Origin of the sequence: Sphingomonas sp. SORGH_AS_0870 (assembly GCF_031453175.1) — a bacterium.
Taxonomy (GTDB): domain Bacteria; phylum Pseudomonadota; class Alphaproteobacteria; order Sphingomonadales; family Sphingomonadaceae; genus Sphingomonas.
The window spans coordinates 132,501-187,829 of sequence record NZ_JAVIYW010000002.1; the positions used below are offsets into that span (position 1 = coordinate 132,501).

Here is a 55,329-nt window from a genome sequence, read left to right on the forward strand (position 1 = left end):
GCCCGCGACAGGATCCGCCGATGAGCGGGTCGTCGATCCGGGGCGCCGCGCTCTGGTCGATCGGCGCGCAGTATATCGCCTTTGCGATTCAGTTCGTCGTCAGCGTCCTGATCTCGCGCTTCTTCCTGTCGCCGCCCGAAATGGGACTCTATTCGATTGCGCTGTCCGCCGCGATGATGGTGTCGGTGGTGCAGGATTTCGGCATCAGCCGGTTCGTCGCAGGCGAACGCAACCTGACCGATGCCCAGGTGGAGACGTGCTTTTCGGTCTCGCTGATCTTCGCGCTGGGGATCGGGCTGCTGATCCTGATGCTCGCTTGGCCGCTCGCGCAATTCTACGACAATGCGCGGCTGACCCCGTTGCTGGCGATCATCGCCGGTTCCTATCTGGTCGTCCCCTTCGGCATCGTGCCCAGCGCCATGTTGCAGCGGCGCATGGATTATCACTCGCTGTTCCTGGTCAATGTCGGCGCCGCGATCGTCAATGCGGGCTTTTCGCTGGGGCTGGCCTGGGCGGGCTATTCGGCCTTTTCGCTCGCCTGGGCCGCCGTCGCGCAGCAAGCCACGCGCGCGCTGATCGGCCAGTGGCGCTCGGGCCTTCGTCCGCCCTTTCCGCCCCGGCTGAAGGGCGTCGGGCCGATCCTGCGCTTCGGGTCGAACAGCTCGCTGCTGCATATCAGCGGGGGGATCGGGATGCGCAGCCCCGATCTGGTGATCGGCCGTGTCCTGACCCTGACCGCGGTCGGCCTGTTCGGTCGCGCCTCCAGCCTGGCTGCGCAGTTGCAGATGCTGGTCAGCGGCGCGGTCGACGGCGTCTTCTATCCCGCCTTTGCCCGCCTGCGCGATTCGGGCGCCGATCTGGCCGCGCCCTATCAGCGGGTGGTCGCCGCCTATAGCGCGGTGACCTGGCCCGCCATGGCGTTCCTGGCCGCCGCCGCGACGCCGATCGTGCTGATGCTCTATGGCCCGCGCTGGGCGGGGGTGGCCCCGCTCCTCGTTTGGATCGCGATCGGGCAGATCTTCATGGCGGCGCTGCCGCTGCATATCGAGCTGCCCATCGTGCTGGGACGGATTCGCAAGCTGGTGGTGTTCAACATGCTCGATACCGCCGCGTCGATCGGGCTGCTGCTCCTGGGCGCGATGGCGGGGCTGGAGGCGGCCGCGGCCTCGCGCGTCGGCTATGGCATTGCCTGGTTCCTGATCTATGTCGGGCTGATGCGGCGGCTGACCGGCTTTGCCTGGCGCGCGATGCTGGTCATCTATGCGCAGAGCCTGGTCGGTGCGCTGGCCACCGTCGTGCCGCTGCTGGCGCTGTACCATTGGGTCGCGGCGCCCGAGGCGATGGGGCTGGGCCTGCTGGGGCTGGCGGCGGCGGCGGGGGTGCTGGCGTGGCTGGTAGTGGTCTATGCGCTGCGGCATCCGATCCGGCTGGAGATCAACGCCATTGCCGGCGGCGTCCTGGCGCGGTTGCCGGTGCGGCGGTCCGGGCTGGGCGTCTGACCGACGCGGCCGGAGCGGCTTGTCCGGGCGCGGCGCTGCACCCATAGTCGGGCCATGGCCCCTCCCCCATCCGGTCTGGACGATCCCGAACAGGCGGCCTTCGCCTGGGCGCGGTTCCGCGCGATCATGGCATGGATGACGCTGGCCGCCGCCGTGGCGGTCTGCTTCGCGCTGGTCGTGCTGGCGGAGGTCTATGGCCCGCTCAACCCCGTCACCATGCTGGGGGTGATCGGCGGGATCGGCGGCATGGTGATGCTGACCGGCGCGCTGATGGGGCTGGTCTTCCTCAGCTCGGGAACCGGCCATGACGAGGAGGTCGACCGGCGCGATTGAGTGCCCCACGCCCGCCATTCCATGAAAAAGGCCGGCCGTCGCGGGGTGCGACGACCGGCCTTTTCGTTCCGTCCGGGCGGTATCAGCCCGCCGCGGCTTCCGGCTCGACCGGAGCGGCGGCGCGGACACGGCGACGGCGGGGCTTTTCCTCGACGGGAGCCTCGCTGTCGGCCACCGGGCTCAGCGCGGGCGGCAGGCGATCGGCGTCGAAGCCGGCCGCTTCCGCGCCGTCCTGCGCCTGCGCCTCTGCCGGGCGTTCGCGACGCGGGCGACCGCGACGGCGGGGCGCTTCGGCCTCGGCGGTCGGCTCGGCGACCTCGACACTTGCGGCCACGGCGGGCTGCACCTCTTCGGCCATCACCGGCTGTTCGGTGCGGGCCGGGCGGCGGTCGTCCCGGCGCGGGCGATCCTCACGGTCACGGCTCTCACGATCGCGGCTCTCTCGGTCACGACGGGGGCGATCGTCGCGGCTGCGCTCTTCGCGCGGCTGGCGTTCGCGACGCGGCTCCGCCTCGCCCTGCATCTCGCCGGGGCGGATGGGATCGCCCTCGTCGCCATAATCCTCGTCGCCGCCATCGAAGCCGTCGTCAAAGCCGTCGTCGCGCGATTCCTCGCGCTGGCGACGCTGATTCTGCTCCTCGAAGCGCGAGCGGCTTTCGCTCAACACCCGGAAATAGTGATCGGCGAACTGCCAATAATATTCGGTGTTGACCCGGTCACCCTGACGCTGCGCCTCGGCCGCCAGATTCTTGTACTTTTCGTACAGCTGGTTGGCGTTACCGCGCGCGCGGTTGTCGATGCGATTGCCATTGTCGGGACGACCGGGATTGCCACCCGGGCGCTGCCCACCATTATTGCCGCCACCACGACCGCGACGGCGGCCGGCCTGCCGATTATTGATCAAGCTGTTCGTCCTTAGTCGTCAAACCAACAAGGTCCACTTTTCCCGGCACCGCGCGCGTCCCGCACGATGCGAAGCTCTGGCGCCCAACGGGCGCTTGCCACGGCCGCCGGACAGCAGCGACTGCATGACGAAGGGTACGGGCATCGGCCCGACATCGACGATGCCCAACCACGTCGTGTCCCGAAAACACGGTGCAAGCCGTCGATGTTCGCGTGCCCCTGTGCGCGCTGTAGCGGGTCGGGGGCCGGTCCTACAAGTGAAATATGGGGCATCGTCGGGAATGTTCAATGCGCCAGCAGCGCGCGCGGGCGGCCGCCCAGATCGCGGTGCAGCGCCACCCGGAATCCCTGCGCTTCCAGAAGCATGGTCACGGCGGGCGCCTGTTCGTGCCCGATCTCGACCACCGCCGCCCCGCCGGGGGCGAGCAGGCGGCGCAGTTCGGGGGCGAGCAGACGATAGTCGTCCAGCCCTTCCGGCCCCGCGAACAGCGCCGAGCCGGGCTCGTAATCGCGCACCTCGGGCGAGAGGATCTCGTCGGTGCCGATATAGGGCGGATTGGTGACGATGCAGTCGAACGCGCCGGTCAGCGCCGCCGCCCAGTCGCCCCGTACGAACCGCGCGCGATCGGCCAGCCCGCAGGCAGCGGCATTGGCGAGCGCATAGTCCAGCGCCTGCGCAGAGCGATCCACGCCCAGCCCGACCGCGTCCCGCCACTCGTCGAGTAGCGCCAGCAGCAAAGTCCCCGGCCCGGTGCCCAGATCCAGCACCGTGGCGGGCGGGCAACCCTTGAAATGGGCCAGCGCCGCGTCGATCAGCGTTTCGCTGTCCACACGCGGCACCAGCGCGCCGGGGCCGACCGCCAGGTCCAGCGTCCAGAAGCCGCGCGTGCCGGTGATATAGGCGATGGGCTCCTGCACGGCGCGGCGTTCGACCAGCGGCCAGAAGCTGTCGGGGACGGCGCGGCTCAGGTCGAGCAGCAGCGCGTTGCGCTCGATCCCCAAGGCATGGGCGAGCAGCAGTTCGGCATCGAGCCGCGCGGTGGGGGAAAAGGCGAAACGCTCGGCGGCCTGTAGGAGCGCGGTGCGGGCGTCCACTAAACTGTTCCTACCACCCCGGCGCAGGCCGGGGTCCAGTCTCTACCGGCCCTTGGTCGACACCCATCGCGCATCTCAGGCGACAGGGTAGCTGGACCCCGGCCTTCGCCGGGGTGGTGTGAATGGAGGAAAGAGGAACGTCTGCCCTCACCCATCGAGCGCGGCGAGCCGTTCGGCCTCATCCTCCGCCAGCAGCGCGCCGACCAGTTCGTCCAGCTCGCCCTCCAGGATTTCGGGCAGGCGGTGGAGCGTCAGGTTGATCCGGTGATCGGTCACGCGGCCTTGCGGGAAATTATAGGTGCGGATCCGCTCCGACCGGTCGCCCGAGCCGACCATCGACCGCCGCGTGCCCGCCCGCTCCGCCGCCAGCCGCTCGCGCTCCGCCTCGTAGAGCCGGGTCCGCAGCACCTTCATCGCCTTGGCGCGGTTCTTGTGCTGCGAGCGTTCGTCCTGCTGGATCACGACCAGCCCGCTCGGGATATGGGTGATGCGGATCGCCGAGTCGGTGGTGTTGACGTGCTGCCCGCCCGCGCCCGACGAGCGATAGATGTCGATGCGCAGATCCTTGTCGTCGATCTGGAGGTCGACCTCCTCCGCTTCCGGAAGCACCGCGACGGTCGCCGCCGAGGTGTGGATGCGCCCGCCCGATTCGGTGACCGGCACGCGCTGGACCCGGTGGACGCCCGATTCGAACTTCAGCTTGGCGAAGACGCCCGCGCCCGCGACCGAGGCGACGACTTCCTTGTAACCGCCCGTATCGGGGACCGAGGCGGAGATGACCTCGACCCGCCAGCCCTGCCGTTCGGCATAGCGCTGGTACATGCGGAACAGGTCGCCCGCGAACAGCGCCGCCTCGTCGCCGCCGGTCCCGGCGCGGATTTCCAGCATCGCCGCGCGCTCGTCGGCGGCGTCGCGGGGCAGCAGCGCCAGCGCCAGATGGCGATCCGCCTCGGCCAGCGCGGTGCGGTTGGCATGGAGTTCCTCCGCCGCCAGCTCGCGTAATTCGTCGTCGCCGTCCTGCGTCATGAAGGTCAGGCTGTCGGCTTCCTGCCGCAACCGGCGCACTTCAGCGGCGGCGTTGGCGACCGGCTCCAGCTCGGCATATTCCTTCGACACCGCGACGAAACGGTCCGAGGGCAGGTCGCCGGTCGCCATCATCGCCTGCAATTCGTCGCGCCGCGCCTCGATCTGCGCGATGCGTTCGGCGGAGATGGTCTTCATGCGATGGTCAGACGCTGCGCCAATGGAGGGAGCGTCTCGCCATGAGCCTCGGCGATCTCGTCCTCGAACAACAGGTCGGACAGGCCCTGCGCCGCCCCGTCGAGCGAGACGGTCGCCTGCTCGCCGGTCTTCAGCGCCTTCACCTGCACCTGGCCGTTCGCCAGCTCGTCATCGCCCAGGATCAGCGCATAGCGGGCGCCCTGGTCGTTCGCCTTGGCCATGCGGCGCTTCATATTGCCGCGAAACGCCATGTCGGTGGCGACGCCCGCCCGGCGCAGTTCCGCGACCAGGCCGGTCGCGCGCAGCTCCGCCGCCGCGCCCATCGGCACGACGACCGCGTCGATGACCGGCTTGGCGGGCTCGTCGAGCAGCATCGCCAGCCGCTCGACCCCCGCCGCCCAGCCCACGCCCGCCGTGGCGGGACCGCCCAGCGACTCGATCAACCCGTCATAGCGACCACCCGCCAGCACGGTCCCTTGCGAGCCCAGCCGGTCGGTCACGAACTCGAAGGCGGTGTGGCGATAATAATCGAGACCGCGCACCAGCCGCGCATTGCGCGTCCAGGCGACGCCCGCCGCGTCCAGCCCCGCCGTCACCGCCTCGAAGAAGGCGCGCGCCTCGGGCGTCAGATAGGCGTCGATATCGGGCGCGGCATCGGCGATCGGTCGGTCGCGCGGGTCCTTCGAATCGAGGATGCGCAACGGATTCTTCTCCAGCCGCACCAGGCTGTCCTCGGACAGCTGGTCGCGATGCGCCTCGAAATGCGCGACCAGCGCGTCGCGCCAGGCATCGCGGGTCTCGGCATCGCCCAGCGTGTTGAGCTGGAGCGTCACGCCCTCGGCGATGCCCAGGTCGCGCAGCAGCTGGTCGGCCATCACCAGCAGCTCGACATCCGCCGCCGGTTCGGCCGCGCCGAGGATTTCGGCGTCGATCTGGTGGAACTGGCGATACCGCCCCTTTTGCGGGCGCTCATAGCGGAACACCGGGCCCGAGGTGACGAGCTTCAGCGGCGCATATTGCTGCCACCCCTCGGTCAGATAGGCGCGCGCAATCCCCGCAGTGAATTCGGGGCGCAGGGTCAGCAGGTCGCCGCCGCGATCGGGGAAGGTGTACATCTCCTTCGACACGACATCGGTCGTCTCGCCGATCGAGCGGGCAAAGACCTGCGTATCCTCGAACACCGGCAGGTCGAGCCGCTGGAAGGCGTAGAGGCCATGGACATGCTCGAAGGTGGCCAGCACCTGCGCAAAGCGGCGCTGCTCGTCGCCGAAGATGTCCTGCGTGCCGCGCACGCGCTTGGGGGTTTCGATCCGTGCCATAGAGGTGGCGCTATCTAAGGTAGCGAAGCCCCGCGCGCTAGAGTGCGATCACGCGCCCGGGGATAGCCAGTCGGCCAGCGCCAGTTCGTCGGTCGGCCGGGTCTCGGCGCACATGCTGTGCCGCATGATCTCCAGCGCCCAGCGGCGATGCGCGTCGCTCTCGCTCGCCACCGCGTCGCCCGGCACCCACAGGTCATACTCGCGCATATGCGCGTCGGCGGCGGTGAACAGCACGCAGATGTCGGCGGCCACCCCGGTCAGGATGACGCGCGTCACCCCCAGTTGCGGCAGCAGGACGGGCAGGTTGGTCGCGTAGAAACCCGAAAATTGCGGCTTCACCACGAAATAGTCGCGGTCGCGCGGCCGGAGCGCGGCGATCAGCGCGCGGCCCGGACTGTCCTCGCGGTCGCAATGTGTGATGATCGAGGAGCGTTCGGAATGCCAATGGCCGAAATTGTCGTTGACGTAGATCACCGGCACCCCGGCCTCGTCCGCCGCATCGCGCAGCGCCACGATCCGCTGCGCCGCCGCCTCGGCCGGTTCGCGCAAATCCTCGCCGCCCTCGAAATCGAGATCGTTGATCATGTCGATGACGATCAGCGCGGCGGCATGGGGGGCGGACGTGCCGCTCGGCAAGGGGGTGGCGGGTTCGGACATGCCCCCTGCATGTCATACCGCCGGAGGCAAGGCGTTGATCTGGCCCAAGTTCCGACCCGAAAGCGCCGTGACCGGATGCCGCCTCGAACAGAATGGCGGGTCGCCCGTTCGTCGCGGCCGGACAGGACGGGATTCACCGCCGCGAAAGCCAAATCTGTGTCTATAACCTATGGTTTACCGTCGTCGCCCTAGGACGCGGTCAGCCGGAGTGCCTGATGCCCGATCGACCCGCTTTGGAGGATGCGCTTTCCAGGCTGACGTCCTCGATCCGCCTGACCCCGCGCCTCGAGCGGGACTTCGACCGCTATCGCGCCGATAGCGTGCGCAGCCAGGTCGTCTATGTCCTCGCCACGCTTCTGGTCCTGACGCTGTTCGGTGTGATCGTGGACATGCGCGTGGGGGTGCTGGCGCTATCCCTCTATTGGAAGCTCAGCGTACAACTGCCCTCCATCGTGCTGGCGCTGATCCTTGTCGGGCAGCGGCGGATTCCGCCCCATCTGATATGGCTTGCCGGTGCCATCCCGTTCGTCATCACGGTCGGCCTCGTCACCCGGCTCTCGCTGGCGGTCCCGTCGCCCATGGCCGAGCAGTTGAGCACGACGGCACTGGCGACGGCCTTCACCGCCAATCTGATCCTGCCGATCAAGGTGCGTCCCGCGATCCTCGTCGCGCTCGCCAACATGGTCGTCTATCTTGGACTGCCGCTTGCCATCGCGCCACGGACGCTGCTTTTCCAGTCGGTCGACATCCTGGCCTTCCACGCCGCCATGATCCTGGCGACGCCGATCGGCGCCTATTTCAACGAGCGGGTGCAGAAGCAGAGTTTCCTGCTGACCCTGATCCAGCAGCGCCAGAGCAGCGAGCTGGAGGCGGCGGTCGAGGAACTGACCCGCATGTCGCATCGCGATCCGCTGACCGGCGCGGGCAACCGGCGCAGCATGGACATACGCTATGCCCGATTGCGGCAGACCGCCCGGATGCGGGGGGACGCGATCCGCCTGATCCTGATCGATGTCGATCATTTCAAGCTGTTCAACGACGCCGCCGGCCACGCCGCCGGCGACCGGTGCCTGCAGGCCGTGACCAAGGCCATTGCCCGCGGCGCGAACTGCCCGATCGAGATGGTGACGCGGTTCGGCGGCGAGGAATTCGCGCTGCTGCTGCCATGGGAAGAGATCGATATCGCGGAGGGCATCCGCCGCCAGGTCGAGGCCATGGCCCTGCCGCATCCGGGCCTGCCCCCCGGCCGGGTCGTCACGGTCAGCATCGGGCAAGCCTGTCTCGACCCGGGGCGTAGCGACGCCACGCAGGACGACCTCTTCCGCTGGGCGGACGAAGCGCTCTATCGGGCCAAGCGCGACGGACGCAATCGGGTGGCGATCGCGGATGAGGGCGCGCGCGCGGCGGGTTGACGCCTGCGGCGCATCCGGGCCGTGCCGGGATTTCGGACGGCCGCGACAGACGTCGCCATTGTCACTGGCCGATCCCGCCCGCGTCCGGGTAGATCGCTCCCATGACCATCACACGCTGGCAACGGCTGCAACGTCGTATCGGGGACCGGATCGCACCGCCGCGATTCGTGCTGTTCGGGTTCGTCCTGATCGTGGCGGCGGCGCTGCTGATTCCGCCGCTGGGTCTGACGCGGGGCATTCTTGCCGGGTTCGATGCCGCCGCGATCCTGTTCATTGGTTCGCTGGTCCCGCTGCTGAAACAGGGACAGGCGGCCACGATGCGCCGCCGCGCCGCACGCAACGACGCCAACCGCGCGGTGCTGCTCGTCTTTTGCGGGATCGTGCTGTTCGTCGTCCTGGTCGCGGTCGGCGGCGAGTTGCGCGGGCGGAGCAGCCTCGTCACCATCGCACTGGTCGTGGCCACGCTGATCCTGGCCTGGCTGTTCTCCAACATCGTCTATGCGCTGCATTATGCGCATCTCTTCTACAGCGCGGGCGACAAGGGCGATGCGGGCGGCCTGCAATTCCCCGACACCGCCGAGCCGGATTACTGGGATTTCCTGTATTTCTCGGTGACGCTGGGCATGACCTTCCAGACCAGCGACGTCTCGATCGCCTCGCGCCGGATGCGCCGCGTGGTGACGGGCCAGTGCCTGGCGGCGTTCATCTTCAACCTCGGCGTCATCGCCTTCACGGTCAACGTGCTGGGCGGCGGGAGCTGAGCCGGGCAAAAGGGTCTGGACGACTGGCCTATCGGGTGCCTAACCTGCCGGCGTCTCTCTTCGCCGCAAAAGGCTCCCCATGATCCGTACCGCGTTTCGTTCGATTGTCGTCGCCTCGCTGCTCGCCTCGGCCGCTGCCGCCCCGCTCTACGTGGCGAACGCCCAGGTGCCGCCGGGCAATTCCGCGCCCGCCGCGCAGGCCCCGTTCGTCAACACCATCCCCGACGCGGTCGACACCCCCTATCCGGGCACGATCAAGCTGGTGGTCGACGCCACCGACACCGAGCGCGGCATCTTCCGCGTGAAGGAGACGATCCCGGTCGCCAAGGCCGGGCCGATGGCGCTGCTCTTCCCGAAATGGCTGCCCGGCGCGCATTCCCCGCGCGGCGAGATCGAGAAGCTGGCGGGCCTGGTCATCCGCGCCAACGGGCAGATCCTGCCCTGGACCCGCGACCCGGTCGACGTCTTCGCCTTCCATATCGACGTGCCCGCGGGCGCGGCGCAGCTCGACCTGGAGTTCCAGTTCCTGTCGGCGACCAAGCCCGATCAGGGCCGCGTCGCGGTCACCCCGACGATGATCTCGCTGCAACCCAATTCGGTCAGCCTCTATCCGGCGGGCTATTATACCCGCCAGATCCCGATCCAGATGACCGCCACCTTCCCGACCGGCTGGACCGCCGCGGGCGCGGTGCCGTCCAAGGCGTCGGGTTCAACCTACACCTATGACACGACCAATTACGAGATCTTGGTCGATTCGCCGGTGCTGGCGGGCAAATATGGCAAGGTCTTCCCGCTGACCCCGCGCGTCAACCTGAACGTCTTTGCCGACAATCCCGCCGAACTGGCCGCCAAGCCCGACCAGATCGAGGCGCACCGGCGACTGGTCGAACAGGCGGTCAAGACCTTCGGCGCGGAGCATTACGACCATTATGAATTCCTGCTGTCGATCAGCGACCAGCTGGGCGGCATCGGGCTGGAGCATCACCGCTCGTCCGAGAATGGCGTGACGCCGGGCTATTTCACCGAGTGGAATGCCGGGCCGGGCCGCCGCAACCTGTTGCCGCACGAATTTACCCATAGCTGGGACGGCAAGTTCCGGCGCGGCGCGGACCTCTGGACCCCCGATTATCGCGCGCCGATGCGCGACTCGCTGCTGTGGGTCTATGAGGGGCAGACCCAGTTCTGGGGCTATGTCCTCCAGGCCCGGTCGGGCATGGTGTCGAAGCAGGATACGCTGGACCAGTACGCCTCGATCCTCGCCATCTACGACACCGCGCCCGCGCGTCAGTGGCGCAACCTGGTCGACACCACCAACGACCCGATCATCTCGGCGCGCAAGCCCAAGGGCTGGACCAGCTGGCAGCGGTCGGAGGATTATTACAACGAAGGGCTGATGGTCTGGATGGAGGTCGATGCGATGCTCCGCCAGAAGTCGAACGGCACCAAGTCGATCGACGATTTTGCCAAGGCCTTTTTCGGCATCCGCAACGGCGACTGGGGCGAGGTGACCTACACCTTCGACGATGTGGCGGCCACGCTGAACAAGATCGTCCCCTATGACTGGGCCGATTTCCTGCGCCGCCGCATCACCGAGACGGGCCAGCCCGCCCCGATCCAGGGCTTTGCGATGAACGGCTACAAGCTGGTCTATACGCCCGAGCCCACCGCGACCTTCAAGCAGGGCGAGAAGAACAGCACCAATGTCAGCTATTCGCTGGGCATGATCGTGTCGAACAGCGGCGAAGTGACCAGCTCGATTTGGGACAGTCCCGCGTTCAAGGCGGGGATCGATGTCGGCACGCAAATCCAGGCGGTCAACGGCGAGAGCTATTCGGGCGATCGCCTGAAGGCCGCGATCCTGGCCGCCAAGGACCCGGCCAAGCCGGTCAAGTTGGTGATAAAGAACCAGGATGTCTTCCGCGACGTCACGCTCGCCTATACCGGCGGCCCGCGTTATCCGCGTCTGGAAAAGGTCGGCACCGGCGAAACCGGGCTCGATCGTCTTCTGAAGGCGCGCTGAGGACATCTATCGACAGGGCATGGCGGGTTGCGCTATCGCGCCCGCCATTGTTTTTGCACCGGAACTTGTATCCGGCCCCCTGGCAGAGAAAGACTGACCATGCGTATCGACCTCATTCCCGTCGGCAAGAGCCCGCCCGATGACCTCAATGTCGTGATCGAGGTGCCCACCGGCGGCGAGCCCGTGAAGTACGAGTTCGACAAGGCGAGCGGCGCCCTGTTCGTCGACCGCATCCTGCACACGCCGATGCGCTATCCGGCCAATTACGGCTTCGTGCCGCACACCCTGTCGCCCGACGGCGATCCGCTCGACGCGCTGGTCGTGTCGCGCTCGCCCTTCATCCCGGGCTGCGTCGTGCGCGCGCGTCCGATCGCGGTGCTGAACCTGGAAGACGAAGCCGGCGGCGACGAGAAGCTGGTCTGCGTGCCGGTCGACTCGACCTTCCCCTATTACTCGAATGTCGGCGGTCGCGACGACCTGCCCGAGATCGTGTTCCAGCAGATCGAGCACTTCTTCACCCATTACAAGGATCTGGAGAAGAAGAAGTGGGTGCGCATCGGCACCTGGGGCGACCGCGACGAAGCGCGCCGCATCACCCTGGAAGCGATCGAGCGTTACGAGGCCGCCAAGGCCAAGGGCGAAGAGCCGCACGACCACGACGTGCCCGGCCGCGAATAATCCCTTTTCGGATTTCGCTTCGAAGAACGCCCCGGTGCCACCCGCACCGGGGCGTTTTTTATCGTCGGCGGGTGGGGTCGGGACCCGGGAACCGCGTTCCGATTCCTCTCCTCCCTTCACGCTGAGCGAAGTCGAAGCGCACGCACCATCCGCGCGGCTTGGCGACGGCAATCCCTTGGCCTTCGACTTCGCTCAGGCTGAACGGAGCGAAGAGGGTGCGGCGGGCAGGAAGAATGGTTCGCGCGGAGGCGCGGAGAACGCGGAGGTGTCTTGCCTGCCGCTACCCCAATTTCCAAACAATCGGCCAGAGAGGACATAGCCAGGCGCGCCTCCGGACGAACCCGATCACCGCCCCGCCAGTTTCTCCAGCGCCTCGCCCGACACGCGCTGCACCGTCCATTCCGCCATCGGCTGCGCACCCATCGCGCGGTAGAATTCGACCGCGGGCGTGTTCCAGTCGAGCACCGACCATTCGAACCGCGCCCAGCCCCGATCGCGCGCGATGCCCGCCAGATGGACCAGCAGCGCCTTGCCCACCCCGCCCCCGCGCGCGGTGGGCGTGACGTAGAGGTCCTCCAGATACAGGCCGCGCCGCCCGCCGGTCCAGGTCGAGAAATTGGCGAAGAACAGCGCAAAGCCGATCGCCATGCCGTCGCGCTCGGCGATCACCGCCTCGGCGGCGGGGTGTTCGCCGAACAGCGCCTCCGCCAGCATCGGCTCGGTGGCGTGGACGGCATCGGGCTCGCGCTCGAACGCCGCCAGTTCGCGCACGAAGCCCAGGATGGTCGCGCTATCGCTGGGCCGGGCGGCCCGGATGGTCGTCGTCATAGTCCCGCCTCGCTCTGCGGCCCCGGCCCGGGCCGCCGCACCGCGACGACGCAGCCCCCGATGATCGCCGCCGCCCCGACCAGCGTGAACGGCGACACGCGCTCGCCGAACACCGCATAGCCGAGCAGCGCGGCCCAGACGAAGGCGGTATATTCGACCGGCGCGAGGATCTGTGCCTCCGCGCGCGCATAGGCCCAGGCGAGCAGCAGCGCCGACAGGCTGCCCAGCGCCGCCGCGATGACGATGGCGGGCCATTGCGCCGTGGCGGGCCAGCCCGAGACGAAGGGCGCGGCGGGCAGCATCAGCACCGCGATCACCAGCATGGTGAACAGCGCGACCTCGACCGGCCCCGCCACCTGCGCCTGACGCCGCAGCAGCACCAAGCTGACCGCATAGAGGATCGAGGCGGCGAGGATCGCCAGCGAGCCCAGCACCGTCTCGGTCGAGGCCTGCGCCTGCACCTCGCCCGCCGCGATCACCAGCACCCCCACGCCCGCGATCAGCGAAACCAGGATCGCGGCGCGCCGGATTCGCTCGCCCAGCGTGAAGGCCGCCAGGAACAGCGCGATCAGCGGCGCGAGAAAGGTCAGCGCAATGCTCTGCGCCATCGGCACCCGCGCCAGCCCCCAGAAGAACAGCAACACCGAGGCGCCCCCGGTCGCGCCGCGCGCGACATGCAGGGCCAGCGCCTGCCGCCCCGGCCAGCGCCCGCCCCGCGCCAGGAACAGCGCGCCGGTCAGCACCACCCCGACCCAGGACCGCCACAGCACCGCGCTATAGGCGCCGCTGTCGATCGACAGCCGCTTCATCAGCGTGTCCATCACCGAATAGATGGCGATGCCCAGCGCCGCGGCGCCGAAGGCGATGACGGGGGACGTGCGCGCGCTCATGCCCGTGGCGATAACGGGGACGGCTCCGAAAGGCGAGAGGAGCCGATTGCCGACCTCTCCCACCGCAAGGGTGAGGGTGCGCCGATGATCGGATGAAATCCAACCCCGCATCCGTTGCCCCCGCAAACACCGATGCAAAAAGGGATGACGGGCATGAAGACGGCATGGATCGCAACGGGTCTGGCCATGATGCTGGCGGCACCGGCGGGGGCGCAGGTCACCGCGACGGTCGGGGCGGACTATGCCTCGGGCCGCTATGGCACCGGACAGCGTGTGGATACCGCCAGCACGTCGCTGGGCCTGCGGGCCAAGCGCAAGCGGGTGACGGTGTTCGCCGCGCTGCCGGTGGTGCAGGTGGACGCGCCGGGCAATGTCGTCGCGCCCGGCGGGCCGCTGGGCCTGCCCATCTTCGTCGACCCCACCCGCCCGGCCACGCGCGTCAGGCGCAGCGGGCTGGGCGATGCGGTGGTGGGGGCGTCGGTCCAGCTGGTCGCGCCGCGCCCGCACCATCTGGCGCTGGCCCTGACCGGCAGCGCCAAGCTGCCCACCGCCTCGGCCGCGCGCGGCCTGGGGACGGGCAAGACCGATTATTCGATCGGGGCGGAAGCCGCTGTGCCCGGCAAGGTCACGCCCTTTGCCGCGATCGGCCACAGCTTTGTCGGGCAGCCCGACGGCTATGCCCTGCGCGACGTGACCAGCGCGCGGGGCGGCGTGGCGGTCCGCATGGGCAAGGCGAGCGAGGTCAGCGTCTCGTACAACTATGCCTCGCGCGCCAGCGACCAGAGCGCCGACCGGCAGGAGATCGGCGCGGGGCTGGACACCGCACTGTCGCAGCGCCTGTCGCTGGGCATCCAGGGCAGCGCCGGGGTCAGCCGGGGTGCCCCCGATGCCGGAGCGGGGGTTCGGCTGGGCCTGCGGCTATAGCCCGAATCGACATTCAGGACTGCTTCTTCCCCTCTCCCCTGGACAGGGGAGAGGGTTAGCGAAGCTTGCCAGCCTGCTGGCTAGCGCAGCTTGGGTGAGGGGTACAGCGAGCCCAAAGGCTCGCGCGCTACGCGCATCCACCCCTCACCCAGCTCCGACTAAGCCTTTGCTTTCGCAAAGGCCAAGTCTGCGCAACCCTCTCCCCTCTACGAGGGGCGAGGGACGGAAAGGCATCGCTGAATGGCGATCCGCCCTGGTCAGGCGTCGGGTTTGGCCGGATTCGGGTCCGGGCCGAAATATTCATATCGATAGCGTTTCAGACCGCGCCCGATACATTCGACGCTGGGCGCGGCCCGGATTTCGGTTTCCTGCGCGGCATCGGTGTAGCGGAAGCGGACATAGGGCAGGCCGCTGCGCGCCGTCTTGAACTCGGTCGGGGTCACGCCGCACCGGGCGGCCAGTCGAGCAAAGGCGCGCTTGGTCAGCAACGGCTTCTCGGTCTTGGTCGTGACGCAACCCGACAGGATCAACGCGCCCGCCATCATCGCCACGCCCCGCCGCATGTCATTCCCCCCTGCCCGTGCCGCCCCGCCACCATGGCAGGATGTGGTCTCGAAGCAACGGCGCCAGCGGCAGGGTTTCGACCGAGCGGCCATCGACCCAGATCGCCTCCTCGATCTCGGCGGCGGGCACCGGGTCATGGTCGACGGTCAGGTGAAAGACCGTGGCGTCGACCCGGTGCCCCGGCTCATTGGCCGCCGCCGCCGAGAATCGCCCGATCGGGCGCAGCGCCGATTCGGCGACCGTCAGCCCGATCTCCTCGTCCAGTTCGCGGATCAGCGCGGCGGCGGCGTCCTCGCCAGGTTCGATCTTGCCGCCCGCCTGCATGAACCAGCGGGTGCCCGCCTTGCGCACCAGCAGGATGCGCCCGCTTCCGTCTTCGATCAGGGCGGCGGCGATGCGGATGACGGTCATGCCCGCATCGTAACGAAACCCATTCCTTCCCCGCAAGGAGAGGAATGGGCCCGGATCACTCCGCCGCGATCGCCGCCTTGGCGACGTCCGCCGCTTCGAGTTCGGCGGCCTTCGCCTCGACCAGCTTGACGATATGGTCGACCATGTCGGCGTCCTCGACCGTATGATCGGTCAGCCCCGACAGATAGACCATGTGCTTGCCATTGCCGCCGCCGGTCACGCCGATATCGGTCTCGCGCGCCTCGCCCGGCCCGTTGACGACGCAGCCCAGCACCGACAGCGACATGGGCGTGCGGATATGCTGGAGCCGTTCCTCCAGCACCTGCACAGTGCGGATCACGTCGAAGCCCTGGCGCGCGCAGGACGGGCAGGACACGACGCGCACGCCGCGATTGCGGATGCCCAGCGCCTTCAGTATCTCGAAGCCGACGCGCACCTCTTCCTCGGGCTCGGCCGAGAGCGAGACGCGAATCGTGTCGCCGATCCCGAACCAGAGGAGCGAACCGATGCCGATCGAGGACTTGACCGTCCCGCCGATCAGCCCGCCCGCCTCGGTGATGCCCAGATGCAGCGGGCAGTCGGTCGCCTCGGCCAGCCCCTGATAGGCCGCCACCGCCAGGAAGACGTCGGACGCCTTCACCGCGACCTTATATTCGTGGAAATCGTGGTCCTGGAGCAGCTTGATATGGTCGAGCGCCGATTCGACCAGCGCCTCGGGACAGGGCTCGCCATATTTCTCAAGCAGGTCCTTCTCCAGGCTACCGGCATTGACCCCGATGCGGATGGCGCAGCCATTGGCCTTGGCCGCGCGGACGACCTCGGCCACGCGCTCGGACGATCCGATATTGCCGGGATTGATGCGCAGGCAGGCCGCGCCCGCATCGGCGGCTTCCAGCGCGCGCTTATAGTGGAAATGGATGTCGGCGACGATCGGCACACGCGCCGCCTTGGTGATCTTGGCCAGCGCGGCGGTCGAATCGGTGTCGGGGCAGGAGACGCGGATGATGTCCGCCCCCGCCTCTTCGCAGCGCCGGATCTGGTTGATCGTGGCGACCGGATCGCTGGTCGGCGTGTTGGTCATGGTCTGCACGGTGACGGGGGCGTCGCCGCCCACGGGCACTTGGCCCACCATGATCTGACGGCTTTGGCGGCGGACAATGTCTCGCCAGGGACGAATGGACATGGGCCCTATATACGCGCAAGCGCGTTGCGGTTCAAAGTCAGTGCTGTACCAGACCGGGCAAAGAATGACCGCCGCCGCCCCCATCCCCCGCCATTACGGACTCGACTGGCTGCGCATCGGCGCCTTCGCCATCCTGATCCTCTATCATATCGGCATGGTCTTCGTGCCATGGGGCTTCCATGTGCAGCTCGCCCGGCTGCCCTGGGTCGCGATCCCGATGCTGGCGAGCAATCCATGGCGGCTGATGCTGCTGTTCGTCGTGTCGGGCTATGCGACCCGCGCGCTGGCGGTCCGGCATCCCTCGATCGCCAGCTTCGCGCGGGGGCGGAGCATCCGGCTGCTCGTCCCGCTGGCGTTCGGGATCGCGGTGCTGGTGCCGCCGCAGATCTGGGCCGAGCTGGTCAGCAAATATGGCTATCCAGGCTCCTATGCGACCTTCTGGCTGCACGACTGGCTAAGCTTCCGACTGATCGGCGGGGTGGTGCCGACGCCCGCCTGGAACCATCTGTGGTTCGTCGCCTATCTGTGGGCCTATACCATGGCGGTGGCGATGCTGCTGGCGGTGGGCGGCCGGTTCGGCGGCAGGGCGCAGGGGCTGTTCGACCGGGTGTTCGGCGGATGGGGCGGCGCGGTGCTGCCGGTGCTGTGGCTTCTGCTGGTCGATATCCGCCTGTTCCCCGGCGGGCTGGAGACGCATGGCCTGATCGACGACTGGCTGGCGCATGCCATCTATTTCCCCGCGCTGCTCTTCGGCTTCGGCATGGCGGGGTCGGAGCGGGTGCTGGGCAGTTTCCGGCGCGGCTGGATCGTCGCGGCGGCCATCGCGCTGGCCAGCTATGCGGTCGCCGCCGCGCTGGAGTGGCGCTGGCCGGGGCTGGCGGGCGCGCCCGCGGGGCTGGGCACCGTCTTTGCGGGCGCACGCGCGGTGCAGGGGTGGATGGCGGTCGTCGCGCTGATCGGGCTGGCGGAGCGTTTCTGGAACCGCGACCATCCGTGGCGCCGCACGCTGACCGAGGCGGTCTTCCCCTTCTATCTGATCCACCAGACGATCATCATCCTCGTCGCGCTGGGCCTGCGCAGGCTGGGCTGGCCGCTGGCGGTCGATGCCGCGATCCTGGTGGCGGCGACGGTGGCGGGCTGCTGGGCCTTTTATCTGGTCGGCCGCAAGCTGCGCTGGCTCCGCCCGCTGATCGGGCTGCGTCCGGGGGATGGCGGGAAAGCGACGATCTGATAGGGGCTCGGGCGCAAAGCCTGTCCCCTTCAAATATCGGAGTTTCCCCATGTCCGCATCCTGGTCGCTGGTCATCCATGGCGGCGCGGGCCGGATCACCCGCGATGTCCTGACCCCCGAACAGGATGCCGGAGCGCGTGCCGGGCTCGACGCCGCGCTGAGGGCCGGGTCGGCGGTACTGGCGGAGGGCGGCAGCGCGCTGGACGCGGTCGAGGCGGCCGTACGCGTCCTGGAGGACGATCCCCATTTCAACGCCGGGCGCGGCGCCTGCTTCACGCAGCACGGCACCAACGAGCTGGACGCCGCGATCATGGACGGGCGCGACCGGCGGGCGGGCTCGGTCGCGGGGGTGACGCGGACCCGCAACCCGGTGACGCTGGCGCGCAAGGTCATGGAGGCCAGCCCGCATGTCCTGCTGGCCGGGCAGGGCGCGGACCGATTCGCGGTCGACCGGGGGCTGGAGCAGGTCGACCCCGCCTGGTTCCACACCGACGAGCGCCGCCGCCAGCTCGACGAACTGCTGTCGCGCGGCGCCGATGCGTTCGACAGCGACATGAAGTACGGCACGGTCGGCGCGGTCGCCTGCGACGCGCGGGGCCATGTTGCCGCCGCCACCTCGACCGGCGGGGTGACCGGCAAGCGCTGGGGCCGGATTGGCGATTCGCCGCTGATCGGCGCGGGCACCTATGCCGACGACCGCGCCTGTGCGGTATCGTGCACCGGCTCGGGCGAGGTCTTCATCCGCGTCGGCGTGGGGCATGAGATCGCCGCGCGTCGCCGCTTCACCGGCGACAGCCTCCAGGCCGCCGCCGACTCGGTGCTGGCCGAGGTGAAGGCGCTGGGCGGCACCGGCGGCACCATCCTGGCCGGGCCCGATGGCGCGATCGCATGGAGCATGACGACCGCAGGCATGTATCGCGGCCGTGCGACGAGTGACGGCGAACACAGGGTGGCGATCTACGCCGACGAGGGATAAAACCCGCGTCATGAAGCACTTGCGCCTGTTCGTCGCGATGATCGCGGCGTCGTTCCTCGCCTCCCCCGCCGCCGCCTATTGGGACTATGGACATCAGACGGTGGCGGCCATCGCCTGGGCCAACATCACGCCGCATGCCCGTGCCGAAATCCGCCGGATCCTGCGCGCGCAAGGCGAGCTCGACACGCCGAGCTGCCCGGTCCGGACGATCGAGGAGGCCAGCGTCTGGCCCGATTGCGTCAAGCCGCTGAAGGACGAGAATGGCAAGTCGCGCTTCAGCTATGCCTATAGCTGGCATTATCAGAATGTGGACATTTGCCAGCCCTTTCGCCTGCCCCCCGCCTGCGACAGCGGGGACTGCGTATCGGCGCAGATTCCGCGCCAGCTCGCGATCCTGAAGGACAAGCGCGCCAGCGATAAGGACCGGGTGATGGCGCTGGCCTTCCTCGTCCACTTCGTCGGCGACCTGCACCAGCCGCTCCATGCCGGGGACAAGGGCGACAAGGGCGGCAACGACACCCATGTCGATTATGGCGACTATGCGACCGCGCGGCTGAACCTGCATTCGATCTGGGACGGGCTGCTCGCCGAGCGGGCGATCTCGACGCCCCCCAAATTGGTCCGCGCCTATCCGGCGGCCGAGCGGCGGCGCGAGGCGGTGGGTGGCGTGATGGCCTGGAGCCGCGAGAACTGGGCGGTCGCCAAGCGCGCCTATGCCGCCGCGATGGGCGGCGATCCCTGCCGGCCAACGCCGGCGCATATGACGATGGATGACGCCGCGATCCGGGCGATGGCCCCGGTCGAGCGCGAGCAGGTGAAGCGGGGTGGGTTGCGGCTGGCGAAGCTGCTGAACCAAGCCTTCAGAGGCTGAACGCCCGAGATTCGTTCGCACTGAGCGAAGTCGAAGTGCACGCCCCGGACCTTGCGGAGAGCGAGTCCCGTGGCCTTCGACTTCGCTCAGGCTGAACGGAGGTTTTGGGGGTATGGCGCCGACCGCATTCCATTCCTCCCCAAGCTATGCTTGGGGAGGGGGACCGCCGGGCGTCAGCCCGGTGGTGGAGGGGCAAAGACGGACGGGCCAAGCCCCTCCACCACGCCCTTCGGGCGCGGTCCCCCTCCCCATCAGAGATGGGGAGGAATGACGATCGTCAGCTCAGGACCACGGTCACCGCGCGGCGGTTCTGCGCATAGCTCGCCTCGTCCGAGCCGAGCGCGATCGGGCGTTCCTTGCCATAGCTGATGACGTTCATCCGGTCGGGCGAGATGCCGCGCGCCGCCAGATAATTCTTGGCCGCGTTCGCGCGACGATCGCCCAGCGCGAGATTATATTCGCGCGTGCCGCGCTCGTCGCAATGCCCCTCGATGGTGATGCGGACATTGGGATAGCGCTGAAGCCACGTCGCCTGGCTGTCCAGGATCGCGCGCGACTCGGGGTCGATGTCATATTGATCGAGCCCGAAATGGATGGTGTTCGACGTCACCGAGCGCTTGAAGTCGGCATCCGACCCGGGGACGATCGCGCCATCGGTCGGGGTGGTCTGGCCTGCATTGGGGTCGGTGGCCGCATTCTGGTCGACCGGCGCGGGCGGCAGGACGGCGGGCCGCTTCTTGGCGCAACCGGCAATGGCCAGCGCCATCGTGGCGACGAGCAGGGTGGTCTTGATCTTGGTCACTGGACTGTCACTCCCTCTTGGTTCGTTTCGCCCCCGAAACTGAAACCCCTATACCCCATCACGGCCGCAACGGCCCCCAGGCCGGGTCCGAGCCGTCGAGCGGCGTCGGAATGCGACGTTCGTTCACCCCGGTCAGGTCGACCATCCACACATCCGCCTTGCCCGACGCCCCCTGTGTCGAGCGCTGGAAGGTGATGACGCGGCCATTGGGGGACCAGCTCGGCCCCTCGTCCTGCCAGCTGTTGGTCAGCAGCTTCTCGGCCCCGCCCGAGGGATTCATGATGCCGATGCGGAACGCGCCGCCCAGCTTGGTGAAGGCGATCAGGTCGCCGCGCGGGCTCCAGACCGGCGTCGCATAGCGGCCGCCGCCGAAGCTGATCCGCTGCTGGTTGGAACCGTCCGCGTTCATGACATAGATTTGCTGCCCGCCCGAACGATCGCTTTCGAACACGATCTTGGAGCCGTCGGGCGAATAGCTGCCGCCGGTATCGATGCCGGGCGCGTTGGTCAGCCGCTGCGGCGTGCCCCCTTGCGCCGAGACGCGGTAGATGTCGGTATTGCCGCCCTGCGCCATCGAGAACAGGATCCAGCGGCCATCGGGCGAGAAGCGCGGCGCGAAGGTCGTCGCGGCATTCTGCACCACCAGCCGCTGACGGCCCGAACCGATGTCATAGACATAGATGGCGGGCCGCTTGTCGACATAGGACATATAGACGATCGACTGCTGGTTCGGCGCGAAGCGCGGGGTCAGCACGATCGACTGGCCGTTGGTCAGGAAACGGTGATTGGCGCCGTCCTGGTCCATGATCGCCAGCCGCTTGATCCGCCGCGCCTTGGACCCCGTCTCGGAGACATAGACGATCCGGCTGTCGAAATAGGGGCCTTCGCCGGTCAGCTTGGTATAGATGGTGTCGGCGCATTTGTGCGCGGCCCGCCGCCAGTCGCCCGGCGACACGACGAAGCCCTGCCGCGCCAACTCGCTCTTGGCCAGCACGTCATAGAGGTAGCAGCCGACCGTCAGCGTCCCGTCGCCATTGGCGCGGACATAGCCCTGGACCAGCGCCTGCGCGCCGGTGCCGTTCCAATAGTCGAAGGCGGGCGCGGTCACTTCCGGGAAGGACACGGTGCGCAGCTGCGCGGGCGGGACCGGCGTGAACAGCCCCGAATTGCGCAGGTCGTTGGTGATGATCTTGGACAGTTCCTGCCCGACGACATCGGTGGTGCCCGCCGCCGTCTGCACCACCGCGCTGGTCGGCATCGCCGGGATCGCGATCGGCATCGGCGCGGAGATGCCGCCCTCGACATCGACGACCAGCCCTTCCTGGCCATTGGCGGGCGCGGCCGCGGGCTGCTGCCCGGCGGGCGCGGGGGCCGCGGGTTGTTCCTGGGGCGCGGGCACGTCCTGCGCGCCGACGGCACTGGCCGCCAGGGCCAGCGTGAGCGGCAGGGTCAGCAGGGAACGGGGCATAAACAGATCCTCAACCCGGGTAACTGAAACGGAAACGCGTGTCGCTCCAGCCGCCTTGCGCTCCATAAAGCGCGGACGGCCTGTCATCCAATGGACAGTTTCTGAAAACTGTCGTCATCATGCCAACGATCCCACGCCCCGTTTTTTCGGGGGCGCGGCCACCGCCGGACGCGAGCGGAAGGACGGACCGGCCATCCTCAACCCGGCAACTTGTAGCGCAGCGTGAAATTGCTCCACCCGCCCGGCACGTCGTACAGCTCGGCGGGAAGCCCGCGCAGCGGCGAGCATCCCTTGAAGGTGGCGATCGCCAGATCGTCGACCCGGTCGACATAGCGTTCGTTCTCGCCATCGACACCGCTATGCCCGACCACACGCGGCGCGGCGGCCAGGCTGCCGTCCTTGTTGAGATGCAGGTTGATCGCGACGCGGATACGCTCGGCGCCCGGCCCCGGCGTCACCTGACGGTTCGCACAGGGCTGGACCTGACGCAGGATCGCCGAGGCGATGTTCGCCAATTGCTGCGCGCCGATCCGGGCGGCGGGCGCCGCCTGCGACCTGGAGGGCGACGGATCGGCCGACAGCCCCTTCAGGAAGTCGGCACCCAGATGCGAGCCGCGCGGGCGGGTCGTGGTCGCCGTCTCGCTCTTGCCGCTGCCGCGCGCCGGGGTGGTCGGCCGGGTCGCGGCGGGCTTGCCCTCCGACCGGCTGGGCCGCGCCGCCGGTGCGGGCTTGGCCGCTGGCGTCGGCTTGGCCGGAGCGGGCCTGGCGGGCGCAGGCTTGGCCGGTTGCGGCCTGGGGCGCGGCTCGGGCGGTTTGGGCTTGGGCTTTTCCGCCGGTCTGGGGGCGGGCTTGGGTTGCGGCTTGGGCTCGGGACGCGGCTCGGGCTTGGCCGGTTCGGGTTTCGGCTGTGGACGGGGTTGAGGCTTGGGCTGCGGTTGCGGCTGGGGCGCGGGCGGTGGCGGCGCAGGCTGCGGCGCGGGCGCGGCCTCGACCGGCTCGGGGGGGGCCGCATCTTCCGGCGCGCCCTCTTCGGGGGCGATCGACTGGGCGGCCTGCTGGTTGGGGGTCGGCGACGCCGCGTCCAGCGCAACATCCTTGACCAGCGAGATGTCGATCGGCGTGACCTTCAGCTTTTCCGGATTCGGCGTCGCCAGAAAGCCGACCGACAACAGGCCGAACAGGACGAGATGCCCTGCGACCGCTATCGCCAATCCCGTCCGCTCGCCACGCTCCATCAGCGCTGGCCCGTTCCCTCGCCCGCGCCACCTTCCACGGTGACCAGCGACACGCGGTTCAGCCCGGCGCGGTTCAGCTCGCCCATGACGCGCATCACCCGGCCGTAATCCAGCGCCCGGTCGGCGCGCAGATAGATTTGCGGCGCCTGCCCATCAGCGCCTTTCCGCGCGGCGATCGCATCCAGCCGCGCGGGCAGGTCGGCATCGCTGATCTCATCGTCGTTCAGGAACAGCCGCCCCTGCTCGTCGATCGCGATCTGCTCGGGCTTCTGGTCCTGGTCCAGCGCCTTGGCCCGGCTGTCGGGCAGGTTGACCGGCACGCCCGTGGTCAGCAGCGGCGCGGTGACCATGAAGATGATCAGCAGCACCAGCATCACGTCGACCAGGGGCGTGACGTTGATGTCCGCCATCGGCGCGCGGCGCCCCCGGCCGGAGCGGGAGGGAAGGTTCATGGCCATCGCCCGTACCCCTTCAGCGTGCCGAGTCGAGCTGGCGGCTGAGCGTGGTGTGGAACCCGTCGGCGAAGCGGTTGAGCGACGCCTCGACCCGGTTCACGCCGTGGCTGAACCGGTTATAGGCGATCACCGCCGGAATGGCGGCGAACAGGCCGATGGCGGTGGCGAACAACGCCTCCGAAATGCCGGGCGCCACGACCGCCAGCGAGGTGTTCTGCGCCTGCGCGATGCCGGTGAAGCTGCGCATGATGCCCCAGACGGTGCCGAACAGGCCGACGAACGGCGCGACCGAGCCGACCGTCGCCAGCACGTTCAGCCGGTCCGACAGCTTGTCGATCTCACCCGCGACCGCCGACCCCATCGCGGTGGCGAGCCGTTCGCGCGTGCCGTCGCGGTCGATATGCCCGCCCGCGGTCGAGCGGCGCCATTCCTGCACGCCCGCCGAGAAGACCCGCGCGGAGGGCAGTTCGCTGTCCTGCTCCATCCGGTGAAAGGCGTCGATATCCTCCGCCTTCCAGAAATCGCGCTCGAACCGGGTCATGCCCTTCTTCGTGCGCGCCAGCTTGCGCGAAAAGGCGACGATGATCGTCCAGGTCCAGATGCTGGACAGCAAAAGTCCGATCATCACGAACTTTACCACCCAGTCGGCGTGGAGGAACAGCGCGACGGGCGACAAACTGGCGGCATCCATGTTGAAGACGGGATTCATGGGTGTTGGGTGTCCCCTTGCCAGACAAGGCGTTGGTAGATGGCGATCCAGTCGGCGGGCTGGCGTCGCGGGCGGCCGTTCGGGCCGACCCATGCGACGGTCACACGCGCGTCGGTCAGCATGACCGCGCCGCACCTGACTGTCTGATGAATGACGACGCGAACCGCACTGACCTGGATCAGCCGCGACGTGACGACCAGATCGTCGTCGAGCCGCGCGGAGGCGGCATAGCGGATGGCGATGTCGGTGACGGCATAGGCGCCCTCGCCCGCCTCATGCGCGGCGCGCTGGTCGATCCCGGCGACCCGCAGCATGTCGGAGCGCGCGCGCTCCATGTAGCGGAGATAGTTGGCGTGATAGACCACGCCCGACAGGTCGGTATCCTCGAAATAGACGCGCACCGCAAAGCGATGCTCGTGCCCCTCGAAGCGGCCGCCCCTCGGCTGGTCGTCGTCCGTCACCGTCATGGTGACCGCCCGTTAACCCATCCGTCCGGGGGAAGGAAGGCACCACGCTGACGAATGATGGAAACCACGCACGACCATCGGCGGCCGAGCCTGGCCGCCGGGTTCCACACGCCGGATAGGATCGCGACCGGCCGAATCACCATCAGCGCCGGGCTGGCCCAGGACGCCGCCGTGCTTATTGCAGCGCGGCGGAATCGACCTTCAGCGACGGCGGGTTGATGACCGGCGGCGCATAGGGCTTGGCGGCGGGGACCGGCTGGCTCGACAGCACGGGGCCGCTCGCCCCGGCCTGCGCGACCGGCGGATTGGCCTGTGCGGCGATGGCGAGCGGCGCGGTCGTGCGCTGCACCGGCACCATCGTCCCCGCGCGCCACGCATCATAGGCGCGGAAGAAGGCGATGAACGGCGCATCCAGCCGGTCCAGCCGCGCCGCCGCGCTGGTTTCGAAATCGTCTGTGGGCGCACTGCTGATATCGGCGAGCACCGCATCGGCGGCGGCGCAGAAGCCCTTGCGCACCGGGGTGGTCGAGAAGAAATTGTACAGCCGGGTCATCGCATCGTCATAGCGGTCGCGCCAGTCGCCGCCCTGCGCCTGATATTCGGCCGAATAGCGTTTCTCGGCGGCGGCCAGCGCGATCTTTCGCGTGGTCAGCATGGTGTTGTAGCGGGTGACGATCAGCCCCTCGTCCGGCCCGCGACAGGCCAGCGCCGCGACGTTCAGCGCCGAACGCAGATGCCAGATCGTCGCCGCGCTGGTCAGCGAACGGTTGGGCGTGGCGTAATTGCCGTCGGGCAGCAGCGCGGGGATCCGCATCCCCGGCGTGGCGCCGGGGGGCAGCGGGGCGCGCGCGACCTGCGGCGGGGCCGGCACCATCACCGGCGGCGGCGCGACCTTGGCGGTCTCGCGCGCGGTACATCCCGCCAGCGAGAGACCGATCGCGATACCCGATACAACACGCAAACTCGCCATGACCCTGATCCTTGGAAAACCCCGCCCCCGGCTGTTGCAGGCGTCATGCCGAATCAAGGTTAACGCGTCGTAACCCGTGCGATGAAGCGAGCCTTATGTCCGAGGGTTGGAAATCCTCCCCGGCGCGGGGAGGATCAGGCCGTGCGCGCGACCAGCGCGGCGGCGGCCTCGGCCATCAGTTGCGCCAGGATGTCGGCGATCGGCTCTTCCTTCGTGACCATGCCGACCGACTGGCCCGCCATCACGCTGCCATGCTCGACATCGCCCTCGATCACCGCGCGGCGCAGCGCGCCCGCCCAGTAATGCTCGATCTGGAGCTGTGCCTCGGCCATCGCGACCTTGCCCTCGTCGAGCGACTGGGCGACTTCGCGCTGCTTGGCGGTGAACAGCTCGCCGCCCGCATTCTTGAGCGCACGGACCGGGATGACCGGCAGGCGCGGGTCGATCTGCACGCTCGCCACCGCGTCGCGGGCCGAGGCGCGGATGAACGCCTTCTTGAAATTGGGATGCGCGATCGATTCGGTCGCGCAGACGAACCGCGTGCCGAGCTGGACGCCCGCCGCGCCCATGTCGAGATAGGCGGCGATCGCCTCGCCCCGGCCGATGCCGCCCGCGACGAAGACGGGCACCTGGTCGGCGATCTCGGGCAGCATTTCCTGCGCCAGCACGCTGGTCGAGACGGGGCCGATATGGCCGCCCGCCTCCATCCCCTCGATCACCAGCGCGTCGACGCCCGAGCGGATCAGCTTCTTGGCAAGGCTGAGCGCGGGGGCGAAGCAGATGACCTTCGCGCCCGTCTCCTTGATCGCCTCCAGCGCGCCCTTGGGGGGCAGGCCACCGGCGAGCACGACATGGCCGACCTGGTGACGACCGCACACCGCGATCAGGTCGAATAGCTGCGGGTGCATGGTGATCAGGTTCACGCCGAAGGGGCGCGTGGTCATCGCCTTGGTCGCGGCGATTTCGGTGTCGAGCAGTTCGGGGGTCATCGCGCCGCACGCGATCACGCCGAAGCCGCCCGCATTGGACATGGCGGAGACGAGGTTGCGCTCTGACACCCAGGACATGGCACCCGCCATGATCGCCATGTCGGCGCCCAGAAATTCCGCGCCGCGCGCCATGCGGGTGGCGAGACGCTGTTCGCCGGTGGTGGTGGTGAGGGTGTCGGTCATCGGCGCTCCATGCCGTGGAGCGCGGCGGACGGCAAGATTTGGTTCACGCGAAGCCGCGATGACGCGAAGAAGAAGGGGTTCGCGCAGAGGCGCAGAGGACGCAGAGAGGTTTCGCGCGCGGCAGCGCAATCGAATCTCCAACAGACCGTTGTTGGAGGACTTCAATAGCGGCCGGATACGCCACCTCTGCGCCCTCCGCGCCTCTGCGCGAACCAATCTTCCTGAATATGCTTCGCGTCTTCGCGGCTTCGCGCGAACCCCATACCCCATAACCGTCATCCCAGCGAAGGCTGGGATCTTTGGCGGACCGGATCGAACCCGGGCCAGAGGCCCCAGCCTTCGCTGGGGCGACGGGGCATCGGTCGGGTCGTTACGCTGCCTCGGCGTCCAGACCATAAGCGGTGTGCAGCACGCGCACCGCCAGTTCGGTATAGTCCTCTTCGATCAACACGCTGACCTTGATCTCCGAGGTGGTGATGGCGAGGATGTTGATCCCGCGCGCGCCCAGCGTCTGGAACATGGTCGACGCCACGCCCGCATGGCTGCGCATACCGACGCCGACCACCGAGATCTTGGCGACCCGCGTGTCGTGGACCATCTTGGCATAACCGATGTCACCGCTCGCCTTTTCCAGCACGTCCAGGGTGCGGGCGAGGTCTGCCGAAGGGACCGTGAAGGTCACGTCCGTCGAGCCGGTCGAATGCGCGATGTTCTGGACGATCATGTCCACGTTGATCCCCGCATCCGCGAGCGGCGCGAAGATCGCGCCCACCGAACCGGGCCGATCCGGCACGGCGGTCAGGGTGATCTTGGCTTCGTTCTTGTCATGCGCGATGCCGGTGATGAGCTGGCGTTCCATATCGTCGATTTCCTCTTCGCCCACGATCAACGTGCCGCGATGTCCGTCTTCGTCCCGTGCGTCGTCGAACGAGCTGAGCACCCGCACGCGCACCTGTTCCTTCATCGCCAGACCCACCGAGCGGGTCTGGAGCACCTTGGCGCCGACGCTGGCGAGTTCCAGCATCTCCTCATAGGTGACCTTCGACAGCTTGCGCGCGCGGGGCACGATGCGGGGGTCGGTGGTGTAGACGCCGTCGACATCGGTATAGATGTCGCACCGCTCCGCCTTCATCGCCGCCGCGACCGCGACCGCGCTGGTATCCGAACCGCCGCGACCCAGCGTCGTGACCCGGTTGCCCTCGGCCACGCCCTGGAAGCCGGGGATGACCGCGACCACGCCCGCCGCCAGGCTCTCGTCCAGCGCGGTGGTGTCGATCTCGCCGATTCGCGCCTTCGCGAACGCCGTGTCGGTGTGGATCGGCAATTGCCAACCCAGCCACGAACGGGCGGGGACGCCCATCGCCTGGAGCGTGATCGCCAGCAGCCCGCTGGTGATCTGTTCGCCCGCCGAGACGACGACGTCATATTCCTGGGGATCGTAGAGCGACGAGGCCTCGCGGCAGAAACCGACCAGCCGGTCGGTCTCGCCCGCCATCGCGGAGACGACGACCGCGACCTGATGCCCAGCCTCCACCTCGCGTTTGACCCGCGCCGCCACGTTGCGGATGCGCTCGATTCCGGCCATCGAGGTGCCGCCGAACTTCATCACGATACGGGCCATGCGGTTTTTGCCAATCTCCTTGGGGTAAAACGGCGGTCCTGATAGGTAGCCCCCATGACGAACGCAAGCCATTTGAACGATTCTACCATTATCGGCGCCGAAGCCGCACATTTCGGAAAGATGGCGGCCGAGTGGTGGGACCCCAAAGGGTCGAGCGCGATGCTGCACCGGCTGAACCCGCCGCGCCTGCGCTATATCCGCGAGCAGATCGATCTGCACTGGGATGCCGACGGACAGGGCTTCACCCCCCTGACGGGCAAGCGCGCGCTCGATGTCGGATGCGGGGCGGGGTTGCTGTGCGAGCCGCTGGCGCGCCTGGGCGCCGAGGTGACGGGGCTGGACGCGGCGGCCGAGAATGTCGCGGTCGCCGCCGCCCATGCCGCGCAATCGGGCCTGGCGATCCATTACCGCGCGGGCAGCGTCGAGGGGCTGGCCGGCGAGACGTTCGACCTCGTCACCTCGCTGGAGGTGATCGAGCATGTCGCCGATCCGGCGCGCTTCGTGCGCGGGCTGGCCGATGCGCTGGCGCCCGGCGGGCTGATGATCCTGTCGACGCCCAACCGCACGCCGCTGTCGAAACTGGCGCTGATCACGCTGGCGGAGGGGACGGGCGCGATCCCCAAGGGCACGCATGACTGGTCGAAATTCCTGACCCCCGACGAACTGACCGCCTTGCTGACCCAGGCGGGACTGACGGTGCGCGACGTGCGCGGGCTGAGCTATTCGCCGACCAAGGGGTTCATGGTCAGCGACTCGACCGCGCTCGACTATTTCGTCACCGCGACGCGGTAATTCCCTTTCCTCCCCTGCAAGGGGAGGTGGCAGGCCGCAGGCCTGACGGAGGGGTGTCCCGGCCCGAGAGGACAGGGATACCCCCGCCACCGGGAACACCCCTCCACCATGCTTCGCATGTGTGCGAGGGAGATGGTGCCCCCCGGGCACCATCTTGACGTGCCGGGGGGCACGGCAAAGCTCGCCCACCCTCCCCTTGCAGGGGCGGATTGATTCTGGACCTATCCGAATGTCGAGACTGCCTAGCAATCGCCCCGCCACGGCGAACCACCGCCTCCTCATCCTGCTCGCCGTGGCGATCCTCGCCCGCGTGGCCACCTTCGGCAACCCGGTGGTCCATGTGGACGAGGAGTTCTACTTCTTCACCGGCCATGCGATGTGGCAGGGTGCGTGGCCCTTCGTTGATGTGTGGGACCGCAAGCCGATCGGGCTGTTCCTGCTCTATGCCGTGCCCGCCGCATTCGGGTTTCCGGCGGGCATCTGGGCCTATCAGGCGATGGCGCTGGCCAGCGTGGTCGCGACCGGATGGCTGGTCGCGCGGATGGCGGAGCGACTCGGCTGGGGCGCGGGCGCGACGGCGGCGGGCATCGCCTATATCCTGTGGATCGGCCTGCTCGGCGGACAGGGCGGGCAGGCGCCGGTCTTCTACAATCTGCTGATGATGGGCGCGGCTTGGGCGATCCTCGAATCGGATCGGCGGGGGGTGCGCAGCCTGGGGCTGGCCGCGATGGCGCTGGTCGGGGCGATCCTCCAGATCAAATATTCGGCGGTGTTCGAGGGGATGGTCTTCGGCCTGTGGCTGCTGGGCGGCGAGTGGCGGCGGAGCCGGAGCCCGGTCGCGCTGATCCTGTACGGCGCGGCGCTGGTCCTGGTGTCGCTGGTCCCGACTGCGCTGGCGGCGGGCGTCTATGCCGCGATCGGCCAGTGGGCCGCGTTCCTCTACGCCAATTTCCTGTCGATCTTCCATCGCAACCCCGATCCCCTGCCCGAGCTGGCGGGCAATCTGGGGCAGATGGTCCTGATCCTGTCGCCGGTCGTGACGCTGGCGGTGCTGGGCCTCAAGCGCGCGACCCGCAATCGGGAGCATGGCTTCCTGGCGGTCTGGCTGGCGGCCGCGATCGTCGGCGTGCTGCTGTTCCGGCCCTGGTTCGACCATTATGGCCTGCCCATCCTGCTGCCCGCCTGCACCGCCGCCGCCGCGATGCTGGGACGCGCGGACTGGCGGCGGCGCTACACGCCCGCACTGCTGCTCACCGCCGCCCTGGCCGGGCAGATCGTGCTGGTCGCGCTGCGCCACGAGCGCGGTGGTCCCGCCCAGTTCGCCGCCTTGTCCCAGGCGGTCGGCAAGGGGCCGGGATGCCTCTATGTCTATTCGGGCAGCACGATGCTCTATGTCGCGACCGAGCGTTGCACCCTGTCGCGCTATATCGTGCCCGCGCATCTCAGCCGCGCGCGCGAAGCGGGTGCGACCGGCGTCGACCAGGATGCCGAGATCACCCGTATCCTCGCCCGGCGCCCCGCCGTGGTCGTGATGCGCCCGCCCTATAATGGCGAGCGGCCCGCCGCCCATGCCCGCATCATGGCGGCGATGGCGGACGGATACCGGCTGAGCGCGAAACTGCCGATGGGCAATGAGATGATCAGCGTCTATAAATCCACGCGATGAAACGCCTTCTCGCCTCGATCCATGACGTGTCCCCCCGGTTCGAGGGGGCGGTCGATGCGCTGTTCGACCGGCTGTCGGGCCATCTCGGCGGGCCGCGCCTGGCCATGCTGGTCATCCCCGACCATTGGAACAGCGCGCCGATCGCGCCGGGCACCCCCTTTGCCACCCGCCTGCGTGACTGGGCGGACATGGGGATCGAGATGTTCGTCCATGGCTGGTCGCACAAGGACGACATGGTCCATACCGACCAGAAGACCGCGCTGAAGGCCAAGCACATGACCGCGGGCGAAGGCGAGTTCGTCGGCTTGCCCCATGCCGAGGCGCTGCGCCGGATGCGGCGCGGCACCGCGCTGATCGAGGATATCATCGGCCGCCGCGCGACCGGCTTCATCGCGCCCGCCTGGCTCTATTCGGACGAGGCGCGTCTGGCGCTGGGCGATGCGGGATTCGGGCTGGCGGAGGATCATTTCCGCGTCTGGACGCCCGCCGACGGCCGGATCGTCGCGCGTGGGCCGGTCGTCACCTGGGCGAGTCGCTCGCGCGGTCGCCAGCTCAGCTCGCTCGCCGCCGCCGCCGTGCTGCGCCATGGCCTGCGCCCGACGCCGGTGGCGCGAGTCGCGGTCCATCCGGGCGACAATGGCGTGCCCGCGCTGCTCGACAGCATCGACAAGACCTATTCGCGGCTGGCGAAGACCCATACGCCGTCGCGCTATGCGGATTTGCTGGCGGCCTGACGCCACCAGCCCCCAACCTCCGTTCACGCTGAGCGAAGTCGAAGCGCACGCCCGGCGCTTGCACATAGGGATTCCCGTGGCCTTCGACTACGCTCAGGCTGAACGGGGGGCGGGAGAAAGCGAGCCTCAGGCCGCTGCCCGCTCGCCCATTTCCCCATCGAGCAGCCGCTGATAGCGTGCGATCAGCGCCTCGGCATGGTCGCGGTCGCTGAACACCTTGCCCGCCGCCACGCGCGCGGCGTTGCGTAGCACCCGCTGGTCGCGCGACAATAGCCGCTCGATCGCCTCGGCGCAGGCCGCGCCGTCGCGAGCGCGGAACGTCTCGGCGAACAGCGGATTGGCGACCTCGGCGCACCCGCCATAATCGGGCACCACCAGCGGCAATCCTGAGGCCAGCGCCTCCGACGCCACCAGCCCGAAGGTCTCGGTCTCGCACCCATGGACCAGCGCGTCGCAGCTCGCCATGATCCGCGCCAGGCGCGGGCGGTCATAGACCGGGCGGAACAGGCGGATATGCGGGCTGCCTGCGATCCGCTTCTCCAGCGCGCGGCTGGCAACGCCGCCGCCGATCAGGACCAGCCCGACCGGACGGCTGGAGGCCACCCGCTCGACCGCGTCGATCACCATCGTCCAGCGCTTTTCGGGGTGATGCCGCCCCAGCCCCAGCAACAGATGCGCATCCTCGGGCAGCGCGCACTGCGCCAGCAGCGCCGCACGCAACCGTTCGTCGCGGTGGTCGGGCGAGAAGAAATGCCGCTCGATCCCCAGCGGAATCCCCTCGTCCACCCGCACGCCGCGCTTGCCGAGTCGCTTGACCAGCGCCGGGCCGTTCGACAGCACCAGGTCGTAATGGTCGAGGAAGCGGTTCATGTAGCGGCTGTACCAGCTGAACCAGTCCTCCACCCGCTCCTGCGCGACGATGCCGTCCAGCCAGCGGACCGGATAGGTGCCGACATTGTCGTTGTGCATGAAGAAGACCTTCTTCGCGCGCCCCTGCCAGTTGGCGACGAACCAGGCGGGCTTGGCGGGCGACGACACCTCGACGATGTCGGGGTCCAGCTCGTCGAGCAGGCGGCACACCGGCGCGCCGTCCCAGAACATGCCGTAATTGGTGTCCAGGATCAGGCGCGGCGCCTTGATATAGATGATCTTGCCGCCGCCCGGACGCTCCTCGACCATGTCCTCGGTGCCGGGGGCGAGCACGATCAGCTCATGGCCCATCTCGGCCAGGATCGACATCTTGCGGTCGATATAGGTCCGCACCCCCCCGCCGGTGGGCGAGTAGAATTCGTTGACGTCGACGATACGCATCGCCTTCCCCTTATTCGACCGGGCCGAAGCCGCTCAGGCCCCGCAGATATTGGGCGCGAATGGTCACCGTCGCCACCCCCGACGGCACGTCGATCAGCGCCGATTCGAGCGGCGGCTTGCGGCGGCCCAGCTTGGTGTTGGCCGGGAAGCCCGCGCCGTCGCTCCAGAAGTTGAACTTGTTCTTGCCATCGCGGTCATGCGTGAACAACAGCGCATAGCGGCCCGGGCGCGGCACCCGGATGCACATCGCGATCGGCCCGCCGCCCGTCGGCGTCGGCACCTGGACGCGGCGGAACGTCTTGCCCGCGCGGACCAGCACGCCGTCGTCGGCCAGGAAATCCTCCTCGTTCGCCGGATAGAGTTCCAGCTTGAGATTGCCCTTGCGGTCCTTCAACCCCTCGATCCGGGCCAGGATCGCCGGGCCGCCGCCGCCGGTGCAGGCCGCCGCATCGCTGCCCAGCACCTGCGCGCCCGCCGCCTGCGGCACCGCCGCCAGCGCGATCGCCGTAACCGCCATCATCTTCATCACGCGAATCATGCGCGCACCTTCCGAACCAATGCCGTCAAACCGAACCCGGCGATCAGCACGACATGGACCAACAAAGTTAGCGCCGCGGTGAACGCGATCAGTTCGCTCAATTCCTGATCCTGCCCGATCAACAGGATCGCGAAATTGGCGAAAAGAAGGTCCTTGTTGGGCACCAGCGGCAGGCGCGAGACGAGCAGCCGCGCCGCCGACAGGAACAGCCACATGCCGAGCGACACGCTGGGCATCCCGTAATGCCAGGCGAGCGCCACCAGCAGCGAATTGGCGATCAGGCGGACGCAATGGACCATGAAGACCCACCAAAGCGTCCTGCGATCGAGCGAGAAGACCCGGCGCGAGAAGATCAGGAAGGGCAGTGAGGTCGCCATGACGATCGCGATCGATCCCCAGACCAGCCGCAACTGGTCGGCGGTCAGCAATTCGCGCCCGACCGGCAGCGCCAGCCCGATCATCAACAGGGTGATCGCATTGCCCGCGATCGCCGACAGGATGCCGACATCCTTGACCGCGCCGAAGGGCGCCGCGACCATCTTCGCATTGGCGCGCGCCCAGGCATAGAAATAGGCCTCGCCCGAATAGCTGAACGCGACCTCATTGGCGATCCGCTTGCGGATCAGTGCGGCCATGCCGCTGATCGGAATGCCCCACAGCCGCCGGAAGATGATGTAGTCGCCGATCGGCAGCGCCATGTAGAGGCCGAAGAAGACGATGTAGAACATCGGATTGGTCGGCACCGAATGGCTCAGCCCGACCAGCCCGCGCCCCAGCAGCTCATGCCCCAGCCCCACGATCATGGCGAGCGTCAGCGCGCCGCCGATGATGGCGGGCCAGCGGCTCTTCACGGTCTTCAGCGGCTCCAGCGCGGCCATGTCGCGCGCCACCGGTCCGCTCGTCGCAGACGGGATCGCCTGTTGCGGGGTCATGGGATCATCTCGTTCATTCTGCACGTTAGGGAGATTCCTCGGCGGCGGCGCGCCGGCGGCGCCCGCTAACCTCAACACTGCTTTCTCGCACCTGAATAAGAATTCATCTCTGTCCGGTGATTGTGTCCACCATAGGGCTGATCCTGACATAATTGAGCGACAAGCGCCGATTATCGCCGCATCCCATTGTCGCCATCGTCCCCGTGGGAGCCCATGCCAGCCGATCATATCCTGACTTACGCGCTGGCGATGCGCGGCGGCGTGGAAGCGGCGCTGGGCCGGATGTTCCAGGGCTGGCTGGACCGCGGCCGCCGCGTGACGCTGGTGCTGGGCGAGGAAAGCGGTCAGTTCCAGGCGGGCGTGCCGATGGGGGTGGAGACGGTGACGCTGGGGCATCAGAGCTATGCCGGGCTGTGCACCACCCTGCCCGCGATGATCGGGCGGATGCGGCCCGACATCATCTTCTGCCCGGGCAATCATTATACCAGCATGGCGGCATGGAGCCGGTTGCGGCTGGCCGGGGCCTGCCCGCCGATCGTCGCCAAGATGTCGAACGCGGTCGAACGCGGCGACCATCATCCCGTCCTCGCCTGGGGCCAGCGGCAATGGCTGGCGCGGCACCGGCTGTTCCTCGACGCGCTGGTGGCGATGACGCCCGCCACCGCGCGCGCGGCGCAGGATGCCACCGGGCTGTCGGTCGCGGTCATCCCCAACCCGCCCGCCGCGCTGCCCGACCTGTCGCTCGACCGGCCGCGCCCGCCCGGTCGCCGGATCCTGGGCGTCGGACGACTCGAGCCGCAGAAGCGCTGGGACCGGCTGATCACCGCGATGACGCATCTGCCGCCCGACATCGGGCTGACCATCCTGGGCGAAGGCAGCCTGCGGCCTGCGCTGACCGCGCAGATCGCCGCGCTGGGCCTTACCGGCCGCGTGACGTTGCCGGGACACAGCGCCGACGCCCCCGCCGCGATGGCGGCGGCGCAGGTGGTGGCGCTGGCGTCGGATTATGAAGGCGTGCCCGGCGTGCTGCGCGAGGCGCTGGCGGTCGGGACCCCGGTCGTCGCGACCGATTCGAGCCCGGCGGTGCGCGAGATCGTCCGCGACCCCGCGCTGGGCACGGTCGTCGCGCGCGAGGATCTGGCGGGGCTGGTCGCGGCGCTCCGCCACTGGCTGGACCCGGTCGCGCCGCGCCCCGATCCCGTGCCGCAGCCGGGGCAGGATTCGCCCGACCGCTATCTGGCGCTGTTCGATTCGATCGTCACCGCCCGGCACAACCGCCAGGCGCTGGCGTCAGGCAATGTCCGCTTCGGCGCGCGCGCTGTCGCCGTCGCGCGCCGCCTCGCGCTCCGACGCGGCGCTGTAGCGCGGACTTGGCCATCGCGGTCATCGGGTCGGCCAGCGCCAGCCCGAGGATGCCGAACAGCGCGCTCGCCATGATCTGGGTCGACAGGGTCAGCGCGGGGGGCAGGTCGACCGTCCGCTTGGCGACCATCGGCACCACGACATATCCGTCGAAGGTCTGCACGACCAGATAGGTGCCGATCGCCCAGAAACCGGCATCGGTCCCCGCCGAAAAGCCGACCGCGATCATCAGCGTGCCGGTGATGATCGCGCCGATATTGGGGATGAAGGCCAGGATGCCCGCGATGATGCCGAGCAGCAGCGCCATCGGCACGCCCCCGATCATCAGCGCGATGCCGGTCAGCACCCCCTCCACCGCCATGCCGAGCAGCCGCCCGGCGAGCAGCTTGCGCAGCGTGCTCATGACGCGCGCCTGCGTGATCGCGAACTCGGCGCGCGCGGCGCGCGGGACCATCCATTGCAGGCCGCGCGCATAGCCTTCCGGATCCATCGCCAGGAACAACCCGATGATGAGGATCATGAACGCCGAGGTGATCGCCCCGACCGCCGTACCCACCCACGAGGTCAGCCGCCCGATCGAGCCCAGCGACTGTTTCACCAGCCCGTTGATGTCCGAGGTGCCGGGCATCAGCCCCTGCGACGCCAGCCATTCGGTCAACCGCCCAACCTGGGTCTCCAGCGTGGAGCGAAGCTGCGTCACCTGCTGCGTCATCTCGACGCCGGTCAGGAAGAAGGTGCCGAGCAGGAACGCCGTCACCGCCAGCACGACGATCAGCAGCCGCCAGCCGCGCCCGATCGGCAACACCCGCCCGAGCAGCCGCACGCCGCCGTCGAGCAGCGTGGCGAAGACCAGCCCGGCAAAGATCACCAGCAGCGGCTGGACCAGCAGCACCGCGATCGCGATGCCCGCGATCAGCCCCAGCCAGATCGCCGCGCGCGTCAACTCCCGCCGGACGAAGCCCTCGCGAAACTCGATCGGTGCGGGGGCGTCGGTCAGCGGGGCCGGTTCGGTCATGGCGTTCAGTCCGCCTTGGCCGGATGCAGCGAGGTGCCCGCCCGGCCCGAGCGCAGCGATCCCCACCAGGTCAGCGGGTTCAGCGTCGCATCGCCGTCCAGGCTGAACGTCACGAACTCGGCCCGCCCGCCGATATTCTCATAGGGCACCGCGCCGCCCAGCCCCAGCTCGGCCAGCGAGAAGCGGCTGTCCGCCGAACGGTCGCGATTGTCGCCCATCAGGAAGACATGATTGGCCGGGATGGTGATCGGGCCGTAATTGTCGCCCGGGCTCCAGCCCAGCTCGACCGTGTCGTAGCGGCGGTTGTTGGGCAGCGTCTCGGTCACGATCGGCAGGTGGCAGACCCATTGGCCGCTCGCCAGCCGCACCTTCGCCCCGTCGCCATAGTCGGACGCGTTGCACGGGCTGTTGGTGTCGACCGGGATGTCGACATAATGGAGCGGCCCGCGCTTCACCGGCTGGCCGTTCAGGATGACGGTGCCGTCGCGCACCTCCAGCCGGTCGCCGGGCAGGCCGATGACCCGCTTGATATAGTCGTTATGCGTCCCCGGCGGGGTCACGATCACCACATCGCCGCGCGTCGGCAGCGAGCCGAAGAGGCGGCCATGGATGAAGGGCAGCTGGAAGCTCCAGCTGTCGGTCGGCTGGTGCAGCACGACCGATTTGAAGATCGCCACCGGATTGGGGATGGTCGGCGAGACGAAGGACCAGCCATAGGCGAATTTGCTGACGACCAGCCGGTCGCCGACGCGCAGGCCCGGCAGCATCGATTCGGACGGGATGTAGAAGGGCTTGGCGATGAAGCTGTGGAAGCCCAGCACGATCAGCAGCAGCCAGAACAGCCCCTTGACCTCGGACCACCAGTCGGTGCGCTTCCTGGGTCGGGGCGCGGAATCAGACGGCTGCGGCCCCGGCTGGTCCGTGGGCGAGCCCTGGTTGGTATCCAACACCGCGTCCTTCATGCGGAAACTTCCGGTCTTGCCTCGATCACCACAAAGGCCTGCGCCCAGGGGTGATCGTCGGTCATGGTCAAGTGAATATGCGCGACGTGGCCCGGCGGGGTCATCGCGTCAAGTCGTTCGCGCGCGCCGCCGGTCAGCACCAGCGTCGGCGCACCGCCGGGCCGGTTGACGACGCCGATGTCGCGCATGAACACGCCTTGCGCGAAACCCGTGCCCACCGCCTTGGAAAAGGCCTCCTTGGCGGCGAAGCGCTTGGCGTAGGTTCCGGCGCGGGTGAAGGGGCGTTTCGCCGCCTTGGCCTGCTCCACATCCGTAAAGCAGCGCGCCTCGAACCGGCCGCCATGACGGTCGAGCGCGGCCTGGATACGCTCGATATTGCAGAGGTCGGAGCCCAGACCGATGATCATGACATCCTCCCCGGCACGGGGAGGGGGACCGCCGCGGAGCGGTGGTGGAGGGGGTTCTCCACCACGCGAGTCATTTGGGGCGCTCCCCCTCCACCAGCCTGCGGCTGGTCCCCCTCCCCGTGCCGGGGAGGATTCACCGCGCCACGTCCATCGCGGCGCGCATCTTGCGGACCACTTCGGGCAGGCCGACGAACACCGCATCGGCGATCAGGAAATGGCCGATGTTCAGCTCGCGCACCTGCGGGATCGCCGCGATGGGGGCGACATTGTCATAGGTCAGGCCGTGACCGGCATGAACCTCGATCCCGTTCTTGGCGGCCAGCGCGGCGGCGTCCGACAGGCGACGGAGTTCCGCAGTGCGGTCCTCGCCGTCCAGCTCGGCATAGCGGCCGGTGTGAAGTTCGACCACCGGCACGCGCAGGGCCAGCGCCGCCTCGATCTGGCGGGGATCGGGTTCGATGAACAGCGAGACGCGGATGCCCGCCTCGCCCAACTGCGCCACCATCGGGGCCAGCCATTCGCGCTGCCCGGCGGCGTCCAGCCCGCCCTCGGTCGTGCGCTCCTCGCGCTTTTCGGGGACGATGCAGGCGGCGTGCGGGCGATGCTTCAGCGCGATGGCCAGCATCTCCTCCGTCGCCGCCATCTCCAGGTTCAGCGGCACGGTCAGTTCGGCCGACAGCCGCGCGATGTCGTCATCGGTGATATGCCGCCGGTCCTCGCGCAGATGCGCGGTGATGCCGTCGGCCCCCGCCTCGGCCGCGATCAGCGCCGCCTTGACCGGATCGGGATAGCCCGCCCCGCGCGCGTTGCGCACGGTCGCGACATGGTCGATATTGACCCCCAGCCGCAGATGCCCGCTCATGCCGCCGCGCGGCTCCCCGGCTTGATCGCGGGGATCGCGGCCAGTTCGGGCGGCAGCTCATCGGGGCTGTAGCTGGGCACGTCGAGGCGGATCAGCGGGAAGAAGGGCACGCCCAGATCGGCCGCGCCGTTGGAACGATCGACCAGCGAGGCCGCCGCGATCGTCTGTCCCCCTTCGCGCGCGATGGCGGCGATCGCCTCCCGGCTCGACAGCCCGGTGGTGACCACGTCCTCCATCATCAGCACCTTCTGACCTGCATCAAGCCGGAAGCCGCGACGCAGGTGGAAGGTTCCCTCGGGCCGCTCTAGGAACATGCCCGGTACGCCCAGCGCGCGCGCCATTTCATGGCCGACGATCACGCCGCCCATCGCCGGGGCGACGACCGCGCTGATCTGCGCCCTGATCTCGGCCGGAATCTTGGCCGCCACCGCCTCGCACAGCCGCGCCGCGCGCGCCGGGTCCATCAGGACGCGCGCGCACTGCAGATAGCGGGGGCTGCGCAGGCCCGAGGACAGGATGAAATGCCCCTCGAGGAGCGCCTCGGCGGCGCGGAACTCGGCAAGGACGTCGTCATCGGTCATGCGGGGCAACTCCGGCAGGTCGTTATCAGATGACCCGGCCTCATAGGATCGCGCCTGCGCGGGCGCAATCATGGTCGCGACAGCTATGGGTTGAGGGGGCGCGGTCCCGTGCTATAGTCCATCTAACAAGAACGACATGACGCCCCGCCCGCGACCCGTCGGACCACGATGGGCGGGCGAGGGAGATGGGAGACGAGAGCGGGATGAGCGAGGCCAAGCGCATGTCCGGACCCCGGAGGATGAGGATGCCCAGACGGATGAAGGCGATCGCGATCGCCGCCGGGATGGGATGCGCCGCGCTGTCGGGAACCGCCCTTGCGACTCCGGCCGCGCCCGCCAGGCCCGTCCCCCAGGCCGCGGCCGAGGGTGCGGGCGTCGCCAACACCGCGCCGACCAGCGCCGCCGCGCCCGCCACCGCCGCCCCGACCAGCCCGCTGCTGGCGCAGGACGGCGCGCCCGCGACCACCATCGACCCGAAGGTCGGCCTGCCGATCGACGGCCGCATCGGGCTCCAGCCGCAGGTGACGAAGAACGGCGAGTTCGCGCACTGGATGCACAATGGCGTGCTGGTGCCGGTCATCACCGCCATCTGCGTCCTCGTCCTGCTGCTGCTCGCCTGGGTCGTCTTCCGCTATCGCCGGGCCGCCAATCCGGTGCCGTCCAAGACCAGCCACAACACGCTGGTCGAGGTGCTGTGGACGCTGGGCCCCGTCGTCGTCCTGGTCCTGATCGCCATCCCCTCGATCGGGCTGCTCCAGGCGCAGTTCAAGCCCGCGCCCGCCGGGGCCGTCACGCTGAAGGCGATCGGCAACCAATGGTATTGGACCTATCAATATCCGGATCATGGCGGGATCGAGATCACCGCCAACATGCTGAAGGAAAAGGATCAGGTGGCGCCGGGTGAGCGGGCGCGCACCGATGCCGACGGCCCACGCCTGCTGGCGGTGGACAATCGCATCGTCCTGCCCGTCGGGGTGCCGATCCGCCTGATCACCACCTCCAACGACGTCATCCATAGCTGGGCGATCCCGGCCTTCTGGATGAAGCTGGACGCGGTGCCCGGCCGGTTGAACGAGACGAGCTTCACCATCGAGAAGCCGGGCCTGTATTTCGGGCAATGTTCGGAACTGTGCGGCGCGCGCCATGCCTTCATGCCGATCGCGGTGCAGGCGGTGCCCCCGGCGCAGTTCGCAGCATGGGTCGCGGCCAAGGGCGGCAAGATGCCGGGTTCGGCCGCTCCCTCCTCCTCGGTCATTCCGCAGCCCGGGGCCGAGGGTTCGGCGGCCGAAGCGGCGCAGGCCAATGCCGCCGACGCGGTGACGGGTCCGGCCGAAAACGCCTCCACGCCCGCCCAGTCCCCCTCTTCCGCGCAAGGCGCCACCGGCAATCCGGCGGGCCCCGGCAACGCTGGACAATAAGCCATGACCGACACCGCACTTCACCCCGGATCGGCTTTCGTCGGTCATGACGACCATCACCACGCGCATCATGACGCCGATCACAAGCCCGGCTTCTTCGCGCGCTGGTTCCTGTCGACCAACCACAAGGATATCGGCACCCTCTATCTGATCTTCGCGATCGTGGCGGGGATCATCGGCGGCGCGATCTCGGGCCTGATGCGCGCCGAGCTGCGTGAGCCGGGCATCCAGTATCTGGGCATCTGGGCGGGGATGCTGCACGGCGGCGCGCAGAGCCTCGACCAGTCGCTGCACCTGTGGAACGTGCTCATCACAGCACACGGCCTCATCATGGTGTTCTTCATGGTGATGCCCGCGATGATCGGCGGGTTCGGCAACTGGTTCGTGCCGATCATGATCGGCGCGCCCGACATGGCGTTCCCGCGCATGAACAACGTGTCCTTCTGGCTGCTGATCCCGGCCTTCACGCTGCTGCTCGCCTCGCCCTTCTTCGGGTCGGGCGCGGGGGTGGGCTGGACCGCCTATGCCCCGCTATCGACCTTCGGCGAGCCGGGGCCGTCGGTCGACATGGCGATCCTGTCGCTCCATCTGGCGGGCGCATCGTCGATCCTGGGGGCGATCAACTTCATCACCACCATCTTCAACATGCGCGCGCCGGGCATGACGCTGCACAAGATGCCGCTGTTCGTCTGGTCGGTGCTGGTGACGGCCTTCCTGCTGCTGCTGTCGCTGCCGGTGCTGGCCGCCGCGATCACCATGTTGCTGACCGACCGCAATTTCGGGACGACCTTCTTCGACCCTGCCGGGGGCGGCGACCCGATCCTGTACCAGCACCTCTTCTGGTTCTTCGGCCATCCCGAAGTGTACATCATGATCCTGCCGGGCTTCGGCATCGTCAGCCAGATCATCGCGACCTTCAGCCGCAAGCCCGTCTTCGGCTATCTCGGCATGGCCTATGCCATGGTCGCGATCGGCGTGGTCGGCTTCGTCGTGTGGGCGCACCATATGTTCGCCACCGGCCTGTCGGTGAACACCAAGATGTATTTCACTGCCGCGACGATGATCATCGCGGTGCCGACCGGCATCAAGATCTTCTCGTGGATCGCGACCATGTGGGGCGGCTCGCTGACCTTCAAGACGCCGATGGTCTGGGCGATCGGCTTCATCTTCATGTTCACCGTCGGCGGCGTGACCGGCGTGGTGCTCGCGAACGGCGGTATCGACGATTACATGCACGACACCTATTATGTCGTCGCGCACTTCCACTATGTCCTGTCGCTGGGCGCGGTCTTCGCGCTGTTCGCGGGCTTCTATTACTGGTTCCCGAAAATGTCGGGGAAGATGTATAGCGAGCTGCTCGGCCAGCTGCATTTCTGGGTCTTCTTCGCGGGTGTGAACCTGTTGTTCTTCCCGATGCACTTCCTGGGGCTCCAGGGGATGCCGCGCCGCTATCCCGACTATCCGGATGCCTTCGCGCTGTGGAACAAGGTCGCGACCCACGGCTATGAGATCATGGCGGCGGGCATGGCGATCTTCTTCATCAACCTGATCTGGTCGCTGATCGCGGGCAAGCCGGCGGGCGACAATCCGTGGGGCGAGGGCGCGACGACGCTGGAATGGACACTGTCCAGCCCGCCGCCCTATCACCAGTTCGAGACGCTGCCGCGCATCGACTGACCGCCCGCCTCCCCACCGCCCTTGCAAGACCCCGGAGCATCGCCTCCGGGGTCTTTTGCATGTCCGGCATGCCAATATGGAGCCCGTGATGCCGCGAGCCGCCCCTGAGCTGCGACGAACGACGGAACCTTTCACCGATTGTTATCCACAGATGCGGCACATATCGTCCTGCCGCAACGGGCGGCGGGTTGGCGGGATAGCGCGGCGATGCAGCGGGACGAACCTACGGTCAGCATCCGACCGGCGGAGGCGACCGGAGAAAGGGACGCGGACTTCCTCCTGTCCGAACATCGGGCAGGCGGGCCGGGTCCGATCGCGCGACACGGCGCGAGCGGCGCGGCGATGCTGCCCATGCTGGCGCTCGCGGCCTGTGGCGGCGGGGGCGGCGGAAGCACGGGGGCCACCGGCACCGGCGCGGGCGGTTCGACCACCACGCCGGTCGTCGTCGTCACCCCCTCTCCCACCACCACCGAGGCGAGTCGGTTCCTGGCGCAGGCGACGATGGGCGCGACCCGCAGCGGGATCGATGCGGTCGTGTCGCGCGGCTATGACGGCTGGCTGACCGATCCAGTTCGCGATGACACGGGCGACCAGCCATTGGGACTGGCTGACTGCGAACGGCTATGACGCGGCGGCCAACCGCAACTCGCTCGCAGGGCTCGACCCGACTCTGTGGCGCCAGATGATCGTCGAGCCCGACCAGCTGCGCCAGCGGGTGGGCATGGCGCTGCTCGACATCCTCGTCGTCGGGGTGGACGGCATCAACGATGCATGGCGCGCCTTCAGCATGGCGGCCTATGTCGACATCCTGCTCGACAACGCCTTCGGCAATTATCGCGACCTGCTGGGCGCGGTGACGACCAGCTTCGCGATGGGCAGCTATCTGACCTATCTGTCGAACCGCAAGGCCAATGCCGCGACCGGCGCGCAGCCCGACGAGAATTACGCGCGCGAGCTGATGCAGCTGTTCACGCTCGGCCTCTATCAGCTCAACATGGACGGATCGCCCCGGCTGAACGGCGGGCAGCCGATCGAGACCTATAACCAGGCCGATGTGTCGGGACTGGCGCGCATCTTCACCGGGCTGGTCCCCGCGACGAACGACAGCGCGACCCCGGCGCGCTATCGCCAGCCGCTAGTGATGAACGCCGCGCTGAACGAAACCGGCGCGTCCAGCTTTCTGGGCACGACCGTGTCGGGCGGCGGCATGGCGGGGATCAAGGCGGCGCTGGACACGATCTTCGCGCATCCCAATGTCGCGCCCTTCATCTCGAAACAGCTGATCCAGCGGCTCGTCACCAGCAATCCCTCCCCCGCCTATGTCACCCGCGTCGCGACCGCATTCGCCGACAATGGCCAGGGGGTGCGCGGCGACATGAAGGCGGTGATCCGCGCCATCCTGCTCGACAGCGAAGCCCGCACCCTGTCCAGCGCCACCACCGCGGGCAAGCTGCGCGAGCCGGTGCTGCGGCTGACCGGCTGGGCGCGCGCCTTCGGTGTCACCTCGCCGTCCAATGGCTGGGCGATCGGCGACACCTCCAATCCCGCCAACCGGCTGGGACAGAGCAAGGGCCGCAGCCCCTCGGTCTTCAACTTCTACCGGCCCGGCTACACCCCGGCGGGGACCAGCATCGCCAGCGCCGGGCTGGTCGCGCCCGAGTTCCAGATCACCAACGAACAAAGCGTCATGGGCTATGTGAACTATATGTACGGCCTGATCGCCAACGGCACCGGCGATGTGAAGGCGGACTATAGCGCGATCCTGACCAAGGCGGCCGATGCGCAGGCGCTGGTCGACGAGGTGAACCTGGTCCTCGCCGCCGGGCAGCTCTCCACCGCGACGCTGGCCGCGATCCGGGGCGCGGTCGACAGCGTGTCGGCCACCGCGACCAACGGCGCGATCAACCGGGTCGGCATCGCGATCCTGCTGACCATGGCCTCCCCCGACTATCTGACCCTGCGGTGATGAGCATGATCCACGATCAGTCCCGACGCGCCTTCCTGAAGCGCAGCGCGCTGCTCGGCCTGGCGGGTACGGCCACCCCCTTCGTCACCAGCCTGGCCGCGATCGGCGAGGCGGCGGCGGCCACCGCGTCGGACTATAAGGCGCTGGTCTGCGTGTTCCTGTATGGCGGCAACGACTATGCCAACACGCTCGTCCCCTATGACGAGACCAGCTTCGCGGCCTATCGCGCGGCGCGCGCCAATATCGGCTATCAGCGCGACGCGCTGGCGGGCAGCATCCTCAATCCCGCCGTCGCGCTGCCGGGGGGCCGCGCCTATGCACTGTCGCCATCGATGCCCGAGATGAGCCAGCTGTTCGCGGCGGGCAAGATGGCGGTGGCGCTGAACGTCGGCACGCTGGTCGAACCCACGACCAAGACGCAATATGCCAACCGCACCGTCAGGCTGCCGCCGAAGCTCTTCAGCCACAACGACCAGCAGAGCTTCTTCCAGGCCTCGACGCCCGAGGGCGCGACGAGCGGCTGGGGCGGGCGGATCGGCGACGTGTTCCAGAGCGGCAACGGCGCCGCCGCGCTGACCTGCATCAACACCAGCGGCAACGCCGTCTATCTGACCGGGCGCAGCGCGATCCAATATGCGGTGGGCACGGGCGGGCCGGTGGCGCTGCTCGGCGGCAGCCGGACGCTCTATGGCTCGTCATCGGCGCTCGAGACGCTGCGCGGGCTGATGACCACCGAGCCGGGCTTTGCGATGGCGAGCGAACATGCCCGGATCAGCAAGCGCGCGCTCGACATCCAGGCGCAGTTGAGCAGCGCGCTGGCCGGGGCGCCCGCCGCCAATTTCCCGCTCTTCCCCTCCGGCAACACGCTGGCCGACCAGCTGAAGATGGTCGCGCGGATGATCGCGATCAGCCAGACGCTGGGGCTGAAGCGGCAGGTCTTCTTCGTCTCGATGGGCGGGTTCGACCTGCACGACAATCTGGTCGCGCAGCATCCGGGGCTGCTCGCCAAGGTGTCGGCGGCGATGAAGGCCTTTTACGACACCACCGCCGCGATGGGCGTCGCCAATCAGGTGACCAGCTTCACCGCCTCCGACTTCGGGCGGACGCTACAGTCCAATGACGACGGTTCCGACCATGGCTGGGGCGGCATGCATTTCGTGGTCGGCGGCGCGGTGCGGGGGCAGCGTTTCTATGGCAAGGCGCCGATCGTCGGCACGAACAGCAGCGACGATGTCGGGCAAGGCCGCCTGCTGCCCACCATGTCGGTCGACCAATATGCCGCGACGCTGGCCAGTTGGTTCGGGATCGACTCGGGCGGCTTGCGGACCGTGCTTCCCAATATCGGCAATTACGACGCCTCGACCTGGAACGAGGGATTCATGGGATAGGATCGGGGCCGGGATACCGCCTTTCCCGGCCGGTTCCGGACAATCTTTGCCCCCCACAGCATGGCCGCCAATAGTATAGTGATAATATAACATCCTGCATTCCGGCGATTATCCGATCATCAACGATCGGAAAAACTTGCCCTTCTCTTGGCTGGCACGCGACTCCGCCCGCCCCATATGGGCGCCGCGATCCTTCGGTCGCGTCACAGATTTCCAGAGGAGCTTCCATGCCCACTCCCGCCAAGGGCTATGCCGCCCAGTCGGCCGAGACCCCGCTCGCGCCCTTTTCCTTCGAGCGTCGCGATCCGCAGGGCGACGATGTCGCGATCGACATCCTCTATTGCGGGGTCTGCCACTCCGACCTGCACACCGCGCGGAGCGAATGGGCGGGCACCCAATATCCGTGCGTACCGGGCCATGAAATCGTCGGGCGCGTGACAGCCGTCGGCGATGCCGTGACCAAGTATAAGGTCGGCGATCTGGTCGGCGTCGGCTGCATGGTCGACAGTTGCGGCCATTGCCCGTCCTGCCATGACGGCGAGGAGCAATATTGCGAGACGACCGGCTTTGTCGGCACCTATAACGGCCCCGACCCCGTGCTGGGAGGCCATACCTTTGGCGGCTATTCCGACCATATCGTGGTCAAGGAAGGCTTCGTCCTGAAGATCAACCATGACGATGCCGATCTGGCCGCCGTCGCGCCTCTGCTCTGCGCCGGGATCACCACCTATTCGCCGCTGCGCCACTGGAAGGTCGGGCCGGGCCAGAAGGTCGGCATCGTGGGTCTGGGCGGCCTGGGCCATATGGGCGTGAAGATCGCCGCCGCGATGGGGGCCGAGGTCTATGTCTTCTCGACCTCGCCGGGCAAGCGCGACGACGCCAAGCGGCTGGGCGCCAAGGACCTGATCGTGTCGAAGGACGCCGATCAGATGGCCGAACATGCGAACAGCTTCGACTTCATCCTGAACACCGTGGCGGCCCCGCACGACCTGGACCAGTTCCTCGTCCTGCTGAAGCGCGACGGGACGATGACGCTGGTCGGCGTGCCCGACTCGCCGCACCCGTCGCCCTCGGTCGGCAATCTCGTCTTCCGCCGCCGGTCGCTGGCAGGCTCGCTGATCGGCGGCATCGCCGAGACGCAGGAGATGCTGGACTTCTGCCACCAGCACGGCCTGACCGCCGATATCGAGATGATCGCGATGGACGAGGTCAACACCCGCCTATGACCGGATGCAGAAGAGCGATGTGAAATATCGCTTCGTCATCGACATGGCGACGCTGAAGGGCTGAGGACGATTTAAGCTACGCCCTCGGCACTGGGCACGCCCCTCCCGCAGGCGGGAGGGGATGGGGGAGGGCAGAGCCACAGACGTTGCCCTCTGTGAGACCTCCGGCCCTCCCCCCGTCCCCCTCCCGCTTGCGGGAGGGGGTGCGCTCTTGGCGGGCGGGGCCATATTCTTCTCCCCATCCCGCAGGCGGGGGAGGGGGCGCCCCAGAGGTTGACCTTGATGGCCCCCCCAGCCCCGGCAAAGACGCTTCGATTGCCCCCCTCCCCGCCAAGCTCTATATGCGGGACTCCCATGTCCAGCATTCCCTCTTCCGTTTTCGTGCCCGCCGACTGGCGCGACTTTCTCGCCCTGACCAAGCCGCGGGTGATGACGCTGGTCGTGTTCACCGGCCTGTGCGGAATGCTGGCCGCGCCGGTGGGGATCGATCGCGGTGATCGGCTTCACCGCCATATTGTGCATCGCGCTGGGCGCGGGGGCGGCGGGGGCGCTCAACCAATGGTATGAGGCGGACCTGGATGCGCTGATGAAGCGCACCGCCAAGCGTCCGCTGCCCGCCGGTCGGATGACCCGCGAGTCGGCGCTGCATTTCGGGGTGGGGCTGGCCTGTTTCTCGGTCCTGCTGATGGGGCTGGCGGTCAATTACGTTGCCGCGGGCATCCTGACCGTCTCGATCCTGTTCTACGTCCTCGTCTATACCGTCTGGCTGAAACGGCGGACGCCGCAGAATATCGTCATCGGCGGCGCGGCGGGGGCGTTTCCGCCGCTGATCGGCTGGGCCGCCGCGACCGGCGAAGTGGCGCTGCTGCCCTTCCTGCTGTTCAGCCTCGTCTTCCTGTGGACGCCGCCGCATTTCTGGGCGCTCGCGCTGTTCGTGAAGACCGATTACGCCAATGCGGGCGTGCCGATGCTGCCCGTCGTCGCGGGCGAGCGGGTGACGCGGGCGCAGATCGGGCTCTACACCATCCCGATGGCCATCGCCGCCGTCGCCCCCTGGCCGCTGGGCCTGACGGGTGCGATCTATGGCGCGATCGCCAGCGTCGGGACCGCAATCTTCGCCGCCTATGCCGCGGTGGTCGCCTTTCGCCACACCCGGCCCGACGATGCGATGAAGCCCGAAAAGCGGCTGTTCAAATATTCGATCCTCTATCTTTTCCTTCTCTTCGGCGCGCTGGTGGTGGATCGTTGGGCATGACGCCTGACGATTCGAATCGGATTCGCGCCAAGCAGCGCGCCCGTGCCATGGTGATGGCCCTGCTGCTCGGCTTCCTGGTCGTGCTGATCTTCTTCATCACCCTGTCGAAGATCCGGTCGGGGATGCACTGATGCGGCTGACCCGCCAGGCCCGGACGGTCGCGTTCGCGCTGTTCGGCGTGGTGTTCATGACCGGCCTCGCCTTTGCCAGCGTGCCGCTCTACCGCATGTTCTGTCAGGTGACGGGCTATCAGGGCACGACCCAGCGCGGGGCCGCCGCGCCGGGCAGCGTCCACCGCCAGATCCGCGTCGATTTCGACGCCAATGTCTCCTCGCGGCTGGCCTGGACCTTCAAGCCCGAAAACCCGCACGAGACGGTCGATATCGGCGCGCGCGACATGGTGTTCTTCACCGCGACCAACAATGCGAAGGTGCCCGTCACCGGCACCGCGACCTTCAACGTCACCCCCGACCAGGCGGGGCGCTATTTCACCAAGATCCAGTGCTTCTGCTTCACCCAGCAGACGCTGCAACCCGGTGAGACCGCGCGGATGCCGGTGATCTTCTTCATCGACCCCAAGATCCTGAACGATCCCGATGCCAGGGACATCGAGACCATCACCCTGTCCTATACATTTTACCCGGTGGATTCGGGGAAGAAAGCGGGTTAGCCTCCCCCTCAAAAGAGAAACATAGGGACGGGATCATGGCTGGCGCGAAGAACCACGACTATCATATCCTGCCGCCGAGCCCCTGGCCGCTGGCCAGTTCGATGTCGGCGCTGCTCATGGCCTCGGGCGCGATCATGTGGATGCACAGCGCGCCCGGCGGCGGCTGGGCGTTCCTGGCGGGGCTGGCGGCGGTGCTGTTCTGCATGGGCAGCTGGTGGGCCGATGTCGTGCGCGAGGCGCATCATGGCGACCATACCCCCGTCGTCCAGCTGCATTTCCGATACGGCATGATCCTGTTCATCGCGTCGGAGGTGATGTTCTTCGTCGGCTGGTTCTGGGCCTTTTTCGACTTCGCGCTGTTCCCGACCGCGATGAGCTTCGTCGACGGACAGGTGGAGCGCGCGACCGAGGGCGCCGCCGCCATCGCCGCGACCTGGCCGCCCAAGGGGCTGGAGGTGATCGACGCCTTCAAGCTGCCCTTGCTCAACACGCTGATCCTGCTGACCAGCGGCACCACCGTCACCTGGGCGCACCATGCACTGATCCACAACCAGCGCGGCGGCGAGAAGCGCGGCCTGTGGGGCGTGCTGGGCGTCGGCGACCGGGACGGCGTGCTGAAGGGGCTGTGGCTGACGGTCGTGCTGGGCCTGATCTTCAGTTCGATCCAGGCCTATGAATATGTCCACGCGCCCTTCCCCTTCAAGGGGATCAACTATGGCGCGGCCTTCTTCATGGCGACCGGGTTCCACGGGTTCCACGTCATCGTCGGCACCATCTTCCTGATCGTCTGCCTGATCCGCGCCTATCGCGGCGACTTCACCCCGCGCCAGCATTTCGGGTTCGAGGCGGCGGCCTGGTACTGGCATTTCGTCGACGTGGTGTGGCTGTTCCTGTTCGTCACCATCTATGTCTGGGGTGGCTGGGGCGCGCCGGTCCATAGTGGCTGAGTTTACGCGGCCCACCATCGCGCAGGCCGCATTCGGGGGGCTGTGTCCGCGTTGCGGCCAGCCCCATTTGTTTGCCGGGCCGCTGCTGTCCGCGCAGGTCGTGACCTTCGCCGATCGCTGCGTGGCGTGCGGGCTGGACTTCACCCGCTTCAATGTCGGTGACGGCCCGGCGGCCTTCCTGACGCTGATCCTGGGCACGGTCGTCACCATCGCGGCGATCGCGGTCGAGCTGACGTTGCATCCGCCGCTCTGGCTGCACATGCTGATCTGGCTGCCGCTGACCGCCATCGGCGTCGTCTATACCCTGCGCGTCGCCAAGGGCGCGCTGATGGCCGCCGAATATCGCAACGAAGCGCGCGAGGGCGCGGTCGCCAGACCCGATGCGGACGACGACGCATGAAGCGGGTGCCGGTCCTGCCCACGCTGATCGTCGGGCTGGCGGTCGCGGCGATGATCGCGCTGGGGCTGTGGCAGTTGCTCGATCGGTTGCCGCAAAAGGAGGCCTATCTGGCGCAGCTGGCCGCCAACCCCGCCAGGCCGCCCATCGCCTTTCCGCTGTTCCCCGACGACAGCCTGCTCTTCCGCCGCACCGTCGCCGAGTGCCGACCGCCCGTCACGGTGCGCCGCGCCGGGGCCGGGGCGGCGGGGTTCCGGCTGATCGCGACCTGTTCGGTGCAACACGGCGCGATGCAGGTGCAGCTGGGCACCACCCATGATCCGCGCAAGGCGATCGCCTGGCCCGGCGGCCGGGTGACGGGCTATGTCGCCCATGCCCCCGACGGCCGCTCGCTGATCCAGTCGGCCTTCGACCACCGACCGCAAGCCATGCTGCTGGTCGCGGACAGCCCGGCCGCCGGACTGGAGCCCAACCCCAGTCCCGATATCGACGCGGTGCCCAACAACCACCTGGTCTATGCCGTGCAATGGTTCCTGTTCGCCGCCATCGCCGCAATTATCTATGCTTTGGCGGTCGTTCGACGCAATCGAATGGTTGTGATGACCGACACACACGGTTAAGCCGCACCGCATCATGCGCTATCACAGTACCCGCGGCTCCGCCCCCGTCCTCGATTTCCGGGGCGCGACCCTGGCCGGTCTCGCCAGCGATGGCGGGCTCTATGTTCCCGAAGCCTGGCCGACCCTGACGCCCGAAGAGATTGAGGGGCTGGCGGGCCTGTCCTATGCGCAGACCGCCGCAAGGATCATGGCGCCGTTCGTCGGCGACAGCCTGACCGCCGAGGAGCTCCAGGACCTGTGCGACGCCGCCTATGGCCGCTTCTCGCACGCCGCCGTGACGCCTTTGGTCCAGCTGGACCATGACCAGTGGCTGCTGGAGCTGTTCCACGGCCCCACGCTGGCGTTCAAGGACGTCGCGCTCCAGATGCTGGGCCTGTTGTTCGAGCGGTTACTGCGCGGCACCGAGACGCGGCTGACCATCGTCGGCGCGACCAGCGGCGATACCGGATCGGCGGCGATCGACGCGGTGGCGGGGCGCGCCAATATCGACATCTTCATGCTGCACCCGGCGGGGCGCGTGACCGAGATCCAGCGGCGGCAGATGACCACGGTCCTCGCCCCCAATGTCCACAATATCGCGATCGAGGGCAATTTCGACGACGCGCAGGCGCTGGTGAAGGCGATGTTCAACGACCGCGCCTTTGCCGATCGTCACACCCTGTCGGCGGTCAACTCGATCAACTGGGCGCGGTTGATGGCGCAGGTCGTCTATTATTTCTACGCCGCCGTCCGGCTGGGCGCGCCGGGCAAGCGCATCGCCTTTTCGGTGCCGACGGGCAATTTCGGCGACGTGTTCGCGGGCTATGTCGCGGCGCGCATGGGCCTGCCGGTCGAGCGGCTGATCGTCGCGACCAACGTCAACGACATCCTCCACCGCGCGCTGTCCTCGGGCGATTATTCCAAGGGGCAGGTGCAGGCGACCGCGACGCCGTCGATGGACATCCAGGTCAGCTCCAATTTCGAGCGGCTGCTGTTCGACGCGAACGGCCGCGACGGCGCGGCGCTGGCGGCGCAGATGAAGGGCTTCGAATCGTCGGGCGCGATGCGGCTGACCAATGCGCAGAGCCAGAATATCGCCCCGCTCTTCACGAGCGCACGGGTCGATGCCGACGATATGAGCCGCGCGATGCGCTGGGCCGCCGAGTCGACCGGGCAGATCCTCGACCCGCACACCGCCATCGCGCTGTCCGCCGCACGGGCGAGCGACGTCGCGGTGCCCGTCGTGACGCTGGCCACCGCGCATCCGGCCAAGTTCACCGACGCGGTCGAGCGCGCGACCGGGGTGCGGCCCCCGCTGCCCCCCCGCGTCGGCGACCTGTTCGAGCGCGAGGAACGCTTCACCACCCTGCCCGCCACCTTCGACGCGGTGACGGCCTTTATCGACGGGCATGGTTTGCGCTAACGCAGCGCGCATGAAACTCGAAACGATGATCGGCGAGCCCTGGGCGGATTACGGGCTGGTCGATTCCGGCCATGGTCGCAAGCTGGAACGCTATGGCCGGTTCCGCTTCATCCGCCCCGAACCCCAGGCGATGTGGGCCCCGGCGACCAGCGACTGGCGCGCGGCGGCCGAGTTCGTGCCCGGCTCGGACGAGGATGGCGGCGGCCGCTGGAACTTCAACGAGCCGGTCCCGCGCGAGGGCTGGCCGCTCAAGTGGAACGAGGTGCGCTTCACCGCGCAGAACACGCCGTTCCGCCATCTGGGCTTCTTCCCCGACATGGCCCCGGTCTGGAGCTGGATGCGCGAGCAGGTCGATGGCCTGGCCGAGCCCGAATGCATGAACCTGTTCGGCTATACGGGCGTCGGCACGCTGGCGATGGCGAGCGCGGGCGCGAAGATGGTGCATGTCGACGCGTCGAAGAAATCGGTCGAGGCGGCGCGGGGCAATGCGATGCTGTCGGGCCTGGGCGATGCGCCGGTCCGCTGGATCATCGACGACGCCGCCAAGTTCGTCGCGCGCGAGGTGCGGCGTGGACGGCGTTATGACGGCATATTGCTCGACCCGCCCAAATATGGACGCGGGCCGGAGGGCGAGGTCTGGCGGCTGGAGGAAGACCTGCCCGGCCTGATCGCCAATTGCCGCCAGCTGCTCGACGGTGATTCGCGCTTCCTGTTCCTGACGGTGTACGCGGTGCGCATGTCGGCGATGGCGATCGGCGAGATGATGCGCCAGGTGATGGCCGACCTGCCCGGCAAGGTCGAATGCGGCGAACTCGGCGTGCGCGAGGAAGCGCGCGGGCTGACCCTGCCCACCGCCATCTGGGCGCGGTGGAGCCGGTAAAGACACACCCTCCTGCCCCTCACGCCCCTTCCCAACCTCCGTTCAGCCTGAGCGAAGTCGAAGGCCACGCCCGGTCATAGCGGCGGGGCATGTGCTTCGACTTCGCTCAGCACGAACGGGAGTTGGGAATTTCGATCAACGCGACCTCATAGGTCGCCACCGCACCGTCCGCCTCGAACCGCTTCGCGATCCGCCGCATCGCACCCGGCGGGATCGGTCGGTGCCCTTCGCGCGGCGTTCCTGCCCCAATCGCCCGGAGCGCGCGCATGAACGCGGCCGCCGAGCCATGCCGCTGCTCGAACCGCCGGGTTTCGACCGGCCAACCCAGCGACTCGACCGGCGGATAGACCGGGCTCCCCGCCGCGAATCCCTCCGCCCGGTGCGCCTCGTGCCAGGCCGCGAACGTCCCCTCGACCAGCGTCGTCACCAGCAACCGCCCGCCGGGGCGCAGCAGCGCCGCCAGCCGCTGCAACCCGCCGCCCAGATCGGCGAACCACTGCACCGCCAGGCTGCTGACGATCAGGTCGAACGGCGCTTCGTCGGGCAGGTCGGGATGCTCACCGTCCATCACCCGCCCCCGCACGCCCGGCTGCCCCGCCAGTCCGCGCGCCAGCATGGCGGGAGCGATGTCGGTCATCAGCCAGTCGGCCCCCTCCAGCCGGGGCCGCACCGCGCCGGTCAGGAAGCCGGTGCCGCATCCTACCTCCAGCACGCGCGGGCCGGACGGCGCGACCGCGACGATCCGCTCGGCCAGCCAGTCGGCGACCTGCCGCTGCACCACCGCATGCGCGTCATAGGCCGCCGCCGCGTCGAAGGCCCGCGCGATCACCTGGGCGTCTGCCATGATGTCAGTCCCGCACCGACCGGATCGCCGCCGCCGCCAGCCAGGGTGCCCCCGCCACCAGCAGCAGCGAACAGGCCGCCAGGAGCTTCATCGCCCCCATATCCCCACCGCCCGCGCCGAAGATCAGCAGCGGCAGGGCGAGCGGCAACAGCAGCAGCCCCGCCATGCCGCCCACGCCGCGCAGCCCGGCAGTCAGCGCACCCGTCGCCACCGCCAGCGCGGCCAGCCCCGGCGTGCCGAGCAGCAGCCCCGCCTCGACCCGGACCAGCGCCGGGCCGTCCAGCCCGAACAGCCCGGCCGCGAGCAGCGCCGCGAGCATCAGCGGCGGCGCAAAGGCCAGCCAGTGCCCCAGTATCCGTACCCCCATGACGAGCGGCAGCGACAGGCCGCGCACAGCGACCTGATCGAACCAGCCCGATTCGCAATCGGGCGCGACCAGCCGCTCGACCGGCAACAGCGCCGCGAGCAGCGCTGCCACCCAGATCGCGCCCGCACCGATCCGCGCCAGCATCGCCCGGTCGGGTCCGATGGCGAAGGGAAAGAGAATGACCGCCAACAGGAAGAAACCGCTGACCAGCCCCGCCCCGCCCCCGGCATAGCCGCGCCGCACATCGCGCGCGATCAGCGTGCCGATGATCGTCATGCAGGAACCCTCTCGGCCAGCAGGATCGGCTCGGCATCGGGCAGGGCGAGCGTCTGATGCGTGGCGAGCAGCACCGCCCCGCCCCCGGCGCGGTGGCGGGCGATGGCCTGTTCGAGCATCGCGACCCCGGCGGCATCCAGCCCGTTGCCCGGCTCGTCC

The 55,329-nt window shown here is 68.4% G+C and carries 56 protein-coding genes and 3 pseudogenes (2 of these 59 running past the window's edge); 29 read left to right on the plus strand and 30 right to left on the minus strand.

Going from position 1 to position 55,329, the window contains the following annotated elements:
* The 3 genes in view from QE363_RS00945 to QE363_RS00955 are tightly spaced (at most 54 nt apart) and all read left to right on the plus strand, a layout consistent with a single transcriptional unit that may run on beyond the window.
* On the plus strand, positions 1 to 24 hold the 3' end of the coding sequence (locus QE363_RS00945) for a glycosyltransferase (RefSeq protein WP_309690834.1). 993 nt of this gene lie to the left of the window's left edge; 24 of the gene's 1,017 nt are visible here — the last part of the coding sequence; the start codon falls outside the window, past its left edge; it ends in the stop codon at positions 22 to 24.
* Complete coding sequence (locus tag QE363_RS00950; RefSeq protein WP_309690836.1) at positions 21 to 1,499, plus strand: oligosaccharide flippase family protein; 1,479 nt, start codon at positions 21 to 23, stop codon at positions 1,497 to 1,499. The genes QE363_RS00945 and QE363_RS00950 overlap by 4 nt, the downstream gene beginning before the upstream one ends.
* A 54-nt stretch (positions 1,500 to 1,553) precedes the next feature.
* On the plus strand, positions 1,554 to 1,832 hold the full coding sequence (locus QE363_RS00955; protein WP_309690837.1) for a hypothetical protein: 279 nt from the start codon (positions 1,554 to 1,556) through the stop codon (positions 1,830 to 1,832).
* Positions 1,833 to 1,914: 82 nt separating this feature from the next.
* Here QE363_RS00955 and QE363_RS00960 read toward each other — a convergent pair whose 3' ends face one another.
* The 5 genes from QE363_RS00960 to QE363_RS00980 form a co-directional block, all read right to left on the minus strand.
* Positions 1,915 to 2,736, minus strand: coding sequence for a DUF4167 domain-containing protein (locus tag QE363_RS00960; RefSeq protein WP_309690839.1), 822 nt, complete (start codon positions 2,734 to 2,736; stop codon positions 1,915 to 1,917).
* 284 nt (positions 2,737 to 3,020) lie between these two features.
* Positions 3,021 to 3,830 carry a peptide chain release factor N(5)-glutamine methyltransferase gene (gene prmC, locus QE363_RS00965; protein WP_309690842.1) on the minus strand — a complete coding sequence of 270 codons (810 nt, stop codon included), beginning with the start codon at positions 3,828 to 3,830 and terminating at the stop codon, positions 3,021 to 3,023.
* A 147-nt stretch (positions 3,831 to 3,977) separates the two neighbouring features.
* A complete protein-coding gene (prfA, locus tag QE363_RS00970) occupies positions 3,978 to 5,051 on the minus strand; it encodes a peptide chain release factor 1 (protein ID WP_307101423.1) in 1,074 nt (357 codons plus the stop codon).
* On the minus strand, positions 5,048 to 6,370 hold the full coding sequence (hisS, locus tag QE363_RS00975) for a histidine--tRNA ligase (protein WP_309690846.1): 1,323 nt from the start codon (positions 6,368 to 6,370) through the stop codon (positions 5,048 to 5,050). The genes prfA and hisS overlap by 4 nt, the downstream gene beginning before the upstream one ends.
* A gap of 48 nt (positions 6,371 to 6,418) precedes the next feature.
* A complete protein-coding gene (locus QE363_RS00980) occupies positions 6,419 to 7,027 on the minus strand; it encodes an isochorismatase family cysteine hydrolase (protein WP_309690849.1) in 609 nt (202 codons plus the stop codon).
* A gap of 215 nt (positions 7,028 to 7,242) precedes the next feature.
* Here QE363_RS00980 and QE363_RS00985 point away from each other — a divergent pair, with 215 nt between their 5' ends.
* From QE363_RS00985 to ppa, 4 genes are all read left to right on the plus strand, one after another.
* Positions 7,243 to 8,439 carry a diguanylate cyclase gene (locus QE363_RS00985; protein WP_309690852.1) on the plus strand — a complete coding sequence of 399 codons (1,197 nt, stop codon included), beginning with the start codon at positions 7,243 to 7,245 and terminating at the stop codon, positions 8,437 to 8,439.
* 101 nt (positions 8,440 to 8,540) lie between these two features.
* A complete protein-coding gene (locus QE363_RS00990; RefSeq protein ID WP_309690853.1) occupies positions 8,541 to 9,200 on the plus strand; it encodes a DUF1345 domain-containing protein in 660 nt (219 codons plus the stop codon).
* A gap of 79 nt (positions 9,201 to 9,279) precedes the next feature.
* Entirely contained in the window at positions 9,280 to 11,220 is a 1,941-nt protein-coding gene (locus tag QE363_RS00995; protein ID WP_309690858.1) for a peptidase M61, read from the plus strand.
* 99 nt (positions 11,221 to 11,319) lie between these two features.
* Positions 11,320 to 11,898, plus strand: coding sequence for an inorganic diphosphatase (ppa, locus tag QE363_RS01000; RefSeq protein ID WP_307101436.1), 579 nt, complete (start codon positions 11,320 to 11,322; stop codon positions 11,896 to 11,898).
* Between the two features lie 345 nt (positions 11,899 to 12,243).
* Here the strand turns inward: ppa and QE363_RS01005 are convergent, their stop codons facing one another.
* On the minus strand, positions 12,244 to 12,726 hold the full coding sequence (locus tag QE363_RS01005) for a GNAT family N-acetyltransferase (RefSeq protein ID WP_309690863.1): 483 nt from the start codon (positions 12,724 to 12,726) through the stop codon (positions 12,244 to 12,246).
* The gene (locus QE363_RS01010) at positions 12,723 to 13,616 is read right to left on the minus strand and encodes a DMT family transporter (RefSeq protein WP_309690869.1); all 894 of its coding nucleotides are present in this window, start codon (positions 13,614 to 13,616) and stop codon (positions 12,723 to 12,725) included. Before QE363_RS01010 ends, QE363_RS01005 begins: the two co-directional genes overlap by 4 nt.
* 153 nt (positions 13,617 to 13,769) lie before the next feature.
* Here QE363_RS01010 and QE363_RS01015 point away from each other — a divergent pair, with 153 nt between their 5' ends.
* Positions 13,770 to 14,540: a transporter gene (locus QE363_RS01015; RefSeq protein WP_309690871.1), complete on the plus strand. Its 771-nt coding sequence runs from the start codon at positions 13,770 to 13,772 to the stop codon at positions 14,538 to 14,540.
* 257 nt (positions 14,541 to 14,797) lie between these two features.
* On the opposite strand, the gene QE363_RS01020 is transcribed toward QE363_RS01015, so the two are convergent.
* Genes QE363_RS01020 through ispG form a run of 3 tightly spaced genes read right to left on the minus strand, consistent with a single transcriptional unit; the run spans position 14,798 to position 16,698 of the window.
* The gene (locus QE363_RS01020) at positions 14,798 to 15,103 is read right to left on the minus strand and encodes a hypothetical protein (RefSeq protein ID WP_309690874.1); all 306 of its coding nucleotides are present in this window, start codon (positions 15,101 to 15,103) and stop codon (positions 14,798 to 14,800) included.
* A gap of 1 nt (position 15,104) precedes the next feature.
* Positions 15,105 to 15,515, minus strand: a complete 411-nt coding sequence (locus tag QE363_RS01025; RefSeq protein ID WP_309690877.1) for an NUDIX domain-containing protein — start codon at positions 15,513 to 15,515, stop codon at positions 15,105 to 15,107.
* A 55-nt stretch (positions 15,516 to 15,570) separates the two neighbouring features.
* Positions 15,571 to 16,698, minus strand: coding sequence for a flavodoxin-dependent (E)-4-hydroxy-3-methylbut-2-enyl-diphosphate synthase (ispG, locus tag QE363_RS01030; protein ID WP_307101448.1), 1,128 nt, complete (start codon positions 16,696 to 16,698; stop codon positions 15,571 to 15,573).
* Between the two features lie 64 nt (positions 16,699 to 16,762).
* Here ispG and QE363_RS01035 point away from each other — a divergent pair, with 64 nt between their 5' ends.
* From QE363_RS01035 to QE363_RS01045, 3 genes are read left to right on the plus strand one after another with little or no spacing between them, the layout of a single operon-like run.
* A complete protein-coding gene (locus QE363_RS01035; RefSeq protein WP_309690881.1) occupies positions 16,763 to 17,929 on the plus strand; it encodes an acyltransferase in 1,167 nt (388 codons plus the stop codon).
* A 49-nt stretch (positions 17,930 to 17,978) separates the two neighbouring features.
* Complete coding sequence (locus QE363_RS01040) at positions 17,979 to 18,905, plus strand: isoaspartyl peptidase/L-asparaginase (protein WP_309690884.1); 927 nt, start codon at positions 17,979 to 17,981, stop codon at positions 18,903 to 18,905.
* Between the two features lie 10 nt (positions 18,906 to 18,915).
* Positions 18,916 to 19,776 (plus strand): S1/P1 nuclease, encoded by an 861-nt coding sequence (locus QE363_RS01045; protein WP_309690887.1) that lies wholly within the window; start codon positions 18,916 to 18,918, stop codon positions 19,774 to 19,776.
* 277 nt (positions 19,777 to 20,053) lie between these two features.
* Here QE363_RS01045 and pal read toward each other — a convergent pair whose 3' ends face one another.
* The 9 genes from pal to QE363_RS01090 form a co-directional block, all read right to left on the minus strand.
* A complete protein-coding gene (gene pal / locus QE363_RS01050; RefSeq protein ID WP_309690890.1) occupies positions 20,054 to 20,578 on the minus strand; it encodes a peptidoglycan-associated lipoprotein Pal in 525 nt (174 codons plus the stop codon).
* Positions 20,579 to 20,636: 58 nt separating this feature from the next.
* Complete coding sequence (gene tolB, locus QE363_RS01055; protein WP_309690893.1) at positions 20,637 to 22,046, minus strand: Tol-Pal system beta propeller repeat protein TolB; 1,410 nt, start codon at positions 22,044 to 22,046, stop codon at positions 20,637 to 20,639.
* Positions 22,047 to 22,243: 197 nt separating this feature from the next.
* Positions 22,244 to 23,281 carry a cell envelope biogenesis protein TolA gene (locus QE363_RS01060; protein WP_309690897.1) on the minus strand — a complete coding sequence of 346 codons (1,038 nt, stop codon included), beginning with the start codon at positions 23,279 to 23,281 and terminating at the stop codon, positions 22,244 to 22,246.
* Positions 23,281 to 23,739: a protein TolR gene (gene tolR, locus QE363_RS01065; protein WP_309690900.1), complete on the minus strand. Its 459-nt coding sequence runs from the start codon at positions 23,737 to 23,739 to the stop codon at positions 23,281 to 23,283. The genes QE363_RS01060 and tolR overlap by 1 nt, the downstream gene beginning before the upstream one ends.
* Positions 23,740 to 23,752: 13 nt before the next feature.
* Complete coding sequence (gene tolQ, locus QE363_RS01070; RefSeq protein WP_309690903.1) at positions 23,753 to 24,445, minus strand: protein TolQ; 693 nt, start codon at positions 24,443 to 24,445, stop codon at positions 23,753 to 23,755.
* Positions 24,442 to 24,912 (minus strand): YbgC/FadM family acyl-CoA thioesterase, encoded by a 471-nt coding sequence (locus QE363_RS01075; protein ID WP_309690905.1) that lies wholly within the window; start codon positions 24,910 to 24,912, stop codon positions 24,442 to 24,444. Before QE363_RS01075 ends, tolQ begins: the two co-directional genes overlap by 4 nt.
* Positions 24,913 to 25,087: 175 nt before the next feature.
* A complete protein-coding gene (locus QE363_RS01080) occupies positions 25,088 to 25,882 on the minus strand; it encodes a hypothetical protein (protein ID WP_309690908.1) in 795 nt (264 codons plus the stop codon).
* Between the two features lie 134 nt (positions 25,883 to 26,016).
* Complete coding sequence (locus tag QE363_RS01085) at positions 26,017 to 27,003, minus strand: NAD(P)H-dependent flavin oxidoreductase (RefSeq protein WP_405053206.1); 987 nt, start codon at positions 27,001 to 27,003, stop codon at positions 26,017 to 26,019.
* 421 nt (positions 27,004 to 27,424) lie between these two features.
* Complete coding sequence (locus QE363_RS01090) at positions 27,425 to 28,675, minus strand: aspartate kinase (protein ID WP_294233037.1); 1,251 nt, start codon at positions 28,673 to 28,675, stop codon at positions 27,425 to 27,427.
* Between the two features lie 54 nt (positions 28,676 to 28,729).
* Between QE363_RS01090 and ubiG the strand changes: the two genes are divergently transcribed.
* The 3 genes from ubiG to QE363_RS01105 all read left to right on the plus strand — a co-directional run bounded on the left by ubiG (position 28,730) and on the right by QE363_RS01105 (position 31,867).
* On the plus strand, positions 28,730 to 29,467 hold the full coding sequence (gene ubiG / locus QE363_RS01095) for a bifunctional 2-polyprenyl-6-hydroxyphenol methylase/3-demethylubiquinol 3-O-methyltransferase UbiG (RefSeq protein ID WP_307101478.1): 738 nt from the start codon (positions 28,730 to 28,732) through the stop codon (positions 29,465 to 29,467).
* Positions 29,468 to 29,696: 229 nt separating this feature from the next.
* A complete protein-coding gene (locus QE363_RS01100; protein ID WP_309690917.1) occupies positions 29,697 to 31,133 on the plus strand; it encodes a hypothetical protein in 1,437 nt (478 codons plus the stop codon).
* Entirely contained in the window at positions 31,130 to 31,867 is a 738-nt protein-coding gene (locus QE363_RS01105) for a polysaccharide deacetylase family protein (RefSeq protein WP_309690920.1), read from the plus strand. The genes QE363_RS01100 and QE363_RS01105 overlap by 4 nt, the downstream gene beginning before the upstream one ends.
* A gap of 126 nt (positions 31,868 to 31,993) precedes the next feature.
* On the opposite strand, the gene QE363_RS01110 is transcribed toward QE363_RS01105, so the two are convergent.
* The 3 genes from QE363_RS01110 to QE363_RS01120 are packed head-to-tail and all read right to left on the minus strand — an operon-like array spanning position 31,994 to position 34,648.
* Complete coding sequence (locus QE363_RS01110) at positions 31,994 to 33,178, minus strand: glycosyltransferase (RefSeq protein ID WP_309690923.1); 1,185 nt, start codon at positions 33,176 to 33,178, stop codon at positions 31,994 to 31,996.
* A gap of 10 nt (positions 33,179 to 33,188) precedes the next feature.
* Positions 33,189 to 33,716 (minus strand): DUF2141 domain-containing protein, encoded by a 528-nt coding sequence (locus QE363_RS01115; RefSeq protein WP_309690926.1) that lies wholly within the window; start codon positions 33,714 to 33,716, stop codon positions 33,189 to 33,191.
* Positions 33,713 to 34,648, minus strand: coding sequence for a hypothetical protein (locus QE363_RS01120; protein ID WP_309690927.1), 936 nt, complete (start codon positions 34,646 to 34,648; stop codon positions 33,713 to 33,715). Before QE363_RS01120 ends, QE363_RS01115 begins: the two co-directional genes overlap by 4 nt.
* 648 nt (positions 34,649 to 35,296) lie before the next feature.
* Between QE363_RS01120 and QE363_RS01125 the strand changes: the two are divergent.
* A pseudogene (locus QE363_RS01125) lies at positions 35,297 to 35,812 on the plus strand (glycosyltransferase); the annotation flags it as partial.
* Between the two features lie 94 nt (positions 35,813 to 35,906).
* On the opposite strand, the gene QE363_RS01130 reads toward QE363_RS01125, so the two are convergent.
* The 5 genes from QE363_RS01130 to pyrE form a co-directional block, all read right to left on the minus strand.
* Positions 35,907 to 37,025, minus strand: a complete 1,119-nt coding sequence (locus QE363_RS01130; protein WP_309690929.1) for an AI-2E family transporter — start codon at positions 37,023 to 37,025, stop codon at positions 35,907 to 35,909.
* 5 nt (positions 37,026 to 37,030) lie between these two features.
* The gene (lepB, locus tag QE363_RS01135; RefSeq protein ID WP_309690930.1) at positions 37,031 to 37,987 is read right to left on the minus strand and encodes a signal peptidase I; all 957 of its coding nucleotides are present in this window, start codon (positions 37,985 to 37,987) and stop codon (positions 37,031 to 37,033) included.
* On the minus strand, positions 37,984 to 38,394 hold the full coding sequence (gene acpS, locus QE363_RS01140; protein ID WP_309690932.1) for a holo-ACP synthase: 411 nt from the start codon (positions 38,392 to 38,394) through the stop codon (positions 37,984 to 37,986). Before acpS ends, lepB begins: the two co-directional genes overlap by 4 nt.
* A 133-nt stretch (positions 38,395 to 38,527) precedes the next feature.
* Positions 38,528 to 39,256 (minus strand): pyridoxine 5'-phosphate synthase, encoded by a 729-nt coding sequence (locus QE363_RS01145; RefSeq protein ID WP_309690934.1) that lies wholly within the window; start codon positions 39,254 to 39,256, stop codon positions 38,528 to 38,530.
* Positions 39,253 to 39,837, minus strand: a complete 585-nt coding sequence (gene pyrE, locus QE363_RS01150; protein WP_307101501.1) for an orotate phosphoribosyltransferase — start codon at positions 39,835 to 39,837, stop codon at positions 39,253 to 39,255. Before pyrE ends, QE363_RS01145 begins: the two co-directional genes overlap by 4 nt.
* 257 nt (positions 39,838 to 40,094) lie before the next feature.
* Between pyrE and coxB the strand changes: the two genes are divergently transcribed.
* From coxB to QE363_RS01220, 14 genes and pseudogenes are all read left to right on the plus strand, one after another.
* Positions 40,095 to 41,255 (plus strand): cytochrome c oxidase subunit II, encoded by a 1,161-nt coding sequence (gene coxB / locus QE363_RS01155; protein ID WP_309690938.1) that lies wholly within the window; start codon positions 40,095 to 40,097, stop codon positions 41,253 to 41,255.
* A gap of 3 nt (positions 41,256 to 41,258) precedes the next feature.
* Positions 41,259 to 42,932 (plus strand): cytochrome c oxidase subunit I, encoded by a 1,674-nt coding sequence (gene ctaD, locus QE363_RS01160; protein ID WP_309690941.1) that lies wholly within the window; start codon positions 41,259 to 41,261, stop codon positions 42,930 to 42,932.
* A gap of 138 nt (positions 42,933 to 43,070) precedes the next feature.
* Complete coding sequence (locus tag QE363_RS01165) at positions 43,071 to 43,559, plus strand: hypothetical protein (protein WP_309690944.1); 489 nt, start codon at positions 43,071 to 43,073, stop codon at positions 43,557 to 43,559.
* Positions 43,510 to 44,898 (plus strand): DUF1800 domain-containing protein, encoded by a 1,389-nt coding sequence (locus tag QE363_RS01170; protein ID WP_309690946.1) that lies wholly within the window; start codon positions 43,510 to 43,512, stop codon positions 44,896 to 44,898. The genes QE363_RS01165 and QE363_RS01170 overlap by 50 nt, the downstream gene beginning before the upstream one ends.
* The gene (locus tag QE363_RS01175; protein WP_309690948.1) at positions 44,898 to 46,286 is read left to right on the plus strand and encodes a DUF1501 domain-containing protein; all 1,389 of its coding nucleotides are present in this window, start codon (positions 44,898 to 44,900) and stop codon (positions 46,284 to 46,286) included. Before QE363_RS01170 ends, QE363_RS01175 begins: the two co-directional genes overlap by 1 nt.
* A 227-nt stretch (positions 46,287 to 46,513) precedes the next feature.
* Positions 46,514 to 47,576, plus strand: a pseudogene (locus QE363_RS01180) (NAD(P)-dependent alcohol dehydrogenase).
* 290 nt (positions 47,577 to 47,866) lie between these two features.
* Positions 47,867 to 48,767, plus strand: a pseudogene (locus tag QE363_RS01185) (heme o synthase).
* Positions 48,764 to 48,898 (plus strand): hypothetical protein, encoded by a 135-nt coding sequence (locus QE363_RS01190; protein WP_307101516.1) that lies wholly within the window; start codon positions 48,764 to 48,766, stop codon positions 48,896 to 48,898. Before QE363_RS01185 ends, QE363_RS01190 begins: the two are co-directional and overlap by 4 nt.
* Positions 48,898 to 49,437: a cytochrome c oxidase assembly protein gene (locus tag QE363_RS01195; protein WP_307101518.1), complete on the plus strand. Its 540-nt coding sequence runs from the start codon at positions 48,898 to 48,900 to the stop codon at positions 49,435 to 49,437. The genes QE363_RS01190 and QE363_RS01195 overlap by 1 nt, the downstream gene beginning before the upstream one ends.
* Before the next feature lie 35 nt (positions 49,438 to 49,472).
* Positions 49,473 to 50,384 carry a cytochrome c oxidase subunit 3 gene (locus tag QE363_RS01200; protein ID WP_307101520.1) on the plus strand — a complete coding sequence of 304 codons (912 nt, stop codon included), beginning with the start codon at positions 49,473 to 49,475 and terminating at the stop codon, positions 50,382 to 50,384.
* Positions 50,344 to 50,784, plus strand: a complete 441-nt coding sequence (locus QE363_RS01205) for a DUF983 domain-containing protein (RefSeq protein WP_405053155.1) — start codon at positions 50,344 to 50,346, stop codon at positions 50,782 to 50,784. Before QE363_RS01200 ends, QE363_RS01205 begins: the two co-directional genes overlap by 41 nt.
* Positions 50,781 to 51,401, plus strand: a complete 621-nt coding sequence (locus tag QE363_RS01210) for an SURF1 family cytochrome oxidase biogenesis protein (protein WP_309690957.1) — start codon at positions 50,781 to 50,783, stop codon at positions 51,399 to 51,401. The genes QE363_RS01205 and QE363_RS01210 overlap by 4 nt, the downstream gene beginning before the upstream one ends.
* Before the next feature lie 13 nt (positions 51,402 to 51,414).
* Entirely contained in the window at positions 51,415 to 52,803 is a 1,389-nt protein-coding gene (gene thrC, locus QE363_RS01215; RefSeq protein WP_309690961.1) for a threonine synthase, read from the plus strand.
* A gap of 10 nt (positions 52,804 to 52,813) precedes the next feature.
* Positions 52,814 to 53,683 (plus strand): class I SAM-dependent methyltransferase, encoded by an 870-nt coding sequence (locus QE363_RS01220; protein ID WP_309690963.1) that lies wholly within the window; start codon positions 52,814 to 52,816, stop codon positions 53,681 to 53,683.
* A gap of 106 nt (positions 53,684 to 53,789) precedes the next feature.
* Here QE363_RS01220 and QE363_RS01225 read toward each other — a convergent pair whose 3' ends face one another.
* The 3 genes in view from QE363_RS01225 to ccmA are tightly spaced (at most 4 nt apart) and all read right to left on the minus strand, a layout consistent with a single transcriptional unit that may run on beyond the window.
* Complete coding sequence (locus tag QE363_RS01225) at positions 53,790 to 54,527, minus strand: methyltransferase (RefSeq protein WP_309690966.1); 738 nt, start codon at positions 54,525 to 54,527, stop codon at positions 53,790 to 53,792.
* 4 nt (positions 54,528 to 54,531) lie between these two features.
* Positions 54,532 to 55,170 carry a heme exporter protein CcmB gene (locus tag QE363_RS01230; protein ID WP_309690969.1) on the minus strand — a complete coding sequence of 213 codons (639 nt, stop codon included), beginning with the start codon at positions 55,168 to 55,170 and terminating at the stop codon, positions 54,532 to 54,534.
* A protein-coding gene (ccmA, locus tag QE363_RS01235) for a heme ABC exporter ATP-binding protein CcmA (RefSeq protein WP_309690971.1) crosses the window boundary here: on the minus strand, positions 55,167 to 55,329 show its 3' end. 428 nt of this gene lie beyond the right edge of the window; the window shows 163 of its 591 coding nt (coding positions 429-591); its start codon lies beyond the right edge, outside the window — the gene reads right to left on this strand; its stop codon occupies positions 55,167 to 55,169. Before ccmA ends, QE363_RS01230 begins: the two co-directional genes overlap by 4 nt.

Bases quoted from the DNA above. Each gene is read 5' to 3' on its own strand.
- QE363_RS01210 (WP_309690957.1), top strand. From the start codon at position 50,781: ATGAAGCGGGTGCCGGTCCTGCCCACGCTGATCGTCGGGCTGGCGGTC.
- tolB (WP_309690893.1), bottom strand. From the start codon at position 22,046: ATGCCCCGTTCCCTGCTGACCCTGCCGCTCACGCTGGCCCTGGCGGCC.
- ubiG (WP_307101478.1), top strand. From the start codon at position 28,730: ATGACGAACGCAAGCCATTTGAACGATTCTACCATTATCGGCGCCGAA.
- ctaD (WP_309690941.1), top strand. From the start codon at position 41,259: ATGACCGACACCGCACTTCACCCCGGATCGGCTTTCGTCGGTCATGAC.
- QE363_RS01200 (WP_307101520.1), top strand. From the start codon at position 49,473: ATGGCTGGCGCGAAGAACCACGACTATCATATCCTGCCGCCGAGCCCC.
- prfA (WP_307101423.1), bottom strand. From the start codon at position 5,051: ATGAAGACCATCTCCGCCGAACGCATCGCGCAGATCGAGGCGCGGCGC.
- QE363_RS01110 (WP_309690923.1), bottom strand. From the start codon at position 33,178: ATGCGTATCGTCGACGTCAACGAATTCTACTCGCCCACCGGCGGGGGG.
- QE363_RS00995 (WP_309690858.1), top strand. From the start codon at position 9,280: ATGATCCGTACCGCGTTTCGTTCGATTGTCGTCGCCTCGCTGCTCGCC.
- QE363_RS01020 (WP_309690874.1), bottom strand. From the start codon at position 15,103: ATGCGGCGGGGCGTGGCGATGATGGCGGGCGCGTTGATCCTGTCGGGT.
- QE363_RS01090 (WP_294233037.1), bottom strand. From the start codon at position 28,675: ATGGCCCGTATCGTGATGAAGTTCGGCGGCACCTCGATGGCCGGAATC.
- thrC (WP_309690961.1), top strand. From the start codon at position 51,415: ATGCGCTATCACAGTACCCGCGGCTCCGCCCCCGTCCTCGATTTCCGG.
- tolQ (WP_309690903.1), bottom strand. From the start codon at position 24,445: ATGAATCCCGTCTTCAACATGGATGCCGCCAGTTTGTCGCCCGTCGCG.
- QE363_RS01145 (WP_309690934.1), bottom strand. From the start codon at position 39,256: ATGAGCGGGCATCTGCGGCTGGGGGTCAATATCGACCATGTCGCGACC.
- QE363_RS01040 (WP_309690884.1), top strand. From the start codon at position 17,979: ATGTCCGCATCCTGGTCGCTGGTCATCCATGGCGGCGCGGGCCGGATC.
- QE363_RS01205 (WP_405053155.1), top strand. From the start codon at position 50,344: ATGTCTGGGGTGGCTGGGGCGCGCCGGTCCATAGTGGCTGAGTTTACG.
- QE363_RS01010 (WP_309690869.1), bottom strand. From the start codon at position 13,616: ATGAGCGCGCGCACGTCCCCCGTCATCGCCTTCGGCGCCGCGGCGCTG.
- QE363_RS01025 (WP_309690877.1), bottom strand. From the start codon at position 15,515: ATGACCGTCATCCGCATCGCCGCCGCCCTGATCGAAGACGGAAGCGGG.
- QE363_RS00990 (WP_309690853.1), top strand. From the start codon at position 8,541: ATGACCATCACACGCTGGCAACGGCTGCAACGTCGTATCGGGGACCGG.
- QE363_RS01220 (WP_309690963.1), top strand. From the start codon at position 52,814: ATGAAACTCGAAACGATGATCGGCGAGCCCTGGGCGGATTACGGGCTG.
- acpS (WP_309690932.1), bottom strand. From the start codon at position 38,394: ATGATCATCGGTCTGGGCTCCGACCTCTGCAATATCGAGCGTATCCAG.
- hisS (WP_309690846.1), bottom strand. From the start codon at position 6,370: ATGGCACGGATCGAAACCCCCAAGCGCGTGCGCGGCACGCAGGACATC.
- QE363_RS01085 (WP_405053206.1), bottom strand. From the start codon at position 27,003: ATGGCGCGCGGCGCGGAATTTCTGGGCGCCGACATGGCGATCATGGCG.
- QE363_RS01100 (WP_309690917.1), top strand. From the start codon at position 29,697: ATGTCGAGACTGCCTAGCAATCGCCCCGCCACGGCGAACCACCGCCTC.
- coxB (WP_309690938.1), top strand. From the start codon at position 40,095: ATGAAGGCGATCGCGATCGCCGCCGGGATGGGATGCGCCGCGCTGTCG.
- QE363_RS01075 (WP_309690905.1), bottom strand. From the start codon at position 24,912: ATGACGGTGACGGACGACGACCAGCCGAGGGGCGGCCGCTTCGAGGGG.
- QE363_RS00985 (WP_309690852.1), top strand. From the start codon at position 7,243: ATGCCCGATCGACCCGCTTTGGAGGATGCGCTTTCCAGGCTGACGTCC.
- QE363_RS00955 (WP_309690837.1), top strand. From the start codon at position 1,554: ATGGCCCCTCCCCCATCCGGTCTGGACGATCCCGAACAGGCGGCCTTC.
- QE363_RS01115 (WP_309690926.1), bottom strand. From the start codon at position 33,716: ATGATTCGCGTGATGAAGATGATGGCGGTTACGGCGATCGCGCTGGCG.
- QE363_RS01195 (WP_307101518.1), top strand. From the start codon at position 48,898: ATGCGGCTGACCCGCCAGGCCCGGACGGTCGCGTTCGCGCTGTTCGGC.
- QE363_RS01005 (WP_309690863.1), bottom strand. From the start codon at position 12,726: ATGACGACGACCATCCGGGCCGCCCGGCCCAGCGATAGCGCGACCATC.
- QE363_RS01105 (WP_309690920.1), top strand. From the start codon at position 31,130: ATGAAACGCCTTCTCGCCTCGATCCATGACGTGTCCCCCCGGTTCGAG.
- QE363_RS01170 (WP_309690946.1), top strand. From the start codon at position 43,510: ATGACACGGGCGACCAGCCATTGGGACTGGCTGACTGCGAACGGCTAT.
- QE363_RS01225 (WP_309690966.1), bottom strand. From the start codon at position 54,527: ATGGCAGACGCCCAGGTGATCGCGCGGGCCTTCGACGCGGCGGCGGCC.
- QE363_RS01045 (WP_309690887.1), top strand. From the start codon at position 18,916: ATGAAGCACTTGCGCCTGTTCGTCGCGATGATCGCGGCGTCGTTCCTC.
- QE363_RS00950 (WP_309690836.1), top strand. From the start codon at position 21: ATGAGCGGGTCGTCGATCCGGGGCGCCGCGCTCTGGTCGATCGGCGCG.
- QE363_RS01120 (WP_309690927.1), bottom strand. From the start codon at position 34,648: ATGACCCCGCAACAGGCGATCCCGTCTGCGACGAGCGGACCGGTGGCG.
- ispG (WP_307101448.1), bottom strand. From the start codon at position 16,698: ATGTCCATTCGTCCCTGGCGAGACATTGTCCGCCGCCAAAGCCGTCAG.
- QE363_RS01035 (WP_309690881.1), top strand. From the start codon at position 16,763: ATGACCGCCGCCGCCCCCATCCCCCGCCATTACGGACTCGACTGGCTG.
- pyrE (WP_307101501.1), bottom strand. From the start codon at position 39,837: ATGACCGATGACGACGTCCTTGCCGAGTTCCGCGCCGCCGAGGCGCTC.
- QE363_RS01015 (WP_309690871.1), top strand. From the start codon at position 13,770: ATGAAGACGGCATGGATCGCAACGGGTCTGGCCATGATGCTGGCGGCA.
- QE363_RS01175 (WP_309690948.1), top strand. From the start codon at position 44,898: ATGAGCATGATCCACGATCAGTCCCGACGCGCCTTCCTGAAGCGCAGC.
- ppa (WP_307101436.1), top strand. From the start codon at position 11,320: ATGCGTATCGACCTCATTCCCGTCGGCAAGAGCCCGCCCGATGACCTC.
- tolR (WP_309690900.1), bottom strand. From the start codon at position 23,739: ATGGCCATGAACCTTCCCTCCCGCTCCGGCCGGGGGCGCCGCGCGCCG.
- QE363_RS01130 (WP_309690929.1), bottom strand. From the start codon at position 37,025: ATGACCGAACCGGCCCCGCTGACCGACGCCCCCGCACCGATCGAGTTT.
- QE363_RS01080 (WP_309690908.1), bottom strand. From the start codon at position 25,882: ATGGCGAGTTTGCGTGTTGTATCGGGTATCGCGATCGGTCTCTCGCTG.
- lepB (WP_309690930.1), bottom strand. From the start codon at position 37,987: ATGAAGGACGCGGTGTTGGATACCAACCAGGGCTCGCCCACGGACCAG.
- QE363_RS01230 (WP_309690969.1), bottom strand. From the start codon at position 55,170: ATGACGATCATCGGCACGCTGATCGCGCGCGATGTGCGGCGCGGCTAT.
- QE363_RS01060 (WP_309690897.1), bottom strand. From the start codon at position 23,281: ATGGAGCGTGGCGAGCGGACGGGATTGGCGATAGCGGTCGCAGGGCAT.
- QE363_RS00980 (WP_309690849.1), bottom strand. From the start codon at position 7,027: ATGTCCGAACCCGCCACCCCCTTGCCGAGCGGCACGTCCGCCCCCCAT.
- QE363_RS01190 (WP_307101516.1), top strand. From the start codon at position 48,764: ATGACGCCTGACGATTCGAATCGGATTCGCGCCAAGCAGCGCGCCCGT.